The organism is Vreelandella salicampi (assembly GCF_013415105.1).
Classification (GTDB): domain Bacteria; phylum Pseudomonadota; class Gammaproteobacteria; order Pseudomonadales; family Halomonadaceae; genus Vreelandella; species Vreelandella salicampi.
The window spans coordinates 1-54,436 of the sequence record NZ_JACCDF010000013.1; the positions used below are offsets into that span (position 1 = coordinate 1).

The following is a 54,436-nucleotide window of genomic DNA, read 5'->3' on the forward strand; positions in this document are numbered from 1 at the left end:
ACCGGCCAGGAGCCGGCCGCAGCGACTCAGGATGGCCAGGTGCCCCAGGCGCCCTCCTACGCGGCTGATACCGGCCAGGAGCCGGCCGCAGCGACTCAGGGTGGCCAAGTGCCCCAGGCGCCCTCCTACGCGGCTGATACCGGCCAGGAGCCGGCCGCAGCGACTCAGGGTGGCCAAGTGCCCCAGGCGCCCTCCTACGCGGCTGATACCGGCCAGGAGCCGGCCGCAGCGACTCAGGGTGGCCAAGTGCCCCAGGCGCCCTCCTACGCGGCTGATACCGGCCAGGAGCCGGCCGCAGCGACTCAGGGTGGCCAAGTGCCCCAGGCGCCCTCCTACGGGGCTGATCCGGGCTTGACCCCTGACCAGGTGAGCAATGCCGGCGAGCCTTGGGACGCAACAGAGCAATCCCAGCCAGCGCAAGCACCGAGTAATGGATGGACGAGTGATAGTGGTAGCGGCTCAAGTTCTAACGGGGAACCTCCAGCTTCTTCCCAGCCGCGGGAACAGGCCCCTGGCCAAGACGATGAAGTTGACCCAAGAGAAAATATGGACTCAAGGTAATGAAAAGCCCCCGCAGATTGCGGGGGCTTTTTTTAGGCGTGACGGATAAGTTTCTTGTAACGGTGGAGGAAGATCATTTGCAGAATGAAAAATGCAATGAAGGAGGCCCAGATATAGGGGCTGTTATGGCTTATTACCCCACCTTGATTAGCGTTGGTGTGATAAAGAAGAAAGAGGAAAGCCACAAGGTTGAATCCAAGAATTAAATAGACGTTAACCTTGGCTCGCCACCGGATCGCCCTCACAACGCTTTCTTCGTCTGCTCCAATGAGATGGTGAAGCTCATTGGCGATCACAGAACCGCCAGTGTGTGATGCAGCCTGACGACGAGCATTGAGCGCCCGTTGGCGTTTTGCATTTCGCTTATTCTTTGCCATAAATCACCCCCGAGCGCTTGGTCATTCTTTATGGTTTATTTGTAGGGTCCCGGATGATCAAATGAGCTATAGGAGTTATCCTCTGCTCGCAGCCAGAGAGCTTCTACAGCAATTCATTCGGGAGCAGGTTCATGGACATCAAGCTGCATAAGCAGGCCACGACGACACCGAAGGTTCGTGCCGAGATCCAGGCGGCACCCTCCAGCATCACGGATAGCGAGCTGGCTCGCCAGTTTGGCATCTCCACCGCGACCATCCGGCGTTGGCGGTACCGTGACGATGTTTATGATCGGCCCCATACACGTCATAACCTGCTGGCCACGCTTACGTCTGAGCAAGAGGAGGTGCTGATCGCCGCCCGCGAATTCCTGCGTCTCGGTCTGGATGACCTGCTTGTCGTGGCACGTGAGTTCCTGAACCCTCAATTGTCTCGCTCAGGCCTGCATCGCATGCTCAAACGCCGCGAGGTGCCGACACTGGCAGAACTGGCCCGTCAGGATGCTGGAGATGAGGGCAAGCCCCGGCACAAGCCCTTCAAGGACTACGAGCCCGGGTACGTGCATATCGACATCAAGCACCTACCCCAGATGCCCGACGAGGAGCAGAAGCGCTACCTGTATGTCGCCATCGACCGTGCCACACGCTGGGTCTATCTGGAGGTCAGGCGCAGCCAGTCCGCCAAGGATGCCAAGGCGTTCATGAAGCGTGTGGAGGAGAAGGCTCCCTTCACGATCCAAACGGTGCTGACTGATAACGGCAAGTCGTTCACCGATCGCTTCACGCGGGCAGGTGAGCGCAAGCCCAGCGGCCGCCACCCCTTCGACCAGGAGTGCCAGGCCCATGGTATCGACCATCGCCTGATCAAGCCGGGAAGGCCGCAGACGAACGGTATGGTAGAGCGGTTCAACGGCCGCATCAGTGACGTGCTGGCGACCCGGCGGTATACCTCAAGCGAGGACCTGGAGCAGACGCTCAAACGCTACGCTTGGCTGTACAATCACCACATCCCTCAGAAAGCGCTGCATCATCAATCACCGATCACGGCGATGAAGGAGTGGCAGGCCAAGCGACCTGAGCTATTTACCAAACGGGTTGTGAATCACACGGGACCCGACATTTATTGAAGTATACGGTACGACGATTTCAATGTCAAACTATAAACTACTTCCTTATCTTGTCAGCGGGGTCAAAGTAGCTGCGGGAATGAGAGAGGTGACTAATAAGATCAAGGTGTGCATGGATGATAGTTTTGACAAGCCAAAGCATGTAGCCCGCAGCAAACTTCACTACTTCCACAACGCCTTTTGAAAGTATATCCATAATCGGGCGGAATACTTCTTTGACGCCTGGTAATACGCCTAGGAGGAACATGGCGAATATTGCGATAGTCCCCCAAAAAACAATCGTAATCATTTGCCCTCCTCATGCTACTTCAGTAAGAAATTCATTAAGTCTGTCTTCAAAGTTAAGCGGCTGCTTGTTCGATGGTATCTTTGTGCTGTGCTTGACGGCCTTGAAGGAAGGTATTTTCTTTGGGTAGTTGATCATTGGGGTTCTAAGATGGTACATACGCGCTCCCATCATCATTACCGCATGCCCCATATCCATGGCTCTTAACTGGTCGGGCGTGACACGAAATTCCTCGATTTCACGCCAGCTTTCCCCCATGCCACCGCCGTCTGACATGCTTGACTGAGGCGTTGTGCGAAGATACTGGGCGCTTTCACCTTGGTTGGCCGAAACGGACACCGATCGCTGGAACCGTTTTGTTTTGCCGAGAATTTCAGCCGCCTCCTCCGGGCTATCCTTCGAGCCAAATTTGAAGAATATCTTGTTCCAAGTGTTTTGGATCACAATGTCAGCAAAGTCAGGAGAGACACGGTTCAACTGGCTGAACGACTGAAATGCTGGTATGAGGGCGATGTTTGCCGAACGGGCTTGCTCAAAGAGCCTGCCTACGCCCTCCATAACATAGGCACCCATCTCATCGAGCAGAGCAATGAAATGTTCTGGCCGTTCTCCTTTAGGAAGATCCTGTATATGGGCAACGGCAGATCGTATGTCCGATACAATCATCTTGCCGAGATTCAGAGCAGCGGTGTCCTTCCCCATTGTTGGCAACGAAACATAAAGCATGTGCCCTTTGCGGATGATCTCTGTAAGGACGATCTCGGGTGCATACACGTTAAATACTTTCCCGAATTTACCTTGTGCAAAGAGGGCAATGCGGCCTGCCATGCCTCCCAGCGTCTGCTTCATGCGGTTGAGGTCAATCTTCGTCCCTTCCTTGGTACGGGTGCGGAATTGATCCAGGAAAATCGAGAGGGCTCGCCTTTCAGAGCCCTGGGGGGTCATCCGTTCGAGGTTTTCAAGCGCCTTATCCGATTGCAGTAGGATCGAAAGATCACCGAAGTGGTAGAGCTGGCCGGAGGCTTGCAAGGCTGCGATGATGACAGTCAAGGCGTGGTTGGCCGACTGTCGGTAGTGATCCGCGCCAGGGTTGTTTTCGGCGGAGGGGATCAAATTCATGAGGCGGGAGGCTACCTCATCTGGATCACCATGGAGGACGGGGTTGTAGGTGTTAGCATTGTCAGGATCGGAGACATCGATGATATAGAGTTCATCCTCTCGCCCGGTCACTTTGGCCATGTAAGCGAGATGGTCACGAGTATCGCGATCGATCTTCGCATCGATGAAGAGCCAGCCCCCTCCTCTTGCGGTCTGCTGCCACAGGATGTATTCACCAATGGTCGTTTTACCCACGCCGGATTGCCCCACGATCGCCGTGTGGCGTTTCCCGAGGTTGTCTGGCATGTTGACTCGGGTGTTCTTATCGGTTGTCAGGCCAATGTGCAGGCCACTGCCTTTGTCATCGATGGGCTCATCTGACGGAAGAACAAACCCTTCACGCGAGTCCTCATCGATTCTCTCAAGGGTCGCCATGGCTTGGCTCCAGGTGAGCTGGGCCATGCCAATAGTGCCCAGTAGCCCCGCAGGCCACACAGGCAGCGCTCCGGCTGCCCAGGGGGTAGCCGTGGCCACCCCAGCTGCGATCGCAGTGAGAGCCAGTGCATCTCTCCTCCCGGCAATCATGGGCAATCCTCCAAAATCACATCATCAACCTTGAAGATCCCGGCTGCCCATGAGGCAGGAGCAATATGGCTCTTGGAATCTGGTAGCGGGGCTTGGTGACAGCGGATCGTTGGTGTCGCTGAGGGATCGGCCCTATGAAGGCTGATCAGGTGCCCTGGGTAGGCAGCGAAGACAAGCACACCGACATGGCCTTGCGGCAGCTCGTGAGGGGGTTGACCACCAAGGTTCTCGAACCATGCCGTCTGCCATTCAACCGCATTATAGGTAACGATCGATTTGTTGGCTGTACCTCCTGAGTCAGGGCCACCATAAAGACGATTGCCTTCCCCTTCCGGTTGTTGTCCGAATGCACTGGCAGAAATTAGCAATGTCAAAAGAGCTGGAATGACGGTGAATTTCCTGGAATATTTCATTTGTTATTCCTGTCAAAGAATCCGCTGGGAAGTTTGTCGCGTGAACCTGCGCCATTAACGCTGGGTAGAAGCTGGTTGGGCAACACTCGACCTCCAGGCACAAGTGAGTCGAGAAAGTTATTCCACATGCTGTACTGAAAACGCTCTGTATAAGCATCCCCAGAGGTCGTGACGAATGTAATTCTTCCTGTATAGACCACACTCCCGTTTGGCGTTATCGAGCCCTCCTTCGTGCGGTGGCCATAGGTGTGGTAGGCGGGTGTGCCGGGTGTCACAGTCGTAGCGTTCGAGCCATCTCCCCAGTCGACAACGGCTTTTTCAACCTGCCTGACATTTTGACCACCATGCTCAAAAGAGGTATAGGTCATCGATACATCAAGGCGTGTTTCCAACCCAACGTAACCGTTATTAGGGGTTAACATAAAAGGGCGTTGCCCGCCATTCTGAACAACCTCTTTGGATGAGGCTGTACCAGATGCCAGAGCGTTGGCTTGATCTGAAATACGCTCGATGGGGCTCCCGTAGGAGCCCATTGAGACTAAAGCCAAGCAGATAAATGCGATTTGCTGAACCTTTAGTTTGCCCATGTCTGGTTAAACTCCGACTTTGCTTTCTCAGACAGTGTTTCCACGTACTCAGAGAAGTCCATGTCACCGAGATCCAATGCAAGGAACTCATCGATCGTGAAGCCGGAGCAGTCAGGTTTGTACTGGCGGTCGTAAGTCGTGGATGCTTCTGCAACACAGCTACCCAGGACTTCTAGCATGCACGGCTCATACTTTTTCTCGGAGTATGTGTACCACGGTTTTGCGGTTAGATTGACCTCCACGGTGGCTCTGAACTCGCATTCACTGTCAGTGCAGCCGCCAGTCAGCGTGACAGGTGGATTGCTATTGACATAATTATTCATGTCGTTGATGTCATTTTGAATATCAACTTCAGTCCACGTCGAGTCATATCGACACTGATAGGATGAGCCAATACACATCCGCAAGCCCCGATCCGGTGATTCCGTGCCGAGGGGGTTTGTATATGCCTCAAAATGCACATTGTTGTGAGCCCACGAGAACTCTCCCCAGCCTGAGTTAGGGAAATTGATCGGCCATTTCATATCGATCGGTATCCTCATCTGCCCGCCAGCCCCAGCTTTCCAGGCGTGTACTTTGTACTCGCAGGAGCCATCGTCGAAGCAACCGCCCTCAACGACTGAGTAGCGATTGACTGCCCGAACATGATGGTCTTCAGCAGCTAGTCGATGGGTCTCCCAGCCTGGACTGAACCCATAGACTGGGTGATCAGGTGGAGTGCCACAGGTGTCTTCTGAACAGACAGCGGCATAAATGTCTGGGCTTGATGGGCAGTCATAGCCAGACAGCATTGAGTTTGTATAGCCTTCCTCCGTTGCACACGACTCCTTCCACTTCCAGAATCTCACCCGGTTGCCATTAACGTTCAGCTCGCTAGTCCACCCTCCTGTGGATTCGTAGAAGGGAAAACTTGCAGTCTTGGTTTCAGCTCCTCCTGCATTTTGTGCTGCCAGTTCAGCAAGCTGCTCTCGCCCTTGCTCCTGAATGATGCGGGCCAGCATGGAGTCAAACTCGCACCAGCGCTGATACTCATCGACCTGTGTTTGGGTGTTTGCCAGTGACCATGGCCGAGTCCAATGCGAGCATATCTGCTTGGCATAAGCCATATCACCCTTGGCTGGGGCGTTATAAACGTAGTTCGCAATCGTGCAGAGCGTATTATTGGTTGGTACGAATCCCGGAGTAACCTGAACAGCTCTTTTTGCCATCCGAGCCGCAGCAAGCTCGACATCCTCGAGATCGCAATAATCTGCACCGATGCCGGTGGCCATTGAGATGAATGAGCTGGTAAGAACCACATCCTCAGGATCATCCTGGCAGCACTCCATGTGCTCGATCGCATTGAGAATGTCAGCTGATGCTGTTCCAGCTAAGACTGCGCCGAGCGGACCACCAAAATATGTCGCAAGGATAGTTCCTACGGTTGCATTGAATTCCATCATGCGACGGAAATCGCTTGTAATGGCTTTGCACTCTCTCTCAAACCCGGAGAAGATTCGCATGTTGCCATCAAATCCACCCTCGGCTGCGATCATATCCATAACACCGGCTGCGGCGATCGCATCAGAGAATGCCCCTTCGTCATCACTGACTTCAGGCATAACTTCATAGGAGCTTGGGTCGCACTTGCCCTCCTCACGGCAGGTATAGGTTTGCTCTTGTCGAACACACAGGCCGTCCTGTTCTTTAGTGCATTCGTATTCGGTAATGCTGCAATTCGGGTCATTGTTGCACCGCGGAGTCTCGCCAACATAGCACCGCTTCCTGACCCGTTGGCCAATCACATTTCCAGAACCATCTAGGATGTCTTCGCTGCTTATGTCTGGTCCGCAACCATAAGAGGTGTCAGCATTGCAAGTCGATTCACTTTTTTGCCACTCCTCCTTCCAGCTATCAGGAAGGACATTAGAGTATTGAGTGAATGTTCCAGGGTAGGTTTCGTCAAATGTGTTGACCAGTTCCCACTCATCACTATTATTCAAGGCATCCAGGTTGCAGCTGTTGCTATATGGGTCGCCATAACACATGTATGTGACGGAGTAACGCCAACAGTCTCGATGGACTGTATGGCCAGCGATTTGACGAGGTGCGTCGTCGACGCACACCTCGCCTGCTCGATAACATTCCGCATAATCGTTGAGATTTTGGGCGCTTGCGTTACCAGTGACAATCAACATTGCCATTAGCGCGAGCACTTTGATCGCGTACAGCATCAGTCTGTCTCCGGCCGACGTTGTTCAAATGCCTCACAGTTTTCAGTTACGGTGTCCCTGAAAATCGGTGCGGCCTCGTCATAGCGATATTTTTTAGTGCTGTCACTTGGGTTGCGACGATAGTGGATGGTGCAGCGCCCATTGCTGCATGTTTGCTTGATATAATAACCGGACGGTGCTCCGGGCATTAGCTCAGGATGATGCCAGCCAAGGTTTCGTGAATACTCGAACCTAAAGGACGATCTCCATCCAGATCCGTTCTGATTAAACTGATAGAGCAGGCAATTAAACGGATGGTGGCAAGATTGACATACAAAACGCCGATACAGATGCGAGTATGGCCGCCATTGATATACCACTTGGCCCGGTGTGCAAGCCTCACTGCCAACCTTTTGCACTTGCAGTTCACGCTCACAGGTGAATTGAGCAGTTTCCCGCTGTACGTCGCACGTTTTTGATTCCGGCTCACAAGTTACGATTCGAGTAGGGATGTCGACGGTACATGTCTCTGTTGTGATCCGATCAGGCTCACACTGTCCCCCTCCGTCGATGTCCAGGAAGTCAATCGTTCTAGGGTCTTCAGGATCACATGAAACTGGAATGTCGCCTTCGCTGAACAGCTGGTTGATCTGTCCCCCCAGGCACTTTGAGCGGTCCTCTGCATACTGACTGCCCTGATCGAATGTCGGGTTGTCCCGGACATCCGCGATGGTGTTTGAGGGGTGATTAGGATCTTGATTGACGCGATCGTTGCCCTGTTGGCGCATGTTGTTGCCGCCCCAGGCATCTCCATGTAGCTGGTGCATCGTCATCACACAGGATGTTCCTGAGCACTCAGCCTCGACTCGGTATGCACCGTAGAGATCGCCGCCGCTGAACGCGGCCTCGCCCCCTGCCGGGACTTCTCGCGTCTGCGTATAGCGATCGTCGCTGCACCGGATGCCTTGCGTCAGGGCATCACAAACGGCGACTCGCAGCCTCTGCAAGTCACCGTCATCGGATTGCTGACACTCTTCGATATTGACCCGGATACCACCCGCCGTCAGTCGAGCGCCGTCACGGCACCGGAAATTTCGCTGTTGCTGTTGCTTGACCTGGAGCCCAACCTCGCCTCCCAGCTCCCCCGAGGTTTTGGTGTCCTCAAGCCCAAGGGCTGAAGTGGCTGACTGGAAGCTCTTGCCGGGGTCGAAGTCTTTTGCCCAGGCGCCCCCTGCACTCAGGCCCGATTCACTCGGCCCAGCTATCGCGATAGTGCTCAATGGCACGAGGGCCGCCATGGCGACCCCCGTGAAGAGCTTTTTCAGATGAACGCCCTTCGGCATGCTATTCCTCCCAGAGATGGTCAGTGTTCTGTCCCTTCGGCCCCACGGCTGGCCCCATTGGCGTGTCGTAAACTTCACGATCTGAGCCTTCGTACCGCTCCTTCAGGCGTTCCGCGTTGCGTTCAGCAAGGGCATCGGTGAGTGATTCCCACCGTTCCGAGCCGATACCCGGCTGCTCGGACGCGCTGAGTGCCCCTTCACCCTTCAAGGCACCGATGTAAACGGCTGCATTGCTGGCCCCACGGTCTTGGAACTCCTCTAGGGCATATAGGGCTGTCACTGACCCTTCGACCTTCCAGTAGGTGTCTGGGGCCGCCTCCGGGCAGGCTTTGTAGTCGAATGTCTGGCCATTGATTTCCCCTGTCCTGGGCTCTGCGGTTTGGCAAACCCCCATCGGGTCTTCTTTGGCGAGCACGATGGTTGGCACACTGTCGACCGCATAGGTGTCGAACAGGCGGGGATCTATCTGGATCGGTGCAGTCATGCCGCCTGGACGCAGCACCTTCAGCAGTCGCTCCATGGTGAATTGCCTGAGGTCCATCCCCGGCTCTACCCCCCGGAGCACCAGCTCACCACCGGCCCGAGCGGCATCGAGGGCATAGCCGCGGATCATGCTTTCCGGCATTGAGAACGAGATGAAGAAATACAGGCGGTCTTGCTCACCCAACCCAAGCGAGCCACGCAAGGCCTCCCATTCGGCTGCCATCTCTGGGTCTGCAATCCCACCTGTCTGGCCGGGCTTACGGATGTTTTCCACCATGGCCGCCCCTGCGGCCTCACCCGCAGAGTTGGCGCTACCTGCCCCCATGGCCTCGAGAACACGCTCTGCGCTTCCCTGGCCAGGGAAAGAAAGCTGGGCTGCGCTCTCGCCTTCAAGAGCCGAGAACGCGCTGTGAGCGGCTTCCTCGGGTGTCTTTTGCCCGAGAGCTGTTGAGCTGGTGAGAACCAGTGCTAGGAGTGTCAGAGAGCGCAGCATTGCTTACCTACCCAGATCAGGAATGCGGAATCGGTACGGACGGCTGTGTTGGCGGGCGGCATCATCCCCCACCGAAATTCGGACATGCCCAGAACAGCGGTTTGATTACTCGCGACCGGTGCAACCGGGTCGATCCTGTACTGGCTACGGATCATGTTCGGCAGATAGACCGACTGGCACTCGGCCCATGGGCCGATGGTGGAAAGCAGACCAGCCATCCGGGTCTTCCGCTGCATGTACTTTCCGAGGACGTGCAGATTGCCCCCCTGAGGAGAGCTGTGTGTCGGGCTGGAGCCGGTCAGCGGGTACAGGACGCCTTGCGATCCCTGGCACCAGAACATCATGTCAAGAGGTCGACCGGCTGCTGAGGCAACGGCGTCCGGAATGCAAGAAAGAGCGCCAACCGGGTTAGCGAACAGGGCGGACTCAGGAAAGGCGATCGAAGTCCAGGTATCGTCCTGCCAGGTGGGATCTACCTCGGTGAGATCCGCCAGGTTGAACCCCGAAGTGTTCATGCACCCGAGTGAACTCATCATGTTGAGCACACTGAACAGGGGGTAGATATACCAATGAACCTGCATCCTGGTGACGGAGCCGTGGTCACGGCCGGAGCCATACTTCTGGTTCGAGGTTTGCTCGTCATACCCCTCGAGCACTTGCACCCCGCCCAAGGTCGACATGCAACCGGGAGTGCGTGCCACCTCGGCCAGGAAGGTGGGCTCCCAGTACGTCATCCCAATCCCAGGCATATCCACACCGTAGGGGCCAGGGCACATGCAGATAGGGTCCATGTGCATCAGGGGCGGGTTTGAACCACCCCCCATGGATATGCCCGCCACAGTCACCGGAAACATGTTGTTCCAGTTGGGGTCGTTGATCGGATTGAACACCTCCCCCTGGCAAGCGGCTGAGCCTGTCAGGGGAGAGGCAGTAGCTAAGCTGGCCGCGGCCAGTGATAGGGCAGCCAGGCCGGAAAGGACCGTTCGTTTCATGGCAGGTGGGCCTCCAGGGTCTCGACATCGTAGGGGTAGGCAAAATGCGTCACTTCGATGGCGTCGGGACGGCTATCCCGCACGCCAGCCAGTGAAGGCGTGTGAGTGATGCCCAAACGGTCGAAATGCCATTCCTCGGCGAAGTAGACGGCACGCCCCAGGTCAGCAGCCAAATCGCCGGGATCGCCCGCGGTCACAATGACGGTCAGGTTGACCGGGTGAAGCTTCTTCAGCTCCACGGCCAGTTCGCGCTGCCTGTCCACCCGTAGATCGACAACGAGGAGCCAGTTCTGCGGGCGAACCTTGTCCAGGGGATTAACCTTGGTGCCTGCCTCGTAGATGGTGCCCCACTGATAAGTGCCGTCCGGTTGCCGCTTCAGCGCTTCGATGTCTTCTTGAAGGGTGTAGGAGGGGTCTACGAAATGGGTTTCGGTATGCTCGGCGACGGGTACATACCAGTCGGGGATGTCGTTGGTGTGTGTCTGGGCCTGACCCGCCAGGTGCTCATGGACTGAATCCCAGTCGACGCCATGAGCTTCAGCCACGATGGCCAGACGCATATCCGGCTCGCCGATTTCCCAGGTAGGCCCGAGCGTTCCGAGATCCTGGTCAGCGGCCAGGGCGGTACTTGAGAGCGCTACCGTGAGCGCTGCAATTTTACTATACTGTACTACGATTTCCATTTTTCAGCCGTTCCAATCTGCGGTAGACACTGCGCTCGGTCATGTCAGCCGCCGCAGCGATTTCGGCAGCCGACAAGCCTTCACAGTGAAGGGCAAGCAGGTTCTCGTTGGACAGCCCTGATCGAGCTGAGCGTTTCGGAAGGTCGATGAGGTGGGCTGAGACGGTGGACGTGGGTTCAATCTCCACGGAGGCCTCAGTATCGATCTCGTCGTTGAATTCTTGGGTAAAGCCAGGGATCTGTTCAGCCATCAGATCGTACTGCTCAGCACGGGGCTCACTGTCCGCCTGACCCGCCTTATGGACAGTGACGGGGAGTACGGTATGCCGGCGCCAGGTGCTAATGGCCAGGAAGGCGGCTTCGCCCGCGTATTTCATGATGGCATCATGGGAATAGCTGGCGTCGTACTCCCGCCCAAGCCAGGCAAGGTAGATTTCCTGGCGCATGTCGTCCTGCCATTGCCGCGGTATGTGCAGACGGGAGGCGGTCCACCCGACCAATCGCTGCATTTCGGATGGCGGTTGTTTCGACAAGTATTCAAAGAGGTTAGCCATGCGAGACACGCTCCTGAACGACCTGATCAATACGCTTGAAAGGCATGGCTGCGAGATCAAAGTGAGCATCCCCACGACCCGTGGGCGTGCTGAGCGCAGCTCGACGGATAGCGACCTGGGCCGGCGCATCAATACATTGCGTGACGAGTACGGCATGACCCTGGCCAAGATCGCCGAGCTGCTGACCTCGAAGCTCAACAGCAAGATTTCCGTGGCATCCGTCAATGCCTGGACTGGTGGCGTAACCCCTCGGAAAGTCCCCTACGAGCGAGTGCAGGGCGCCCTCGAGGAGATCATGGAAGAACATGAGGCAATCGAGGGCGGGGCATGGGTCGCCGCTGATGAGGTCAAGGCAACGGTGGATCGCTGGATGGAAGTGATGACCCCACGACAAATCGCCGTAGCCGCCGACGAGGCTGTGACCTCGATTCGGAGCTGGCATACGGGCAACCATCGGGTGCTGCGTACCAAGTGGAACCGTGTGGTCCCTCTGGTCGAGCAAATGCGTGAGGTCATCCAGAAGCGGCATGGTGAAACCTAGCGCCCCATGCCCTGTTTTGGCTGACCGTGCTTGCGGTCTTCCTCGCCTGTGGTGTGATTTCTCTCACCCCCACCATCACGAGGCTCACCGGCCAGGGCCTCACCCCCCTGGCCTTGCTGCTTGGCCTCTTGCTTGGCCTCTTGCTTCTCCTTCCGCTCCTGGTCCTTCAGAAACCGCTTGAACTCACGGTCCCTGTCCATGACGTTCCTCAGCATTAGGTCGACCAGATCACTGGTCGAAACCTTCTCGCCGAAGGTGAGCTGGTACAGCTCACGGTATTGATCCAGCCGATTAATCGTGGATTCAGGCAGTTGTGCCTGAATCTGCTTTTTGGGGTCGTGCTCTACGCGGCCAATGAGCATTTCGGTCTCCTGGGTTATCATGACGACGAAGCAATCTTGCAGCTACGCTGACTGCTGCGGATAGCCCGGGACCGTTAGAAAACGTTATCTGGTATAGTTACATGTGAGTGGCGTCGAATTCCGGCGTATGGGAGAGAGCATTGGATCACGACAATGAAAACGACGACCTGAAGAAGGTCATTGAGGCCGGAAAGCGCAAGCCAGGCCCCGGCCCGAAGGGTGGGCAGAAGGGAAAGCCTAAGGGGCCGCGGAGTGACTATCTGCAAATCGAGCCAGACGCCCCAGGCTACAAGCTGGTTCAAATCATCTTTGAGCGGGCGGTAAGTGAAGGGATCTCTATCACTGAGCTGGCCGAGAGCCTTGGCATAGCACCTTCCACGTTGAGCCACCTGAAAACAGGCCGGCGTCAGGCCACTACCCTGGGCCGGGATGTGGTAGAGCGATTCGCGGAGTGGCTGAACTATCCCGTGCTGGCTGTCATGATCCTGGCCGAGCAGGTTCATTTGGAGGACTTCTACTCGCCTCAGAATGACCTGGATCGCGCAATCGACAGGGCACTTCACTTCATGGCTGATGATCCTGAGTGGGGCGGCATGATGCCCAAGGATCTCGATGGGGCCTCAACCCACATGAAGCTATGGAGTGTCTGGATGTACGAGCGAGCCACCAAGACTCGGCTGATCACGGGTGGCGTTGACTACCTGGACCTGTTGAAAGCCATGGAAGATTTCAGGGCTGAGTACCCCTCGAGCAGCTAGGCGAATTCCCTTACCAAGGTCAGGGAGCGCCTGAACGGCGTGCCGACTGGCTTCAGTAGGAAGCCTATGAGCCCCGGCCCTGGATTGGCCAGTACGGGAATCGATCCCCGTTCCCATGACTTGACTATGATTACGGGAATCGAACGGGTTAGACGCATCTTGCCGCAGGTCTGAGATAGAGCATTCCGTTGGCGATCTCATGGAAACCGCTCCTGAAACGCTCTTCATGGTGCTCTGGTAAAGCTATATCGGGGCTCATATTTGGGCATAATTAGTTGGCATATCAGCACTTTTCCAGCGCTCCTGGTAATGCTCGACCGCTGCTTGTACTCAATGCTCGAGACCCTTTCCACATACAACGAAAAGCACATGGGCCGCTCCGCGGCCTGGGTACGAGGCAAGCCTCGAAATGCCTAGCCCTGGTGGTTTCCCATCCTGCCATTTCGCCCGTATGGACTTCGTTCTGTGACGGCAGCAAAACTGCGTTGTGGTGTCCACGCTTGGGCACTGCCGCTTGCAAAACGAAAAGCACATGGGCCGCTCCGCGGCCTGAATACGAGGCGGGCCTCGAAATGCCTAGCCCTGCTCGATCCAAAACCCAGAATTCGCCCCAAAGGCACTTCGTTCTAACTGGCCCTGGCTGCTGTCGCTCACGCACCGAAAGCGCCAGCCGCAGGCACGGTGGCATGGCTTCCCCACACCCCGAACGGCACACGCTCATCGTGGTCGCTCACGCACCGAAGGCGCCAGCCGCAGGCCCGGTGGCATGGCCTCCCCACACCCCGACAGGCACACACTCGCCGTGGTCGCTCACGCACCGAAAGCGCCAGCCGCAGGCCCGGTGGCATGGCCTCCCCACACCCCGACAGGCACACACTCGCCGTGGCTGCTCACGCACCGAAAGCGCCAGCCGCAGGCACGGTGGCATGGCTTCCCCACACCCCGAACGGCACACGCTCATCGTGGTCGCTCACGCACCGAAGGCGCCAGCCGCAGGCCCGGTGGCATGGCCTCCCCACACCCCGACAGGCACACACTCGCCGTGGTCGCTCACGCACCGAAAGCGCCAGCCGCAGGCACGGTGGCATGGCCTCCCCACACCCCGACAGGCACACACTCCCCGTGGTCGCTCACGCGCCGATAAGTCGTTCGCACTGTCGCCACCTCTGCCCGTTGGGGATGCTTTCCCGCGGTGCGCTCGTACCCCCTAAGGATTCAGCCTGGCGATCGCACACCCATGTCGCCTGTAGTGCCGGTATATGCCATCTCGGATAACGCTCTATGGGACGCTCTGGCGGTGTCTTATCGCTCTATCTGCCAGCCACAAAAAAGGCTCCGCGAGATGCCCCGGGAGCCTGTTTGCCGCTTGTCAGCGATACCGTATCAGGATGCTCTACTCACCCTCCCCTGTGTGCTGAAACCCTAGGTCGGGACGTGTACTGCGAGCTGCACCGATGGCCTTGTTGATGCGCTTCAGGTGATCGATAAAACGGGCTCTACGCTCGATCAGCGCCTGTGCTTCAGCAATCAGTTCGCGGGCCTCGTCGGGGATGCTTTTCGAGCGTGCGGCGGTGCCTGGGCGAGACAGTCGAACGGCAATCCACTTGGAGGCGGACTGGCGGTTATTCTTCTGCTTGTCCATCCACTTCACCCACACCGGATGCGGGCACCCAAGGCACCCGTACCCGCAGCGGTTGAGGTCCATCAGGACGGCGCCGTGTGAGCGCGGCTGAGCGTCACGCAACCGCTCATGGAGGTCTACTAGCTGGCGGTTGTACTCCCCCATGATGGCCGTGATGTCATGACTCAGGGCGCCTACCATCTGGGCGGACTCGTCCAGGTAGGTTTGCCTGTCTACCGTGCGTCTATAACGCGACTTGCGCTGTGTCGGGGAAGCCCCCTCTGTGTTGCTGGATACGCTATCGGTCATGCGTCATTCCTGTGTCACCTACCATGTCCAGAGCGGTTGCCTGCCCCTCAAGTGAGAGAGGGTTCAATCCGTGTTCTCTCGCCCCCTTCCTTGGCGAGGGGAAGGGCCTATTCGAGCGGCATGCAGGTGGTCGATCTGGTGTGTCTATCCCCGCCCAGGGGGTGCCCGGGCGGGCCTCGTGCGCGGCTACCGCGGGTGCTCGCTCAGGAACAGCCGGCACTCCTTGACGCAGGTGCGGGCGGCCTCGGGAATCTTGACCCCGTAGCGCTTGGCGGCGGCTTCAGCGGCGGCCAGCATCTTGGGGGTCGGCTCCCCGTTCTGGAGGTGCTTGTCGATGAACGCCTTGCACTCCCTGAAGGAGGTCAGCTCACCATTCAAGGTGACGCCGTTCTCGTCCGCCAGGCGCATCGCCAACGCCTTCATCTTGTCGGTGGGCGGGGGCGTCTGCTGCATCACTTCATCCAGGAATGCGCGGCAGGTGTCGAAGCTGTGCTCAATGCTCTCAGGTAGCTCCAGATCACGCGAGGCAGCGATCTTCCGGGCAGCGGCAATCATGTTCTCGGTCGGTGCGTTGGTGGCCTCACGAACGGCCTCGGGGGCGTTGTCCATGGTCTCGATAACCTCGTTGATGCGGGTGGTGATGAAGTCGCGTTGCTGAGTGATAAAGGTGTCGCGCAGCCGCTTGGCCTCGGCATCGCTGGAGGCGTTCTGGATCGCGTCGAGTTCGCGCTCCCAGGCGGCCGTCACGCGGACATCGGAGAGCATGCGCGGGGTGTTATCGATGAAGGCGCGGCCTCGGGGAGTGGACACGATCAGCTGCTGCTTGCCCTTGCGCTGAGTGGCGATGTATTCGCGATCGAAGAGCGTCTGAATCACCGTGTCGCGGGTGGCCGGGGTGCCGATTCCCTCGGCCTTCTTGAGGGCTGCTGCATCCTCGCCTTCAACCTGTCGTCCAGCGTTGAGCATGGCGCTCAGCAGGGTGTCAAGCGTGAAGTGCTTGGGAGGCTCCGTGCGGGCCTCGTGAAGCCTCACGGCTTCGATGGGCAGGCTGGCGCCGGATACCAGCGGGGGGAGATCCTTCTGCGCTTTCGGCGTCTGGAACGCGGTCATCCAGCCCGGGTCAACGACGCGCTTGAAGGTGCCGGCGAACAGCGCTGGCTGGCGCTCCAGTACGTCTTCCACATCGACGCTGGCGTTGACCTTCAGAGACTCCACCGTGGCCGGTGGGAGCAGCGCTTGTATGAACTGCTGGGCACACGCCAGGTAGACCTTTCGCTCGGCGTCTGAGCGTGCCGACAGGTCCGGTGTCTTGTGCGTGGGGATGATCCCGTGGTGGTTCATCGGCTTGTCGGTGAAGCACCGTGGGCGCGGCACATCGGCCCCTTCCAAGCAGTGCCGGCGACCCGCCAGGCGTGCTGGCGCCATGAGCCCGTCATCGGCCTTGGCAGCGCCCCCCAGGATCGCCAGCAGGTCATCCCGGTTGTAGAGACTGGCAGGCAGCTCTCCGTGCTCTGTCCGGGGGTAAGTCAGGTAGCCATCGCTCCGCATGGCGTCGGCCGCCTTGAGGGTCTGCGTGGCCGTCATCCCGTGCTGTTTGGACATGTCCCGCTGGAGCGCGGTGAGGCTGTAGGGAAGCGGTGGGTGCTTGGCGGTTTGCTTGGTGTCCGCGGCCAGAATGTCGGCCGTGTCGGCGCCCTCGAGGCGTTGTGTGAAGGCCTCCATGGCGTCCCGGTCCAGGAACAGCGGCTTGCCATCGTCCTGGAGCTTGATGCCGCTGGCGCCAGCAGGCGGATCGACCGGGGCATAGCTCAATTCGCCACCGCCCAGGGTGATCTTCGCCTGGTAGTGATCGACCGGGACGAAGCCCTCAATCGTGCGATCGCGATCGACCACCAGCCCCAGGGTGGCGGACTGCACACGGCCGGCAGAAACGACGCCGGCCTTGCCCTTCCCCTTGCCCAGATCCTTGCCCATGAGCCCGATGCGGGCGGACGCGGTGTAGGCCCGAACGAGGTACTGCCAGAAGCCATCGGCGTTGGCGCGGGCCTGCTGGGCTCGCCAGTAGGAGATGGTCTCCCCACCTTCCCGGAGGCGCTTGGCCGCGGCCTGCACGTCTGACGCTTCCATGGAGCCGGTGAGCCACATGCGCTTCACCGTGCCCCGGTATTTCGCGTGTTGCAGAACCTCGTAGCCGATCGCCTCCCCCTCACGGTCGGGGTCGGTCGCCAGCCACACCTCACTGGCCTGGGAGAGGGCCTTCTTCAGGTTGCCCAGGTACTTCTTCCCCCGGTCTGTCGGGGTCTGCGGAAAAGCGGTAGGCAGCGGCAGCAGGCTGCGTGGATCACGCCAGTTGGCCTCAGGGCTCACAACGGCAGGCTCGACCGGCGCCAGCAGGTGGCCAGCCGCCCATACCAGCGTCAGGGAGACCCCATTCCAGGTGCCGGTATAGGAAGAGCCGTTGCGTGTCAGCCCCAGGGCAGGGGCTATCTTGTCTGCCTGATCCGAGTGCTTCTCACACAGAATGAGTGCTTGTGATGTCATCCTGTTGGTTGTCCTTCGGTAGGGATTGTCGAGCGGAATATCGCCCCGCTCGGGAGCATGCCGACAATACGATGTCTTCCATTCCCTGGGTGTGTTGCATTCCTATAAATCGTCGCCTAGTATAGCAACACATAGGCAGAGGAAACAGCGAAACCCCTGCCGACCGAATTACGCGGAGTGCGCCCGTGACTCCTCTCTCTCCCCTGACGCGGCTTTGGGGATGCGCATCAGCCGCCTGGTCGTCCCGGTCACCGGGGCTACCGGAGAGCCCACTGAGCAGCCCTGATCCGGCTTCTCTCTCTCACACCGCTTAGTGGGCTCCCCCGTAGTAGAACCAGCGCTTCAGTCGGGCGTGTCCCGGGCGTGCTAATAGGCCGCGCCGCTCTGCCAGAGCCTATTGACTCCCACCCTGCATTTGCCCGGCTCTCCCCAGCCGGGCTTTTTTTTGTGAGGTAGATCCATGGACAACCTGGAGCAGTTGAGCGGAGTGGTTGCCGATGTCTGTTTCGTGGGCGAGGAGGGATTCCAGATCCTGACCGTGCGCGATGAGGCGGAACGCGAGGTGACCCTCGTGGCGGTGTGCCAGCCGCTCAATGAGGGGGAGTCGGTAGAGGCTCATGGCGCCTGGACGACCCATCCCCGCTTCGGGCAGCAGTTCAAGGCCGAGAGGCTGGTGACCCAGGTGCCCCGGGGGTCGAAGGCCCTGGGCGCCTACCTGGCCAGCGGCAAGGTGGCCGGTGTCGGCCCGACCTTCGCCAAGCGGCTGGTCGCGCACTTCGGCGACGGCCTGCGTGATGTCCTGGGCGACGAGAAAGCCCTGCGAGCGGTGCCCGGTATCGGCAAGAAGAAGGCCGCACGGATCGCCGGCAGCTGGAACGAGTATGAGGAAGCTCGGGAAGCCCTGATCTTCCTCCAGGGGCACGGCCTCGGCGCCTCGCGGGCCATGTCGGTATTCCGCCAGCTGGGCCAGGACACCATCGCGAAGGTGTCGGCCAACCCCTACCGCACCTTGCTCAAGACTCGCGGCATCGGGTTTCGCATCGCCGACACCATGGCGCGGTCGATGGGCTTCGAGCTGACGCACCGGGATCGCATCATCGCCGGCCTGCGTCATGTCGTGGATGCCCGCTCAGCCTCGGGCCACACGTTGGCAACCTCGGGGGAGTTGGCCTCGGAAGGCGCGAAGCTCCTCGAGGTGGATGTGGCACGCACGACCTCGGTGGTTGAGCTGCTGCTGGCGCACGAGAAGCTGGAGCAGGTGGATGGCGGGCTGGTGGGATTGCCGGCGCTGATCAATGCAGAGCGCACGGTCGCCGCTGCCCTGCTGGCGCGAGCGGTCCCCTGGGAGGACAGCGGGCTGGCCAGTGTCGATGGCGAGCTATCCGATGGGCGCGTGCTCAGCGACGAGCAGCGTGAAGCCCTGGTGACCTGTCTGGCCTATGGCGTGGCGGTGCTCACGGGCGGCCCGGGGGTCGGCAAGACCACGGTGACCGAGGTGCTGGCGCAGACCCTGGATGACAGTCGCTATGAGCTGGCGCTGTGTGCGCCTACCGGGCGAGCCGCACGCCGGATGAGCGAGGCGACCGGGCGACCCGCGACGACCATTCACCGGCTGCTGGGGGCTGGCGCCAACGGCTTCGAGTTCAATGCGGACAACCCGATCGAGGCGGACGTGGTGATCATCGATGAGGCCTCGATGGTGGACGTGCAGCTGTTCCGCGCCCTCGTCGTCGCCCTGCCCGACCACTGCCGGCTCTACATCATCGGTGACCAAGATCAGCTGGCCTCGGTTGGCCCGGGGAACGTCCTGCGGGATGTGATCGCCTCGGGGCGAGTGCCTGTCGCCCGGTTGCAGAAGATCCGCCGCCAGGGGGAAGGCTCCCAGATCATCGTCCAGGCGCACGCCGTCAATCAGGGACACCCGCCCCAGTCTGTCCCGGGTAGCGACTTCGAGATTGTCGCGGTGCCCGAGGGCAGTGACCCGGAGCTGGTCCTCCAGGAGGCGTTCCGCGTGGCCACGACCGAGATGCTGGCGCATGGCTTCGACACTCTGCATGAGGTGCAGGTGTTGACGCCCATGCACGGCGGCCCGGTGGGCACCCGATCGCTCAATGACGCGCTGCGGGCCTATCACATCCCCGGCGACCGGGGCTCGGTGACGATCAATGGCCGGCGCTGGGCGGCCGGCGACAAGATCGTGCAGACCGAGAACGACTACAACCGGGAGGTCTTCAATGGCGACCTCGGGTTCGTGGTGGCGGCCGACCCCGAGGAAAAGACGGTGCTGGCGCGATTCGAGGACCGGGAGGTGCTGTTCACCAGCGATGCCCTCGGCAAGTTGCAGCTCGCCTACGCCATGACCGGCCACAAGGCCCAGGGGTCGGAGTTCCCCGCCGTGGTGATCCCGCTGGCGCGATCGCACTGGCACATGCTCGAGCGGCAGTGGCTCTACACCAGCATCACCCGGGGGAAGCGCCGCGTGGTGCTCGTGGGCCACCCCTCGGCCATCGAGCGAGCGGCCCGGCACGTCACCGGGCAGCGGCGGCTGACCTCCCTGCCGCTGTGGCTGCGCCAGCCCACCCCTGCAATAGAAGAAGGAGAGCCCCATGGCCAACCGAGCGCTTGATGGCGCCGAGAGGAAGGGGTGGGAAGCACGCGACCGTGGCGACCCCCGGCATGCCTGCCCCTACAACGACTACCGGAAGGACTGCGGCCGACTGACCTTTTCGCGGGCCTTCCGCAATGCCTGGCTGCACGGCTGGGAAGACCGAGATCGCGAGCTGGCGCTGGCGCCAGCCGCCACAGGCAACGGCGACCCTCGCCCCTGACCAAGATGGAGAATCCAGATGGAGCAAGCCTACGTTCCGATGGCCCGGTGGGGCCGAGACCACTGGCGCTGCCTGGCCTACGTCGAAGCCGTGATGGTGGAGATGGCCGGCTTCCAGGTGGGCGCTGATCCGCGCATGACCGCCAATCGTAGACACTACCGCGTCCTGGCCGAGCAGTGCCCGCGCCCCAAGCGCCCGAGTCACCCGGTTCGCCCGGGCATGGTGATGCGGCCGGAGCATGCCACGACGCTGGCGGACGGCACCCAGCCGGACCCGTGGCACGACGACTGGAGCTGCGTGCAGGACTTCGCCGCCGAGGGACTGTTCACGGTCGGCCCCGAGCAGGTCGAGCCCGGCACCACCCTGACCTTCAGTGAGGCGGGGCTGGCGCTGACGGCCAAGCTGCGCCAGCACAAGGCGGCCGGTGGCCAGTACCGGGATTTCGCATGCGAAATCGGCCCGGATGCTGCCGTGGCAGGAGGTGGCCTATGACGCGCCTCCTGGTTCTGGTGTGGGTAGCCGCCCTCCTCTATGCCCTGTTCCTGACGGCGAAGCTGGTCACCCGGCGAGCCCGCCTGACCGATCGCCCGTTCCTGATCCGCTGGATGGTGGCCTGGGCCGCCATGCTGGCGCTGTCGACCGCGATTCGGATGACCGCCCCCGAGCCCGAGACACCCGAGCCGCCCCCGGCGCCGCGGCTGGGAGAGCCGGTGGACATGGCCATGCAGCCGGTCATGCGCAACGGCGTGGTGACGTTTTCGCTGTGAACGACCTCGGCCCCTTCCTTGGCAAGGGGAGGTGGCCTCGTCGGCTGGTGTGAGATTCGTGTGTGGGAGTGAGCCTGTGCGAGACAAGACAACGACAACCCGATACCTGGAAAAGCTGCCGGCGCTGCTGGTGCTGACCGGCGCGATCGCCCTGCTTCAGCTGCACGCCATCCAGTTCTGGACCGAGTTCGTCGGCCCGATGGGCTGGGCTTGGGCGGTGCTCCTCGAGGTCGTCGCCCTGTGGCTCTGGTATCAGCGCCAGCTGGCGCGACGAGCGCTGGCGCTGGTGACCAGCGTGCTCGCGCTCACCGGCCCGGTCTACACCGTCTGTGAGCCTCTGGTGGAGGAGTGGCAGGCGGCCTCGCATGTCGACGCCGGCCGTGAGCTGCGGATCGAGCGGCTGACCCAGGAGGCAGCGCGGTTGGAGGAGAGCCTGGTGACCTTCCGGGAGAACAGCGAGGCCCGGGCAGGCTGGCTCACGCCCATCCAGGAGGCCCAGGCGCGGCTCACCGAGGTCGATGCCGAGCTGGCCGAGCTGCTGTCGACGCCCCCGGCCGAGGCCATGACCTGGCGCCAGCAGGCGCTGGTCGTGATGCAGGCGCTGGCGCTGATCATCTTCCAGCTGTCGGCCGTGCTGGCGATCACGTCTCTGTCGCGCATGGGGCGGCCGGTGCCCGCGCCAGCTGTCAGCGGTGGCCCTACCTCTTCAGGCGACAGGTTGGCCGAGGGCACTGCTGGCCTCGGAGAGGATGTGGCCGTGCCGAGCACCCCATCTCCCGAGGCCGTGACCTTCAACCTCGAGCCCAGGCTGGGCAAGCCCAGCATGAGTGAGACCAACGATGAGAGCGAGCTGAGCAAGGGCCACTTCGAGTACGCCGATATTGTCGCGCTGCGACAGGCCCTGGAGCAGCTGCTGGAAGAGCGCGGGACCACCCAGGCGGCGTTTTGCCGAGACCACGGGGTTTCGCCACGGGATCTCTCCCTGCTGCGCCGCCATGAGGCGCGTAGCGCGGCAGGCGAGAGGACGATCTCCATCACGGCCCTGGAGCGACTGGCCTCCATCATCGACGCGCAACCGATGAGCCGTGCTGCAACGTAGGAGGTAGAGATGGGCACTTCACTGCATACCGTGAACCCGTCACCGGAGCAGGCCCCGGACGAGTCTCTGGCCGGTCGTCTCCAGGAGTACCAGCGCCACCGCGCCGTCATCGAACAGGATCTTCGGCGGGCCGGCATTACCGATACCACCCCTCTCGAGCTTGCGGATCGCATCATCGGCGATGCGCTGCATTCCGCCTATGCCTGCATGGTCAGCGCTCACCGCATGGCGCATGCCGGCCTCGAGAGAGGGGCACAAGAACACCAAGGGGGACCGAATGATGGCGAAGCCGAGTCACCGTAAGGGAGAGCTGTTGGCGCTCTCCAGTGGTGGGACCACCTACTACCAGTGCAGCGGCCTGTACCGGGCGCTCGTGGATCTCAACCTGGGCGAGCTGGCCGAGCAGTATTGCCGCCAGGCGCCCTATCGCCAGGGGACGCTCGACGCCCTCAACAAGGGGCTGGTGACCATCGAGCAGATCAACGAGATGGAGGCTTCCGGGGCTTTCTCGCACCGCGATATTTCCGATCAGGGCTTTGGCAACTACCTGATCAACCGCGGCTACCTCCAGCTGGTGATGATCGATGAGGTCCACTGTGGTGCCGGCTTCTCTCCCGACATCGTGCGCGAGAGCGCCAATGCGCGGGCTCAGTCACTGAGCCAGCTCTCCGGGGGCTTCGCATGAATGTCCGGTCTCAAGAACCCATCACCCAGCAAGCACCGGGAGGTGTCATGGCAGAGCGAGCGCCCTGCCCTGTCTGCGGCTGCGAGGACAGCCCGGACTACCTGCGGCGAGTGACCGACTGGTTCCATGCCCACTGGCTGTCCTGCCAGCGCTGTGGCTACCAGACCGCCACCCACCCTGCCTTCGAGAGCGCCGAGCGCGACTGGGACAAGGCCTCCACAGGCCGCCAGGCAGAAGAGGCAGGGCTGCTGGTGCCGGCCGTCCAGGTCTTCTCCATGCGCGACCTCGAGCTGCTGGAGTCGCTTCAGATGCAGGTGCCCGAGGGCGACTGTGCCCGAACCTACCTCGTGTCCCGGGATGCCCTGGAGCGCTGGAAAGAAGTCGCCCGCTTGGGCAGGGAGGAAGTGGACGAGACGCTGGCGCCAGCCGTGGCATCGGTCGAACGGGAGATCACCGCCCTGCTCCAGGCGCAGCAGGACGATGACTGACCCTCTGACGCCAGCCATTGAGGGATGGAGGAGGATAGACGTGACCCCTGACGGATTCATTGCGAACCCCAGGCAGAGCCAACCTGGCTGCCTCATCAAGCCTCGCCGACTTGTCGAAATGGCCGAGGAAGGGGCTGGGTCTGGCTGCGGACTTCACTACGAGCTTTATCACTCCGAGGTCGTGACGCAGCTTCGCCGCTGGCACGACATGTTGGGTGATCCCGCAGATCGAGACGCATTGATGGCGGCAGCCGAGCGTCGGGGTTTCCCCTTCGATGATGCTGACCTCCAGGCAGCACAAAAGGAACGCGAGACGTTACTGGCCGAGCTTCGGGAAGAGATGGAGTGACCCGGCCGCCCACCACTACTTGAGGAGAACCCATGGCGACATGCTTGTTCCATGTGACCGGGCCGGTGCAGGCCTACCAGATCGCGAAGGCGGGCCGGTATGTCCCGTTCTCGGTTGACCCGATGAACACGGATGCCTGCCTGAACCTGTATGCCACGGTGGTGCGCGGCAAGCCCGCCGCCCAGGCCCCGGATGGCCAGCAGGTGGAGGCAGCTGGCGCGGCCCTGGTGGTCGAGTGGGATGGCCCCGAGGAGGTGCTGTCGACCTGGCAAACCGTGCCCAAGCCCAATGTGCTCTACCACCAGCCCTGGGACCAGTACAAGCACGCTGACCCCCTGGAGGAGCCGGAAGCCTACTACCGGAGTCTCGTCGCGGCCGGCACCGATCACCATCTCAAGATTGTGGGCTTCAAGCTGGACGAGGAGACCGTGGAGGAGGCCTGGGTAGCCGGTGACCTGCCCGACGAGATGATGGGGCTCTGGCGTTTCGTCCCGAAGGCGCTCAGGCGTCTCAAGTCCGACCGGGGGATCAAGCGCATCTACGCGGCCATGCAAGGTGCCATCGGTGGTGGTGATAACGGCCGGACCCTGGTGGTGGATGGGTAGAACGAATCATGGAGCCCCTACCGGAGAGGCCTCTGTGACGTGCCCGGAGCTTCCCCGGGTGACAGCTGAGGGTGACCCACCCTCGGATAACAGAAGGGCGTGAGGCGCCCACACAACCTGAATAGAAGGGATGACACTATGCGAAAGCGGAACCTGATTGCCCTGCTGCCGGCCGCGGCGATGCTGACCCTCGCCGGCTGTGGCGGTGACAGCGCCGTGATCTCTGACCTCAAGGAGAAGACCTTTCCGGTGGGCTCCTCGCTGACCTATGAGCAGGCTCTGGATCGCCGGGCCGTGTGCGCCAGCACGAGCTGGGAGGTGATCGAGGACAGCCGTGGTCGTGAGGTGGTGCGGTACGAGTGCGACCTCGAGGGGGTCGACGGCTTCAATGAGCAGTTCGTCGCAGAGAGCAGCCTGCCCGAGGAGGAGCTGTCTCTGCTGAGTGGCGCCACCCATATCGTGGAGTGGTTCCACAACGAGGGTGAGTACGAGATGAAGGATACCCGCGTCGACTTCCACACCGAAGGCGAGCCCGATGAGACCCTGGAGATGAACCAGCGGATCTCCTACAAGATCGCCGTTACTGACGAGATTACCGGGCTACGCGAGCTTCTGGCGGTCTCCAGCGAGCTGCAATCCCCCTGGGGCTGGTAAGCCGCAGGCTCCACCCCACAAGCTGAAAGGCCCCCAGGATCACTCCCGGGGGCCTTTTTCATAGGTCGTTTGTCGATCTGTAGGTGCCATGGCGGATAGCCCTTGCCGATGGGTAACCGCTGTAGTCGATCCCTGTCGGGGAGCCATCACCGCTATACACGTCATAGTTGCCGAGATAGGACTTCTTGCTGGCGCCAGCAGCCGGCTTGTAGGCGACGACGATGAGAGACCAGACAGCGAGGAAGGCGATGATCCCCCAGCCAAGCCAGCCTAGCTGGGTGAGGCCAAGCGGCGGGAAGGTGTATGTCAGCGTGCCCAGCATGGCGATCCAGAAGAGGGTGGCCGCCCACTTGCTGTAGTGAATGACCTTGGCGATGGCCAAAAAGCCGCAGATGAACGCGGCGACCCCGAGAACCAGCGCCATCAACGTCATGCCCGTATCGTGGCTCGAAGCGAAGCCCCAAGAGGCCCAGGAGAGGCCGCCGAAACCGGCTGCGCAGAGGAGGAGCTTGATGATGAGTTCCATGGCGAGTGTCCCGTGTTCTTGTCCAGGCCAGTGATCCGATCATACCTACTTTCATGAGGACGCAAGCGCCTGCTGACGCGGAGCCCTCTCGCTGGCGTCGATCACTCCTCAGCGGTGGCCAAGCCAGCCTCGATGCTGCGCTGGGCGCGGCGCCGAAGGAAGGGCTGCGCCTGAGTGGCACCCTCGAGCCAGGCGGCATAGTGGTCGAGCATGTCCACCGCCCCGTCAGCGTCTGTCTCGATGTCGGCGATGATCGAGCAAACCGCCAGCGTCTGAGCCAGGGAGCTGCTGCCGGCCACGATCGCCCGCTCCTGCGCCAGCATCTCCTCCACGGTCGTTGCCTCGCTGGGCTCTTTCTCCGGGACGGCGGCCCGGACCAGATCCGCGACCTCGCTACCGAATACCTCGCGAATGTCCTCGATCATGGTGGCTGTGCGCTCGACAGCGGGCAGCAGCCAGGCCGCGGCCCGGGTCTCAGGCGAGGACAGGTTGGCCTGCTCGAGCAGCCGAAGCACTGCCCTGGGATGGGAGTTCTCCTCGAGGCCCGCCAGATTGGGGCGAATCTCTGATCCGGCATAGGCGCCGCGAGTGAACAGCCGGGCCTGAGCCTCGAGGGAGGCTGAGTCGATAGTCCAGCTCATGGGATTGTCTCCGGTTGGTCGCTTGATCCGTGTGCCTGGAGTTTACCTGCTGGCGCCAGGTCACCGCTCAGTGACGATTTCGCATGCGAAACTGAGGCCCCGGGCTGCCCCGGGGCCAGTTGGTGGGTTATCCCACCATCGCCAGCTGGAATTCATTGCTGGCCAGCTCAGGGCGGCCACCGTGGAAGGCCCACTGCATGACGCCTTCCTCGCGCAGCCGGGCGACCGCGGTGAGGCGGCGATCCAGCTCGCCACGGCGGCTGGCCGGGATGCTGACCACGCCACGCATGAGCAGCGAGTTGGCCACGCTCTCCGGGGCCTTCTCGGTGTCGGCCGCCAGCATGTCGCCCTCGATGCTCAGCATCTCCATGGCGCCCTCGGGGTCAACCTCGAGGCGAGAGCCGGTGGCCACCGTGACGCCAGCATGGGCCATGAGCGGGGTGGTGACAGAGCCCAGGGTCTCCCCTTCCAAGGGGTGCAGTGATTGGCCGCCTGCCTGAGCCGGGGCTGCGGTGCTGGCGCTGGGAATGGGGAAGCGCTTGCCCTGGTGGTGGACTTCGACCCAGGCGCGGGTGGCCTCCCACGGGCGCACCTGGATGCCACGGATTGCCCAGTTCCACTCGATCGCGACCAGCTCCTGCGGGGTGATGATCTGGAAGGCCGGGTTGTCAGAGCGCTCCATCTCCTCGGCGTCGAGGGTCAGGCAGGCCCGCAGCAGGTCCAGCAAGACTCGGCCGCTATAGCCAGCAGCGCTGATATTGATGTCGCCACCGTCTTTGATGTCGGTGCCGATGAAGTTCCGGGCGCCCACGTCATGACGCAGTGAGACGATGTACTGGCGCAGCGCCAGCAGCGGCGCCATCTCCGGGTTGTCCTTGGCCATGTTGGTGAGGCTTTCGTCAGACTTGCCGGCATACGGGCACGCCCAGCAGCCGGTGCGAGCGCCGCACGGGGTCCGCTTGCCGCTGTCGCCGACGATGGAGCACTCGCCGTTGGCGCTGTTGTAGACCTCCAGCACGTCCGCCAGAGAGGTGGCGTAGCTCGGGAAAGGCCCTCCCTGTCCAAAGGGCTGGGCGAACAGGATGTAGTCCCACACGTCGCTGGTCGTCCAATCGGCAATGGGGTAAGCCAGCAGGCGCCCCTGGTGATCCACCACGCCGCTCCCGGCGCCCTGGTCGGCCATGTTCGCCGCACGGCGAGCGGACTCCTCGAACCGGCTGCCCAGCAGAGTCACCTGACGCACTCCCTTGGGAAGGGACTTGGCATGCTGGCGCTTGAGCGTGTCGATCGGCTTGATCTTCCAGTCGACAGAGCAGTATTGGCTCTGCCCTTCGCTGGGCCAGGCCATTTGGCGGCGGCCACCCAGGACGCTCACCTGCCAGCTCTCGGCCAGGCTCGGCAAGGCCCACTGTGCCTTCAGGGGGATGGCGTGCTCGGCGCAGAACGTCCGCATGGCTCGCAGATGGCTGCCGACATGGCGCTCGATCACGGGGTTCTCGATGCCGGTGTTGGAGGTCACGGCCATGTGCTCGATGTCTGCACTCAGCTTCCCTTCCTGCGCCAGCTCGGCCAGGGCCGCCAGCGCGAGGCTGGTGACCACGGTGGAGTCCTTGCCGCCCGAATAGGCGATCAGCAGTGAGGTGGGTTGCTCGGTGACGATCGCCTTGAGGAGGTCGATAGCCTGACGCGCCCGCTGGGGCAGCGGCGCCGCGGTCGGCTCGAAAGTGGTCGGTGCTGCGGTTTCGGTGTCCAGGTTGATCGCCAGGTTCATGGTCTACTCCCTTCCCTTGTCGTTGTTCGGCTCGTGCGATGCGTGGTCGTGCTTCAGGCGCTGGCGCCTTGATGGACCTGGCCGACCAGCCGCGCCCCATCGGCGCTGTATTCGATGACGCCGACTTGCTCGTGAGGACGAGCACGGCGGGCCATCTTCTCGGCCTCGCGCTCGGCGACTTCCTGCACCGGGTAGGTCTGCGTTGAGATCGGCATCCACTGGTTCCCGGGCTCGCTCTGGCTGGAGAGGCCGGCGACGACATAGAGCGGGTGCATGATGTTGAGCTTCATGGGGCTTCCTCACGTTTGGATGTTGGTAGCTGGTTACAGGCGTTTCACGATGTCGTTGGGCGTCTCAGAGGTGGCCATGATTCTTCCGGTCTTGTGCCACCGCTCGGCGGTGCCGCAGCTGGCATAGCGCCCAGTGCAGTTGAAGTCGTGCCGGCTGGAAACCCGCTCGACCAGGACGCGCTCTCCGGCCCGGGTCAGGTAGTGGCCGGGCTCGACCACGATGGTGGGAAGAGAGAACAGGGGGATGAAGTAGGTCGTCATCGATGCTCGTCCTGTGTTGGCGCTATTCGGGAGGCCCTGGCCTCCACCTGATGACTGTTATTCTAGTGTGCAATGCACACTTTTTCAAGGAGGGCGCACACTTTTTTTGCCGGAAAGAAGATAGGTTTCCGATGTTCATGAATATCTATCAGGCGCTATCGTGGGGATGGGGCACACTTGCAAAGGTGTGCATTGCACATATAACATTCGCGTTATGTTCAAGCCGTGCAACCGGAGGCTATATGTCGGGTGAAGAGATGCGTGACCGCCAGCTGGCGACGATCAAGGGCCACGCCGAAATTCAGCGCCTCATCCGCGACAACGAGGAGGTCGCTCAGCTCGATCCTTGGACGACTATCGAGATTCATCAGGCTGTCGACCGCCTCGTAGGGATCGACCTCGATCTGAACGACCGAGAACTATTCGGCGAACTGCTGGCGCACTTCAACGCTGAGGAGGCCCAGGAGCCCGCGCCCGGGTCGGCGCTGGATCGTGCCCGCCAGCGCTGGGGGCTTGAGGCGTGACCCTTCCCTGGCGTCAGCAGAATGTCGCAGGCGCCTCCATGAACCTGGCCACTCGCCGAGGTGGGCGGCCCTGAGTGAGAGACGTAGATGAGCAAATCGGAGACATCGACCACATCGAACAACGAGGCCTTGCGCCAGCTCATGGAGCGCCATGGGCTGAAGCAAGAGCATGTCGCGACCCTGACGGGCTACAGCGTCGAGACGGTGAAGGGCTGGTTTGCCTCACCGGAGTCGACCCGCTATCGCACGGTGCGTAAGCCGGTACTGGAATCTGTGCGTCGGGCTATCGAGCTGGGCGAGCACTACAACCTGGAAGGTGTGAAGATCCCCAAGCCGAAGTCGTGATGGGGAGGGGCTGAGAAGGCAAGGAGGTGTTGAGATGGGAGCTGCGATCGCACATTACCACGTCATGTCGGAGCAAGAGCTGCGGTGCGAGTGCATTCGCCTGGCAAGACGTGTAGCCCGCCTGGAAGACGAGAAGGCCCAGGCCATTGAGCGCCGGGACCACTGGTTCAGAGAGCGCGAGCACGAACTGGATGCGAACGAACGGTTGCGGCAGCGGTTAGCCACACAGGGCGGAGTCGAGGCGAGACGCCTCGGCTGATCAACGCCTCACCCTGCTGTGGCTCAGCGCCAGCGATGTGGTAGCTCTGGGATCAGCGCCAGCTGGTCAATCGGCCCAGGTCGCAGCTGGATCATGCCATGACTGGCTAGCTCGCCCAGGAACTCAGCGACCGCGCCGAGAGGCCTGGGGAGTTGTGCCAGCGCCAGTATTCCAGGGTCATCGGAGAGCACCCGGTAATACTGGGCAGTATTCAGCAGCTCTTCGGCAGCCAGGAGAGGTCTCGCGGGTCGATAGCCGAATTCCTTGATGCAGCGCTCAACGTCGAGAATGGACACCCACTCCTGCTTGCGGAGGTGACTATGGGTATAGACTTCCTCGAAGAAGGCAACCAGCTTCCACTCCTGAGGCGACACGTTGAACATCCAGTCATAGGCAATGGAAGTCGCCAGGGCGCGTGGGGTCTCGGTGACCTCCATCTTCGCCATAGCGCGGGGCACATGGCGACGTGCCATCGGTAGCGCCAATCGCTCCGGCACAGAGGCATGACGCCATTGCGCCTCCAGATCCTGGCAAGCATTGAGGAGGTGCTGTGCTTTCCCGCGCATGCCGTCAAGGTCCAACTGGCTGCGCTCCTCTTCCCAGGCGAGTTGCTGGCGCTGCTTCTCCTCGGCCTCCCGGCGCTGCCTGGCCTCTGCCGCTTGTTGAAGTTCCCTTTGTGTTCGCTGGCGCCTCTCTTCTTCCTCCTGGCGGCGCTTCTTCTCGTCCTCCTGACGGCGCTTTTCGGCCGCCTCCTCCAGCTTCTGGTAGTGCGCCTCCATGCGGGCATAGTGTTCGCGGAGACGGCGACCCTCCTCCTCGCGCTCCTGGCGAGCTTTCTCGATGCGAGCGTTTTCTCGGTCGATGGCTTGCTGGAGTCTGGGCTGTAGAGCGGCTTCGGCCGCAGCGAGCTTGGGGTTCACGATCCAGTAGGCGCGTCCCCGGTCATAAACGTAAGACTCCAGCTCGGCCGGTGTCACTGTCCGGGGGATGTCGCCTAAATCGATCTCGATGCACCGTAGTCCTCTCGCTTCCAGACGACGCAGCTTCTCATCATCGATGTAGTGCGTTACGGCGACCTCGATCAGGATCTCGTTTCCTGCCAGGGTCACAATGAGGTCTGGGCGTATGTCGCCCAGGTGGTGCTCCAGTTTGGCCCTGTCGACCGGCTGACGATCGCACCCCTTGAAGATGACCTTGGACTCCCTGACCGAGTATCCCAGGCTGTCCTTACCCTCGAGTGATGCTTGCAAAAGAGGAACTGGAATCGCCAGGTTATCGGCAATCATCTGCTTTGCTGCGAGGTGAATGCCGGTTTCGGCGCCTCCGGCGCAGGGCCGGTTCCCGCCTGAATGGGCGAAGTGGTGCCGGTTCACCTCTCCCATACGAGCCGTCAGTGGCGACTTGCACTCAGGGCAGACGCAGCCGCAACGGCTCCCGCGTTCGCCTCGAGATAACTGGCTGACATGGACAAGGCGATCATCTCGCAGGCCATAGGGGATTTTGGCGTCGTAAGCCATGGGCAGCTGGCGCCAGCAAAGCCGGCAATTCCTTCTTGGCCAGGGTGTGTGGGAGGACTGGTTAAGCGGCAGCTAGGGCAAAGCGGCCTTCTACTACTAGCCGCCTGCCTTAGCCATGGGAGGCAGGAGCCTCCCATCTGTCATTTCGGGGGCTCTACCCCGACAAGGACAGCATCAACACCATGGGGTCGAATGGCGTCTCGATGAATCCGTGACGTTTGTAAAACGCCGCCGCCTCTTCATCAAGCGCGTGGACCAGCAATGCACGCACCGCAACATGCTCAGCAGCAGCGAGGGCGCGATCGACCGCTTCGGCCAGAAGGTCGGCACCGAGCCCAATCCCTTGGCAGCGCTGGTCTACCGCCAGCCTGCCCAGCACTACCACGGGTATTTCCGTGGGCATGTTGCGCTGCATCCTCTTGGGGGCGCTTTGGCGCATCACTGCCCCCGTGGCCAGCGATATATAGCCAGCCACCTGATCCCCGCTTTCATAACAGACCACATAGGTAACGGTCGCCCGACGCCTGGCGTTTTTCAATGCTCTCAACTTCAGGAAGTCATTGAGCGAGGGGCGGCCGCAGTCAAACTCAGATATATCATGGTGCTCCCCGAGTTTTTCGGGAGCCTTAATCTTTACGTCCAGCGTTTCTTTCGGTTCATCAGCTTCACTACACATGGGTTATCCTCGATAGGGGTTTCTAGCGCCCTTTCGAAGGCTTCAAACGAGTCGTCATCCAGCATAAATACCTGCCGATCCAGCAAAATATCTTCGGCACGGCGGCATGCTGCTTCGAGAACGAAACTGGTTCGATCTCCACCCAACTCGGCGACAGCCCTATCAATAAGGGCGCGTTTACGACTCTCAACGCGCATATTGAGAGGCAACAACTTGTCTCGCGCCTCTGCAACTTGGCTCATAATATTTACCTGCTCAGTGGATGGGCTATAAGCTCTCCTTTGACCCTGGCGGGCCGGTTTACATCCGCCGCGATTTGCATATCCGCAGCTTGTCCATGGCGATATTTGATTTACACATGTCTTTCTCCTTTTGGTTTATATCGTGCGAAGTAGCCAGGCTCTTCGTCATCGAGGTCAGCTGGCTTGGTCCAGTGACAAGGTTAAGATAGCACTCTGTAACGCTCATGTCTATACGTGTAGCCATAGGCGTTACTGGGGGGGGGGGGGGGGGGTAGGTTGCTGGCGCCCGGCGCCCCTTGGGATGTAAGGCTGGCTTGCAGCAATCCTGCTGTCTCTCCGATACTGTGCATATGTGGCTATGTTGGTATCTGGTGTTGGTCTGCGCCTATCGCTACGCGAAACCACGCTTCCTCGGTTGGCCTCGCGGTTTCAAACAACCGCCGCCATGCTAGGTAATTGGATAAATACGCCGTCCCCACCCCATGGAAACGCGACATCCAGCCCTTCAATCGGCTCATATAGCCGTTCACGTTCTGAATGTGGTATTCCTTGCCGAGCACGCGCTGGTTATCGAGTGTGATTAGACGATGGTGGGCAATGCCATGGTCAGCAGAGAAGGTTTTATACCAGCTGTGTCCGTCAGAACATAAAATCGAGTCGCGATCGATTATCGGCGCCAGGAATTCATGGACAGTCGACTTTTGGAGCGCCGGATCCACTAGCTCACTAATCTTCCCATTGCGATCACGTGCAATAAGCACCGGAATTTTATCCGCTTTTTTATTCTTTTTACCTTGCCCACCACGCTTTCTAGGTTTGCGGTGAGTGATATTACGCTTCCCCTTGCTGGACTCCGGGAAGTAGGTTTCGTCTACCTCGATGATGCCGGATAGTGGGGTGGCGTTTTCTTCAGCGCTCGTTTTCAGGAAGCGATGTCGCCACCGAAAGGCCGTCTTCAAATCAATGCCTACTCGGGCCGCCGAGACGCGCAACGTCAGACTGTCTCGCATGCAGCGCAGGTAGTCGAACCACTTGTCGCGGTGCTGCAGTTTGGCCAAGGGCGTGCCGGTGAGAGCATTGAACGTCTTGCGACAGTCGGGATTCCGGCAGCGATACCGCTGCAGGCCACCGCTGCGCCCCCACTTGGCAGGGTGTTCCGCGCCACAGTGCGGGCAGGGAAGGTGAGGTCTCACGGTGTCGAGCAGGGTATCCGCCTGGGCGCTTATTTGCCCAAGCAGCTGATCCGCTAGGTATTTCTTGAGATCAACAGGGAGAGAAGCCAGTGTCTTCTCAAGGGCTTGGAGGTCTGCTTGCTTCATGGCGTACTCCAGAGGCAAACTGCATATACAGTAGTTTATACAGTCTTTTTAAAGCACGCCAACACCAGATACCAACATAGCCGCATATGTACAGTTATGAGAGAGAGCCATGCCACCCCTTCAGCATGATGACGTTACCGCCTGGGGCCTTGAGATCCTGGGCCAATCGGCCTGCGATTCCCGCCATGCCCTGCCGCTGATGGCTGGGGAAGTGAGGGCCGGGTTCCCCATCCACGCCGACGCGGAGCTTGATCGTGTCCTGGACCTCACCGAGCACCTGATCCCTCACCCCAGCGCCAGCTACTTCTGCCGTGCCAAGGGCGACAGCATGGAAGGCCACGGTGTCTATGACGGGGATCTGCTCATCGTGGATCGATCGCTGGCGCCTGTGACGGGTGACATCATCGTGGTCGCCCTCGATGGGGAGCTGACCTGCAAGCAGCTGGGCCAGTGGCATGGCCAGCCGGCGTTGCTGTCGGGGAACCCCGAGTATCCGCCTATCGCGCTGCGTGGCGTGGAGTGTGAGACCTGGGGCGTGGTCACCCACAACATCCATTCCCATCGTCGCCGAGGCCGGTGATGATCGGGCACTGCGACTGCAACAACTTCTACGTCAGCTGCTTCCGAGTGTTCATGCCTGAGCTGGTGGGGCGCCCTGTAGGGGTGCTCTCCTCGGGAGATGGCTGCATCGTTGCCCGGTCGAACGAGCTGAAGGCGATGGGGGTCGCCAACGGCACGCCGGTATTCCAGCTGCCTCATGAGGTGCGCCGGAAGACCGTGTTGCTGAGTTCGGCCTATCCGCTGTTCGGGGAGTGCGCACGGCGGGTGGTGGCCACCATGCGGGCTTTCAGCGGTCCCGTGGAGCCCTACTCAATAGATGAGCAGTTCGTTGATTTCTCAGGGCTTTCCCTCGAGGCCATGCAAGCACACTCCCTTGAGCTGCGCCAGCAGGTTCAGCGCTGTACGGGCATCCCGGTATCGATCGGCGTGGCGCCCTCGCGCACCCTGGCGTTATCCGTAGAAACGCAAACTTGACTAAAAGCTCTATCAAGTATGTGTCCTGACTTGTGCAAGTAGTGATATTCACTAGAACCTCAAGCCCAGCCCGTTCACCCGGCAAAGCAAAACAACTGCGTCACTTCCTTGGTGAAAGTCTGAGCGCTGAGCTTGAGCCCCTCCACTATGGTCTGGTAGGGAAACAGTGATCTTGCTCAGTCACCATTGCCCACTCGCAGGGCCACGAAGTAGGCACGGCCGTCGCGGTTGAGCAGAACCGGCACCGTTTGGTCGTCCGGCAGGTTGGTCAGCAACTCCGTCAGCTGTTGCGGGCTCTCTATCGGTTGCTGGCCCAGGCTGACCAGCACATCGCCGGGGCGAATGCCAGCGGCAGCGGCATGGCCGGTCGGATCGACCTTGGCGATGCGCACCCCGTGATCAATGCCAAGCCGGCGCTGTTCCATGCTACTCAGCGGCTGAACCACGATCCCGAGGCGCACCGGGTCGCCATCGGATTGCTCGGGGCCGGCATTCGGCCACTCGCCGACCTCTAACGTGATGCGCTCTCGCTGGCCATCGCGCAACACTCTGAGGTCGACCTCCTCACCAGGACTCGTCTGACCGACCAGGCGCGGCAGCGTGGTGGAGTGGTCTACTTCCTGACTGTTGACTTCGAGAATGACATCACCTGCCTTGATCCCGCCTTCCGCCGCAGGGCTGCCGGGCTCGACCTGGGCGATCAGGGCACCCTCGGCCTGTTCCATGCCGAAGGACTCCGCCAGGTCCTTTGACACCGGCTGTATGCTGACGCCCAGCCAGCCGCGGCTCACATAGCCCTCTTCGCGCAGCTGGTTGGCCACGTCCAGCGCCACATCGATGGGAATGGCGAAGGAGAGGCCCATGTAGCCGCCGCTGCGGGTCAGAATCTGGGAGTTGATGCCCACAACCTCGCCATCAAGGTTGAACAGTGGACCGCCGGAGTTGCCAGGGTTGATCGCCACGTCGGTCTGGATGAAGGGAACGTAGACGTCCTGGGGCAGAGTGCGGTTGATAGCGCTGATGATGCCGGAGGTCACCGAGTGGTCGAAGCCGAAGGGGGAACCGATGGCGGCGACCCACTGGCCGACTTGAAGGTCGTCGGAGTTGCCCAGCTCCAGGGTAGGCAGGTTGTCGGTGTCGACCTTGAGCACCGCCACATCGGTCTTCTCGTCGGCCCCCACGAGCTCGGCCTCGAGTTCGCGACGGTCGTTGAGTCGCACCAGGATCTTGTCGGCGCCCTTGACCACGTGGGCGTTGGTCATGATGTAGCCGTCTTCATCGAAGATGAAGCCCGATCCCAGTGACTGACGTGGCTCCTCATTGCGATTGGGCGCACCGCCGGGTGGCATCGGGATGCGGTCGCCGAAGAACTCTTGAAAGATCTCTGGCACCTCCTGCCCCTCAAACTGCCGAGAGGACGTCATGGACCTCTCGACCTCCCGTGAGGTGGAGATGTTGACGACGGCTGGCGCGGCCTTGTCGACCAGCGCTGTGAAGTCTGGCAGCCGTGGCTCGGCGAGGACTGGCGTCGACAGCATCAAGAGTAAAGCTAGGCTCATCAGCCAGGTGTGCGAGTGAGGCTTGGGTATCACAATGAGCTCCTTCCGGGGCATGGGAGATGGTAACCATGTCTGGTACAGCGCCCACTATGCAAAGTTCCACCACGCCTAGCCCTGGCTCGGCATTCATTATAATTCGAGCTTGAACCTTGAGTTGGTATAGGTTTTATACTGCCGTGTCATCAGGTGACACCACAAGGATGACGCATGGGACATCATCACGATCATCCCCATCTTGACCCCACCTCTGGTGACCGTCGGGTGAGCATTGCCATCTGGGCCAACGGGATATTGACCGTTGCTCAGATTGTTGGGGGTATCCTGGCCGGAAGCCTCGCGCTGATCGCGGATGCGCTGCATAATTTTTCCGACATGGCTGCCCTTGTCATTGCCTTTGCGGCCCGCAAGATCGCGAGGCGACCACCTGACTCTCAGATGACGTTTGGCTATGGACGAATCGAGATTGTCGCTGCGCTGATCAACTACACGACCCTCATTCTTGTTGGGCTTTATCTAATTTATGAAGGCGTCATGCGCATGATCGATCCGCCAGAGATTCAGGGCTGGATAGTCGTCATCATCGGCATTGTCGCTCTTCTTGTCGACGCGCTAACGGCCTTGCTCACCTGGTCGATGCAAAAACATAGTGTCAACATTCGGGCTCTCTTCCTGCACAACCTGTCTGATGCGTTTGCGTCCATCGCGGTGATCATTGGGGGCTCGCTGATTCTGCTTTACGATATGCGCTGGGTAGACCCCGCGATTACGATCGGTATTGCACTCTATATTCTCTATCTTGCCTTTACGGAGATAGGTACCCCTATCCGGACACTGATGCTGGGCTCGCCACCCGATGTCGATGGTCAATCAGTCATTGATCTCCTGCGCAGCGTCGAAGGGGTTGAGGATGTGCATCATGTTCACCTATGGCAAATGCAGGAGAATACCGCCGCACTTGATTGCCACGTGGTGACGACGAGAGAAGGCTGGCAGCAGCTCGAGGCGATCAAGGCGGATATCAAGGCTCAACTGAAAGCGCGCTTTGACATTGGCCACTCCAGCTTGGAATTCGAGCATATTGATCATGCGCACGAGGGAGCCAATCTTTATGGGCATGGATGATACGCCACTATTCCCCGAATTAGGCACCCATCAGCGGTTGAGACCCACTCAGCAGTCCTCTGGTCGTGCTTTCCGCTTAACCATTTGAATTGGAGAAGTCAATGTACAAAAAAGCGACGTTTATCCTGGTTGGTGCGTTGATGCTGATCGCCCTTATCGTGATCGTAGCGAGACCCTCGCTGTTGGGCATGGGCGCCGAGGCGGCCAGCCAGGATGGCGCGCAGGCCGACAATTCGTTGGTGCGCTCACACTCGCCTGTTCTGGGGCCGGAAGAAGCGCCGGTGACCATCGTGGAGTTCTTCGACCCGGCCTGTGAGGCCTGCCGTGCCTTCTATCCGCTGACCAAGCGCATCCAGGAAGAGTATCCCGACCAAGTGCGGTTGGTGGTGCGCTACACGCCCTTCCACGGAGACGTGTCCGATACCGCCATTCGCGTGCTGGAAGTCGCCAGGCGCCAGGACGTCTTCCACCCGGTGCTGGAAGCGTTGCTGGCCCGGCAGAGCCAGTGGGCGGCTCATGGCAGCTTCGATGAGGCCGCTATTCTGGATATCGCCAGCGAGGCCGGTCTGGACAGGGCTGCAGCAGAGGAACAACTTGACTCCCCTGAGGTACAAGCGGTCATTGATCAGGACAAGGAAGACGTCAAGGCCAACCAGATCCGCCAGACGCCGACCTTTTTCGTCAATGGTGAGCTGTTGGACCCCTTCGGCATGCAGGAACTGGTCGACGCCGTCAATCGTGAGGTGACCGAGGTCGCTGGCGAGGACGATGCGTCATGACACGGCGCTGGTTGCTGCTAGGATTGGTGGGTCTGGGCCCTCTGCTGGCCGAGGCCCATTGGCAAGAGAACACCTTGCTATCCCCGAGCGAACCGGCATCGGCCAGGGCACAGGCTCTCGCACAGAGGGGCTCAGCGCCCTTGGCCGTTCAGCCACCCGAGAGCGTCGCCCAGGAGCTAACCGTGGCGCCTGGGGATACCCTGAACGCACTGCTGCAGCAGCTTGGCGTGAATGCCGAGACGCGCACCCAAGCGTCGACATCGCTGGCGGAGAGGTTCGACCCAAGACGCTTGCGGCCTGGAGACCGTCTCACTGTCACCTCTCTGACGACCGGACAGCCGGTGTCGGTGGCCATCGAGCGTGAGTCGGGTATTCAATACGTCGTTACGCTGGGGGAGCGGCCGTCAACGCGGATTGTCCCGCCTCGTCTCGACACCCGGACTCTGGGCCGTGAAGTGGACATCGAAACGTCACTCTATGCCGCCTTGGCGGCAGAGGGGATACCCACGCGTTTCGCCATGGACCTCGAGGTGCTGCTAGGCGGACTCATGGACACAGCCCGAGATATTTCGGGCGCGGAGCGCCTGCAGTTACTGTGGGAAGAGGATCGCCGAGAGGATGGCACGCGAGTCGGGCCTCCCCGTCTGACCTATATGGGATTGGCTGACCCGTCGGCACGACTGGAGATGGTGTGGCCGAAGGACCAGAGAGCCGCCGTGATGCTCTTCAAGGACGGTAGCCTTGTGGAAACGAAGCGGTTCCCGGTGCTCGGCGCACGCCTGACGTCCGCCTTCGGCAATCGACGCCATCCCGTTTACGGTGGGGTACGTCGTCATGACGGTGTCGACCTTGCCGCCCCTCGCGGCACCACGGTCATGGCGACGGCGCCGGGGCGGGTCTCCTTCGTCGGTCGCCGTGGAGGTTATGGTCGTGTCGTGGAGGTAGAGCACGAGATGGGCACTCTCAGTCGCTATACGCATCTCAGTCGCTTCGCCTCCGGCCTGTCGGTCGGGGACGCCATCAATGCCGGCGACACGCTGGGTGAAGTCGGGGCCTCCGGACTCACCACGGGGCCCAACCTGCACTACGAAGTGAGAGTGGGTGACCGACCTGTCGATCCCCTGGAGGAGGGGCAGCGCATCATTCTGGGGGAGTCACCGACACCCCAGGATTATCGAAGCGCGCTCTTCGAGGCTCGTGGTCGTCTGAAAAAAGCCATCGGTACGTCTGGTCTGGTCGCCTTGGATAATCGATAGGCCGCCAGGCTGGCTTGTTGTATGAGACGCAGCGGTGGCCATGTAATGGCTATCGTCGTGTGATTCAACATTCCCTGCAGTACCAATCCTCCAAAGGGGAAGGGTCTATGGAAGGTGTCTCTCCAGTCACGCTGGGGTTTTTGGGTAGTCTTGCCGCCGGTTCGATGACCGCGATCGGAGCGCTACCTATCCTGATCAGCAAGGCGCCCGATCGTGCCGTTCGCGACCTGGCACTCGGATTCGCCGCCGGTGTCATGCTGGCGGCGTCCTTCTTTTCACTGATCATTCCCTCCCTGGAAGCCTCTGGACTGCGCTATGGCGGTAGCGTCTTGCCTGCCGCCATTGCCTGCGCGTCGATACTGATGGGGATGGGGCTGGTCGCCCTGCTGAATGAGCGACTCCCCCACGAGCATTTCGAGCAGGGGCGTGAAGGGCCACAGGCGGCATCGCTTCGCCGAATCTGGCTGTTCATCATTGCCATCACGATCCACAACCTGCCAGAGGGTCTGGCGGTTGGTGTGGCCTTTGGAGCAGGGGGAAGCGAAGGGGGACTTCCCCTTGCCATCGGTATCGGCCTGCAGAATGCGCCGGAAGGCCTGGCGGTGGCAGTGGCATTGCTGGGTGAAGGCTATTCACGCTGGCGATCCTGGACCATTGCCTCCCTCACCGGGCTGGTAGAGCCGCTGGGTGGCCTGCTAGGTGCGGGAGTCGTCAGCATGTCACAAGTGCTGCTCCCCTGGGGGCTGGCCTTCGCCGCCGGCGCCATGCTCTATGTCATCAGCCATGAGATCATTCCCGAGACCCACCGAAGCGGCCACCAGAACAAGGCAACGCTGGGGCTCTCGGTGGGATTGGTACTCATGCTGTTCCTGGATGTCTCGCTGGGCTAGCATGCCGATCCGTCCAGATGCCTACCCCAGATCGTGAGCGCCTTCGTGGGCCCGGTCGCTGATACAAAGCTGATGATCGCTCAACACTTCGATGATCCGGCAGCTTTCGACCTTCCCCCCGGCACACTGGCTGACCATCCGTTTGAGCTCGTCACGCAGTGCGGAGAGCCGCTGCAACCGCGACTCGACCTCCTCCAGGTGGTGCTTGGCAATGGCGTCGACCTCCTGACACGGCATGTCGGGCTGGTCTGACATGGCCAGCAGTTCACGCACCGCTTCCACCGAGAAGCCGAAGTCCCGGGCATGGCGGATGAAGGTCAGCCGCCTGACGGCTTCCTCTCCGTAGCGGCGTTGACCGCCCTCGGTACGTGTCGCGTCGCTCACCAGCCCGATGCTCTCGTAATAGCGAACCGTTTCGGGCTTGCAGCCGGCACGCCGGGCCAGTTCGCCGATGCCGATTGCGTCGCTCGTCTCCGCCATCCTGAAGCCCTCCTGAATGGCTTGAATCTATAGTTGCTACAAGGTTTATCCTTCAGAAGATAACCCATCGCCAGGAGTGTCACCATGGAAAATTCGACATCCACGGCAACGTCAGCGGGCTTTACGCTACGAGTCGAAGGTATGGACTGCGGCGGCTGCGAGCGCAAGGTGGTGGCCGCGCTGGGTCGGCTGGAAGGCATCGAGGAGGTGTCGGCCAGCTCGGTGACCGGATCGGTCACCATACACCCCGAACCACACAGGGCTCCGTCTCATCAGTCGATCGAACGGATCCTTAACGAGCTTGGCTACCGGCTTGCCGCCCCTTCCGAGAAGGATGGGTCAGATACCCCCCCAGCGCCCTGGTGGCAGACCGCGAAGGGACGCCTGGTGCTCGTCACGGGGGGGCTGCTGGCTCTGGCCTTGGTCCTTCGCATGACCTGGCCGGACCTGGGGGGCTGGCCCTTCGTCGCCGCCACCCTGGTGGGCCTGGTGCCCATCGCCCAGGGCGCCTGGGGCGCACTGAAGATGCGCAACCCCTTCACCATCGAGATGCTGATGAGCATCGCCGCCCTGGGCGCCCTGGCCATCGATGCCGCGGCCGAGGCGGCGGTGGTGGTCTTCCTGTTCGCGGTGGGCGAACTGCTGGAGGGCGTGGCCGCCTCACGGGCACGCCGCAGCATCTCGGCGTTGGCCGACCTGACGCCGTCTACCGCGAGATTGATGGAGAATGGGGATGCCCGGGAGGTCTCGGCCGCTACGCTCACGCCTGGCCAGCGGGTACTGGTAAGGCCGGGCGACCGTGTGCCCTGCGATGGACGCATCCTGGCCGGCGAGTCCGATCTGGATGAGTCACCGATCAACGGAGAGTCGGTGCCCCGCTCGCGTGCCCCGGGTGACGACGTCTTCGCCGGCACGGTCAACCTCGATGCCACCCTGGAGGTGGAGGTAACCCGCGGCGCCGAGGACAACACCATCGCGCGGGTCATCCGCCTGGTGGAGGAGGCCCAGGCCGCCAAGGCACCGGTGGCCCGTTTCATCGATCGCTTCGCTTTCTACTACATGCCGGCGGTGGTGGGGCTCGCCCTGCTGATGGCGGTGGTGCCGCCGCTGGTCTCGACCATGGCCTGGTCGGAATCGGTCTATCGCGCCCTGGCCCTGCTGTTGATCGCCTGCCCCTGTGCCCTGGTGATCTCGACCCCCGCGGCGATCGCTGCCGGCCTCTCGGCGGGCGCCCGGCGGGGCCTGCTGATCAAGGGCGGCGCGGTACTCGAACAGCTGGGCAAGTTGCGCACGGTGGCGTTGGACAAGACCGGCACCCTCACCGCCGGCACTCCCCAGGTCACCGACGTGGAAGACTGGGCTACCGGCCAGGGCGAAAACGAGATCCTGAGACTGGCAGCGGCGATGGAACGTGATTCTAGCCATCCCATCGCGACGGCCATCTTCTCGCATGCACAGAAACTGGGCCTTTCCATCCCCCAGACGAACGGTAACCGCGCCCTTTCGGGGCGTGGCGTCGCCGGTTGGATCGAGGACCGAGAGCTGAGCCTGGTCGCCCCTCGGCACCTGACAGCGCCGACCTCTCTCGATGACGGTCTGCGTGCCCGAATCGCCGAGCTGGAACATGCCGGCAAGAGTCTCGCCCTGCTGGTCGAGAACGAGCGTCCCCTGGGGCTGATCGCCGTACGCGATGAGCCGCGTGAGGACGCCCGGGAGGGGCTAACGGCGCTGTCACGCCTGGGCGTGCAGGCAGTGATGCTCAGCGGTGACAATGCGCGTACCGCCGCTGCCATCGGTGACAGCCTGGGCATCGAGGCGCATGGCGAGCTGATGCCCGAGGACAAGGCGCAGCGTGTTCGTGACTGGCAGGCCGACGGCCGAGGCCCCGTCGGCAAGGTAGGTGACGGCATCAACGATGCCCCGGCATTGGCGGCAGCCGATGTGGGCATCGCCATGGGCGGCGGCACCGACGTGGCACTGGAAACGGCGGATGCGGCGCTGCTCAAGAACCGCGTCGGTGGCATCGCCGAGCTGATCGACCTGTCCCGGGCCACGCTGCGCAACGTCAAGACCAACGTCGCCCTGGCGCTGGGCCTGAAGGCCATCTTCCTGGTGACCACGGCATTGGGCATCACCGGCATGTGGATCGCGGTGATGGCGGATACCGGCGCCACCGTGCTGGTGACCTTGAACGCCATGCGGCTGCTGGGCTATCGCTTCTCGCCAGGCAATGCCACGACTGGCTCGGCAAGCCCGCGCTATCAGGCAGCCACGACATGACAACGAAGGGGATAGCGATGGTGCCGCAGAGTCGGTACTGGTTGGCACTGGCGGGCCTGGTCGGCCTGGCCGACCAGGCCATCAAGGGGCTGGTGCAAGTGCTGATGCCGTATGGCCAGGCCATCCCGCTGACCCCATTCTTAAACTGGGGTCACTGGTGGAACACGGGGGCAGCCTTCAGCTTCCTCGCCGACTCAGGTGGCTGGCAGCGCTACCTCTTCCTGTGCCTGACAGGAATGGCGGCTATCGTGCTGACGTTCCTGTTGTGCAGGCCCAGGCCCCGCCTGGAGGCGCTGGGGTACAGCTTGATACTGGGTGGCGCGCTGGGTAATGGCATCGACCGCCTGGCGCGAGGGTACGTGGTGGACTACCTGGACATCTACTGGCGAGAGTGGCACTGGCCCGCCTTCAACCTGGCGGATATCGCCCTGTTCCTGGGGGTCATCGCCTTTGCGATGGCGGCTTTGCATGAGCTCCCCTCCCCCAGATTGTCCGAGTGACGGCATGGATGCACAGAACCAGCCAGTCCGGGACATGACGCCTGTCGGACGGCTTTCTCCGGTCCTCGGCTGTTTGCTGGCCCTGACCGCCGGAGGATTGACCACCCTTAGCGCCGCGCCCTTCACGCTGTGGTGGCTGGGCCCGGTGGCGGTGGCCCTGGTCTATGTCGGCATTCATGCCCTGACACCCGCTCAGGCCGCCCTCCGCGGCTGGTGCTATGGCGTGGGCCTGTTCGGCTCCGGCACCTCCTGGGTCTTTGTCGCAATCCACGACTACGGCTATACGGGGGCGCCACTGGCGCTCTTCCTCACCGGCCTATTCGTGGCCAGCCTGGCGCTGTTCTTCGCCGTGCCTTTCTGGCTCTATCGCCGCGTCACGAGTCCGCGGTTGGCCTTCCTCAGCTTCGCCGGCCTCTGGGTAGTGAGCGAATGGCTGCGCACCTGGCTGTTTACCGGGTTTCCCTGGCTGCTGCTGGGCACGTCCCAAGTGGACTCGCCGCTGGCGGCCTGGGCCCCGGTGGGCGGCGTCTATCTGCTGTCGCTGATCACCGCCCTGACCGGCACCCTGGGCGTGGAGCTCCTGCGCCGCCGCTGGTGGGCCGCGGCGCCCATCGCCGCTCTCTGGCTGACTCCCTTGGCCCTGCCGTCCCAGTGGACCTCGCCGGCAGGCGAGCCGCTGCGGGTCGCCCTGCTGCAGGGCAACCTGGCTCAGTCGATCAAGTGGAAGCCCGAAGGCCAGCGCGAGGCGGTCAACATCTACACGTCGTTAACACGGAAGCAGCCCGACGACCTCGACCTGATGGTCTGGCCCGAGGCCGCCCTGCCGATGTTCGAGGAGAACGCGCGGCCCATACTGGAGCGGGTACAGTCCAACCTGTCGCCCGACACCGCCTTGCTTACCGGCATCCTGCAGCGCGACGGCGGCGACAACTACAACGGCGTGATCGGCCTGGGTAACGCCGAGGGCCAGTATCGTAAGGTGCGTCTGGTGCCTTTCGGCGAGTACCTGCCGCTGAAGCGCCTGCTCGCCGACACCATCGCCTTCTTCGACTTGCCCATGCCGGTCATGACCCCCGGGGCCGAGGCTCAGGGGCCGATCCACGCCGCCGGAACCACCATCGGTAACGCCATCTGCTACGAGATCATCTATGCCGATCGTGTCGCCGAGCAGGCGCGCGATGCCGAGCTGTTGCTGACGGTCTCCAACGACACCTGGTTCGGCCGCTCCATCGGCCCCCTGCAGCATCTGCAGATGGCCCGCCTGCGTGCGCTGGAGAACGGCCGGTACCTGATCCGCGCCACCAGCAATGGTGTGACCGCCATCGTCGATCCTCAGGGCCGTGTCACGGCCCGCGCACCACAGTTCCAGGCGACGAGCCTTCGCGGCGAGGTGATGCCCATGGTGGGAAACACGCCGTTCACCCGAACCGGTAGCTGGCCGACCTGGCTGTTGGCCGGCTTACTGGTGCTGCCTGGATGGCGATTCAACACACGTCGGTCTGGATGATAAGGGTCCAGCCGAAAAGGGAGAGAATGATGACGTTATCCGAATCCCACTCTGGCACAGCGAGGAAATCTCCAGGGTGGCAACTCCGGACACGCACGCTGATGGGAGTGCTGGCAGGCTGGCTCGCGCTCATCGGCGTTGCTCAGGCCCAGGAGGAGAACAAGTGGCCACTCGGCCACTATCCGCTGCCTGAAAAAGGCAATGTGATCGGCGACACCTACCGCATAACGGTGGAGGATCGAGAAGAAACCCTGCTCGATATCGCCAGGCGACACAACCTGGGGTACAGGGAGATCGTGCGCGCCAACCCGGACGTGAGCATCTGGATTCCCGGCGAGGGTACCGAGGTGACCATACCCGGGCGCTTCATCCTGCCCGCCGCAGAGCGCACTGGTATCGTCATCAACATCGCCGAGCTGCGCCTTTATTACTATCCCGAGGTGGATGACGACGAGACATCACGTGTCGAGACCTATCCTATCGGCATCGGTCGCGAGGGCTTCGATACCCCCCTCGGTGTGACCAAGACCACCATGAACATCAAGAACCCCGCCTGGTACCCACCCGAGTCGGTTCAGCGCGAAGCCAGGGCACGCGGTGAAGAGGCGCCCAGCGTGGTGCCACCAGGCCCGGACAATCCGCTGGGAGACCATGCCATTATCCTGGGTTTCGATGGCTACTTGATCCATGGGACCAACCAGCCGGATGGTATCGGCATGCGTGCCAGTCGTGGCTGTATTCGCATGTTCCCTGGGGACATCGAGTCGATCTTCGACCGCGTGCCCGCCGGCACCCAGGTCCGAATCGTCAACCAGCCCATCAAGATCGGCTGGCATGAAGGGCAACCGCTGGTTCAGGCATTCCCGCCCCTTGAGGGGGAGGGGCACAGCATGTCCACGTTGGTAGAGACCGTCACACGCCTCAACCAGCGCAAGGCCGAGGGCTGGAACTTCGATTACGAACAGCTTCGTGGCCTGTTGGATGACCCCAGCGGTCGCATGGTAGCCCTGAATCCCATGCCGGAGCCGGATAAAACACCTGACCCTGACTACCAGGGTATCTACGCAGAAATTGCGCTGCGCAGGCCATGACGACGACAACATGGCGGGTCCTGTCAGTCTCGTGACGCTGACTTCAGGCGTGGCTGATACAGGATCTATCGCCCTCTGCAGGAGCACTGGCGGTGCGTTGGCAGTATACCCAACCACTGAACTGGTGCCCTGCCTTGGGGCGCGGCCTTCCTCGCCTCCCAGGCACCGAGGTGCGGGCTCTGGCTTCATCTGCGTTTATTGTCCCACCTTGCCGCATGGCGCGGTGGGCTCCTAGTCTCATCGTTGGCATGCCGATTCTGGGGAGGGACGGGCTATCGACCTCGACGTTGCTCTGGGCTACTTGCTGCCGTGGGAGTTCTCGCTGGCCTGGTCGGGGGCCTGCCTGCTGGCCATCGTGCTCTACCTGCGTGGCCTCCGGCAGCGCCGACGGCGAGGCGAGGCCACCGGCGCAGGTCGAGTCCTTGCCTACCTGCTGGGTGTCGCCACCATCTATGGCGTCACCCAGACCCATTACGACTACCTCGCCCAGTACATGTTCTTTACCCACCGGGCACAGCATCTGGTACTGCATCACGCCGGTCCCTTCCTGATTGCCCTGGCCGCCCCCCTGCCGGTACTGGCAGACGGCTTGCCGATCCGAATCAGGCACTTCTCAGGATGGAGGCCGATCGCGCGCCTGCTGCGCCCCGTATACCGGACGCTTCAGCATCCACTGATCGCTCCCGTACTGTTCGTCGGGCTGATCTATTTCTGGTTGGTTCCCGAGGTCCACTTCGATGCGATGCTGAGTACCGACCTGTATCAAGTGATGAACTGGAGCATGGCGCTGGATGGGTTGCTTTTCTGGTGGTTGATCCTGGATCGCCGCACGCCGCAGCAGGGCGGCCTCGGCTACGGCAAGCGCATCGCCATCCTGTTGGCGGTGATTCCGCCGCAGATCGTGCTGGGGGCCTATATCGTCTTTAGCAAGAATGTCATTTTCGATGTCTATGAGGTGTGCGGGCGCGCCTGGCCGCTGGACCCTCTGACTGACCAGCTCCTCGGTGGCCTGTTGACTTGGGTGCCGGCCACGATGATGAGTGCCATCGGGGTTCTGATCATTCTCAGCTTTCTGTTCCGTGATGCCCGCAAGGAGGATGCCGCTGATGTCTCTCACGCCACACCCTAGTCTGACGCGACTAGCGAAACGCTGGTGCTCGACCTTCCTGCTGCTGATCGCGACGTCCGGCACGCTGGCGGCTGCCGAACTGGAGGTCAGCGAGGCGCGTCTTAGGCTCCTGCCCGGGGACCTGCCCGCGGCAGGCTATTTCACCCTCATCAATACCAGCGAAAAGGGCGTCACCCTGACAGGAGCGGATAGCCCCGCTTTCGGTAATGTCATGATGCACCGCAGTGTCAATCAGGATGGCGTCACCAGCATGGAGCCCGTCGCCCAGCTGGAGCTGGCGGCGGGGGAGCAGGTCGAATTCGCTCCGGGTGGCTACCATCTCATGCTCATGAAGCGGGCTCGCCCCCTCGCCGTTGGTGACGACGTCGAGGTGAATCTTCATTTCGCCGGCAATCAGCGACAGCGTGTCACGTTCCGCGCCGTGGCGCCGACAGCACAGTAGGGGAGCAGGATGCGCCGATGCATCATGGCACTATTCGTGACGTTATGGATTGCAGGCTGCAGCGATCCAGACTGGCAGACCAAGGATATCTCGGGGCTGATGCCTTCCCTGGCGTTCGAACTCATCGACGAGAACGGGAATACGGTGAGCGCCGATCAGTTCCTCGGCAAGACGACGCTGCTGTTCTTCGGCTTCACCCATTGCCCCGATGTCTGTCCGACCACCCTATCGCGTCTCGACGCGGCCACCCAACGCATGGATGAGACCGCGCGCGATGAAATCCAGGTGCTCTTCGTCTCGGTGGATCCTCGCCGCGATGACGCCGAGACTCTGGATAGCTACACCGACGCCTTCGGCCCCCAGTTCGTCGGCCTCACGGGGGATAAAGCGGCACTCGATAAGCTGACACGCCGCTATCGGGTGACCTACGGATATGGCGAAGAAGACAGCGAAGGCAACTATGATGTGTCGCACTCCAGCGCTGTCTTCGCCTTCAATGCGCAGGGAGAGGCGCGCCTGCTGATCCGCGACAGCGACCCCATGGAGGCCGTGGTTGCCGACCTTGAAAGGCTGACCGGCGAGGCCTAGGGTGACTGGCTCTCTTCTGCAGCAGCTCAGTCCGCGACGAGGCTACCGTTCACATCATGCGCGCCACACTGGAGCAGCATCAGGTCTGGATCTATCTCACCGCGATCCTGGCTGGCCTGGCGATCGGCTGGGGATCGCCGGATACGACCCAGCGTTGGGAGATATGGCTCTGGCCACTGCTTGGCGTGCTGCTCTATACCACCTTCACCCAGGTGCCCCTGCTTCATCTGACCCGGGCATTTCGCGACCGGCGATTCATGATGGCGCTAATGGTGGGCAATTTTCTGCTGGTTCCGCTGGCCGTTGCTGCCTTGTCGCTGCTGTTGCCAGAACAGCCTGCCATTCGACTCGGCGTGCTCCTGGTACTGTTGGTCCCCTGCACGGATTGGTTTATCAGTTTTGCCCATCTGGGTAGAGGAGATAGTGCGCGGGCGATTGCAGCCGCCCCGTTGCTGCTGCTGGTTCAACTGGTGATGCTGCCGCTGTATGTCTGGTGGTTGATTGGCGATCTGGCCATCGAACTGACAGCCGACAGCCACCTGCTGGCGGCCTTCTCAGGCCTGATTGTCACCCCCCTAATACTGGCCTGGCTGACCGAACGGGTTGCCGAGCGACACATCGTCATCGAGGAAGCCGTCGATGGGATGGGCTGGCTCCCCATCCCCCTGCTGGCACTGGTGGTGTTCCTGATTGCCGGTTCCCAGGTTAGCCTGGTGGTCGACAGCGGCATGCTACTGTGGCGGGTTGTAGCGGTTTTCGTGCTCTACCTGATGGTCGCGGCGGCCCTCGGCAAGCTGTTGAGCCAGGTGTTCCGGCTTCCTGCTGCCACGGGCCGCACGCTCACCTTCAGTCTCGGCACACGCAACTCCTTCGTCATGCTGCCACTGGCACTCTCCTTGCCTGAGGCCTGGAGCGCAGCGGTCGTTGTGATCGTTTTGCAGTCGCTGGTGGAACTGCTCGGGATGGTGGCCTTTCTGCGCTGGGTGCCGACTAGGCTGATAAAATAGTGCGTAACATCGCGTTGAGAAAAAGCATGAAGTTTCATCATTTCCCAACACTTCCTGGATAGTTAGAAGGCTCTAAACTGTTATATCTAGATCTTCTTTAAAAGATGACTTTAGACCCAGTTTTTCCTGGATGATCCGGTCGCGAAGGACTCCATTCGATTTTTCTGAGCAAGCCAGCTCCCGCTCAACAGCGATAATTCGAACGGCCAGTTCAGCTTTGGTTTGGCGCATCAAATAATGCATACGTCGCCGCTCCGCATCGGTGGGACTTTCCACTTCGCGAGCAAGCGACCGACCAACAGCACGCCGCCGGCGAACGGGTTGGGCGGCTTCTTCGTATAATTGATGGCATTCAGGATTTCGAAGAATAGTGGACTCGGAGATACCCATTCCCGTGTCGGAGAGTTCGCGCGATATTCTCGCAATTCGTCCCAGCGTCACGGGACTTCCGATCTCCTGCAACCGACTGATCGCTCGACGCACGATCGTGACGCTTCGATTGCGTCGCTGCTGATGACTGCGCTTCAAACCGGCCATTGCAGCCTCTGGACGCGCCTTACGGGATTGTGGTGTCACCTCTCCTCCCTCCCGATGGTCAGTATGACGGGATCGGCAGCCGCCTGATCAGCTTGTTCCAGCAGTTCCATCTCGGCCAATACATCGTCGCAGCTCGCCATGGCTTCCTTTGCCTTGCGCCCTTCGGCGGGCAGGTTCTGTGCTTCTGCCATCTCCGCCATCTGCGCACAGGCCTGCCGGTAGACAATGACTTGGTCACGCTTGTGCCAGTCGGGCGCATTCCCGGCACAGCCAATGCAGGCGAACTTGATGGGACACTGACTGGCCACGGTGCACCGTCCACCGATAACCGGTATCAGTGCGCCCACCTGCTCCTGTGCGGCTTCGACCTGTCGTCGGATCTGTCCTGGGGATCGCACATGGGTACGAGACAGATCCACACGACTTTCAAAGATCTTTTGTTGCAACTCCATTAGCCGGGCCGGCGTCGGCTGGGAATAGTACTCGGTCACTCGCACATCTCGCTGCTTCATGAGGAGTGCGATCACATCCACGGGCGTGTTCAACGCCCGCATTTCCGTGGCAAAGCCGTGGCGCAGCAGGTGGGAAGTGACCCGCACGGCTTCACCGGTAGCAGTTTGCAACGAGATGCCGTGCAACATGATGGACATCGTCGCATTGACATCCTTATGACTGAAATGCTTTCCGGCATGCTGCCATAAGTAGGGCGCCGGTCGAAGTTTGTGACGCAAGCTTCTGGTAGGCGGGATGGTCTCCAGGTACTGTCCTCGCTCACGCTGGAACTTCCACCAGGCGTGTAGTGCCCTCATGCAGCGCTCGTCAATATAGTAGGGCTCTTCTGCCTGGCGTCCCTTGGGGATCGCGCGGAAAGCAATCGCTTCACGATCTTTGGCGAGAAGCACTCGTGATAAGTACTCTTGACTCAATCTTATCTGCAGGAACTCGTTCATGCGAGCCCCGGTCTTGGTCATGATCTGAATGGCCGCATGCCCGACGAGAGCGGCTAGCCTGAGTGCCTCCAGTGGAATAAAGGTTATGTCAAGATCCCGTGAGATTCGCTCCAGCCAATGGGATATAGACACACCCCAAGTTGATCGTGGCGGGAGTTGGAAAGCCGCCTTTGAGAAGCCGTTATGCCTCAGAAAGTCAGAATCGATAACTTGAGACTTAAGCACATTGGCCTGCAAAAGCTCGATGAACCAGTAAGGCTCTATCAAAGTGGCATCATCACGAGCATGGCCACCCTCATAGCTTAGGAAGTAACGTGCCTGGTTACCTACCTTCGCACGTATACGCTGACGCTGATCCTGATGATAATAGAAGTCTTCTGCCACGGGCTCATGCACAGAACGCAATGTTGCGGAATCCCAGAGCCTGAAATGCTGCTGTGTCGGTCGAGTGCGGCCTGATGTTGATACCGTTTCATCGGTGATCGAGAATGACATCGGCAGGGCTTCCCCTTCCCGTTCATGATGGGCAATGGCGTCCTGAAAGGCTGTATGCAGTCGCTCGACCTGAATGCTTCGGCGCTCGGCCACATCACGAAGCAGATAGAATTGATCATGTACAACGGCGGTCGCTGCCTTGCGACGCATCCTCTGGTCGGTTCTCACGTCTCGATGGATAGTGGAGCGGTGCCAGAAGTGGTCATCCTTCAATCCACTGAGCTGCCAGGGCGCCACGGCCCGGCGCTGCTCGGGTGTCAGTCTAAGCAAGTAATCCTCTTGTTTGCGCAGCAGGCGAAAATAGGTCTGCAGGAACCGACCGCGTTTGGGGGAGCCTTCTTCCGGCAACACCTCACCATCATGGTATCTTTGGTAAAACACCTCAGGGTCAAGTGCGTCGATATCCGGTAGCTTCAACTGTTTCAGATAGCGCGACATGTTGGAAAAGAAAGTGATGTCGTTAGGCCGGTTTCCATCGGCGAAGGTCATGACGAAGAATGCCACATCCCGAAGTTTCGGCTGCGAAATGGAGTGAATCATCCGTCGTTGGGATTCATTGAAGGGCCGTCCCATGGTCGGTGATTCCAGAAAGGTCAACGGTAGGTGATGGAGCGCCGGCGATACCCTGTCGAGCACCCTCTCCAGCGTGATCTCCTTCCATGCTCGCAGCGGCCTGGCCTGATGCCCCGTTTCTTCTTCCCAACGCCGGATTTCTTGTTTAATGTGACGATCGTTGTGCTCGGAGATCCGCAGGACCTCGCTGTAGGCGACCGTATGTCCCTCGCTATGTAGGTGCTCAATGGTCAGACGTGTGAGCCGCGTAAGCACTTCACGTGAACGCCGCGTATTGGGAAGGGAATAGCGAAAGGTGTTGAAGTCCCGACGCCAGCCCTCATAGGCCTCACGACTGTCGACTGGGGCGCTCAAGAGCTCATCGGCCAATGTTGCCACATAGTGGCGCGAATACCCCGACACGGTGGCGACGCTAAATCCTAAGCATCTACTGATGTCGGCCAGCTTGAAGGGAGTGCCGAGCCGGCGACGACGGTCCAGTTCGGCCTTGATCGATTCATTGCGCCGATTCAGCGCATGATTTTCGCCCACGAGGACGGTGGTACCGGAGGTGTCGAGAGATTTCCAGGCAACCGTGCGCGCTACCTGATGACCGGTCTCCTGCTCCCAGAGAACCAACTCCTCATTGAGGACCTGTCTTCGTCCTCCCGTAAGGACTTCAACTGCGTTCACCGTCATCACCGCGTTCTCGCGATGCAGCTGTTCGATGACCAGCCGCGCAAAGCGTCGGAACAGAACCGGACCACTTGTTGTGCGCGTAATAAAGGGGCGAAAGGTGCGGTAGTCACGTACCCAGCGTGCATAAGCTTCTTTATTCTCGACTGCCGTGTCCAACAACTCCGCTGCCAGTTCACGGACATAATGCTGGGTAACGCCACTGATCGTCTTGCGATCGTAGCCGGTTACCGCCATAATTTCCTGGTTCACGAATGCCACACCCAGCTCGCGTCGGCGATCAAGATCGGCACGTATCGTAAGCCGTCGATGCTCCGGATCAACGCGGTGTTGCCGTGCCGGCGGCGTCATGGTTTCAGCATCTCATCTAACATTTGCTGGCTCTCGGTAAGTGACTCGGGACGAGGAGCCGGTTGGGAACGGCGAGCGCGATCATGCCGGTGCTCACGTTCGATGCGAGCATGAATGCGATGAGCCAACTCCGGCAGGTTATGCCGGCGGATAGCTTGGTCATAGATTGGCAGCATGTCGCTTGTCCAGGCCATGAGCTCACGTAGGGCACCACGCAGGCTCTGCAGTTCCTCGGCGGATCGGGCACGCTGGTGGATGTCATTGAGCGCCTGTGTCACGAACCAGTGGCGGACCTGATGGCAACGCACTTGTAGGCCCGCGGCGTTTAGCGCCGGTGCCCAATAGTCGCGGCGGAAGTGGTCCGGGTTCATTGATGTGCCGCGTCGAGTCAGAAACAGTGGAATGCGGTGAAGGGCTTCCACAGGGAGTTCAGCGAGTTCCGACAGCCCATATCCTCGGGGATCTAGCCGAGCACGCTGCTCGTCCACATATCGTCGCAAGACCTTGGCCGTGCGGTCGGTAATGAACAGCCTTTTCACTCGGCGTCCATGACTTCCCTTGCTGATCGCCAACATCTCTCGCATAAAACCACTCTGTACCCAGTCCGCCACGCTGAGTTGGCAAGCCTCGTGCACACGGCAGCCGCTATCAAAGAGGATACGTACCAAGGCGGTTTCACGTAGTGTCCACCCCCACTGCTCACCAGCTGACATGACCTTATTCATCAGGGCTGGTTCATCCAGTATCTCGGGTAACCATTGATTCCCCTTCAGCCGGAAATAACTGGCGGAAAGGCGTATCTCTCGAACGCCGTCTACGCCGCTGTCAGCAGGCATGGGCATTCGACCATGGGCATCGACAAACGCTCGGAGTTGCCGGCGGCGCTCCTCTTCGATGTAACGGCGGGCGCCGTCGGCATCCATCGGATTGCCATGGTGATAGTGACCGTGCTCATGCAGTACCGTGTAGAACGATCTCAGCGCCGCCAGGAGCCGTTCTAGGCGCCGGCCAGTCTGCCAAGTCGGTTCGATCCGACGGGTTTCGAATCCACCGCGATCTCGACCCAACGCCACGATGCACTTCATTTCCGAAGCGAGAAAGAAAGCCAACAGTGCCCGCACCTGAGCCGGTGGCCCCAGCAACTGCCAACCCTGTCGAATCACGACGGGATGATCTGTCGCCCATGAAGCAAAGGAAACCACTTCCCTCGTGTAGGCTCTTGCCGTCAGCGATGCATGGTGACGCACGGACATGCAGGCATAGAGGGTCAGCTCTGGGTGCGGCAACCCTTCTCGATCCACAACATGAAAGGGAAAGTCCCCTTCGGCACGTAGGACCCGATAAACCGGCATGAGAGAGGTTACCTCATCAGGGAAGGCGCACTGATGCTACCTGCACGTGTCCGATGACTGTGTTGTAGCATCATCAGTCAGAAAGAGTCT

Annotated in this window: 60 protein-coding genes; 32 read left to right on the plus strand and 28 right to left on the minus strand. The window is 61.0% G+C overall.

All coding sequences use genetic code 11. The features are described 5' to 3' along the window. A partial coding sequence (locus HZS81_RS13815) for a hypothetical protein (protein ID WP_206679559.1) occupies window positions 1-561 on the plus strand: 561 nt, incomplete at its 5' end. A 32-nt stretch (window positions 562-593) separates the two neighbouring features. On the opposite strand, the gene HZS81_RS13820 is transcribed toward HZS81_RS13815, so the two are convergent. After that, window positions 594-938: a hypothetical protein gene (locus HZS81_RS13820; protein ID WP_053857261.1), complete on the minus strand. Its 345-nt coding sequence runs from the start codon at window positions 936-938 to the stop codon at window positions 594-596. Between the two features lie 131 nt (window positions 939-1,069). Here HZS81_RS13820 and HZS81_RS13825 point away from each other — a divergent pair, with 131 nt between their 5' ends. After that, complete coding sequence (locus HZS81_RS13825; RefSeq protein ID WP_179931164.1) at window positions 1,070-2,062, plus strand: IS481 family transposase; 993 nt, start codon at window positions 1,070-1,072, stop codon at window positions 2,060-2,062. A gap of 37 nt (window positions 2,063-2,099) precedes the next feature. On the opposite strand, the gene HZS81_RS13830 is transcribed toward HZS81_RS13825, so the two are convergent. The 10 genes from HZS81_RS13830 to HZS81_RS13875 all read right to left on the minus strand — a co-directional run bounded on the left by HZS81_RS13830 (window position 2,100) and on the right by HZS81_RS13875 (window position 11,770). Next, entirely contained in the window at window positions 2,100-2,351 is a 252-nt protein-coding gene (locus HZS81_RS13830) for a hypothetical protein (protein ID WP_022524154.1), read from the minus strand. Window positions 2,352-2,360: 9 nt separating this feature from the next. After that, the gene (locus HZS81_RS13835; protein WP_238326132.1) at window positions 2,361-3,881 is read right to left on the minus strand and encodes a type IV secretory system conjugative DNA transfer family protein; all 1,521 of its coding nucleotides are present in this window, start codon (window positions 3,879-3,881) and stop codon (window positions 2,361-2,363) included. A 146-nt stretch (window positions 3,882-4,027) separates the two neighbouring features. After that, complete coding sequence (locus HZS81_RS13840; protein WP_022524156.1) at window positions 4,028-4,444, minus strand: hypothetical protein; 417 nt, start codon at window positions 4,442-4,444, stop codon at window positions 4,028-4,030. Continuing rightward, window positions 4,441-5,031, minus strand: coding sequence for a hypothetical protein (locus tag HZS81_RS13845; RefSeq protein WP_179931165.1), 591 nt, complete (start codon window positions 5,029-5,031; stop codon window positions 4,441-4,443). Before HZS81_RS13845 ends, HZS81_RS13840 begins: the two co-directional genes overlap by 4 nt. Then, the gene (locus tag HZS81_RS13850) at window positions 5,019-7,244 is read right to left on the minus strand and encodes a conjugal transfer protein TraN (protein WP_022524158.1); all 2,226 of its coding nucleotides are present in this window, start codon (window positions 7,242-7,244) and stop codon (window positions 5,019-5,021) included. The genes HZS81_RS13845 and HZS81_RS13850 overlap by 13 nt, the downstream gene beginning before the upstream one ends. Then, window positions 7,244-8,566: a hypothetical protein gene (locus tag HZS81_RS13855; RefSeq protein ID WP_179931166.1), complete on the minus strand. Its 1,323-nt coding sequence runs from the start codon at window positions 8,564-8,566 to the stop codon at window positions 7,244-7,246. The genes HZS81_RS13850 and HZS81_RS13855 overlap by 1 nt, the downstream gene beginning before the upstream one ends. Window position 8,567: 1 nt before the next feature. Then, window positions 8,568-9,542 (minus strand): type-F conjugative transfer system pilin assembly protein TrbC, encoded by a 975-nt coding sequence (locus HZS81_RS13860; protein WP_179931167.1) that lies wholly within the window; start codon window positions 9,540-9,542, stop codon window positions 8,568-8,570. Further along, the gene (locus HZS81_RS13865; RefSeq protein ID WP_022524162.1) at window positions 9,527-10,534 is read right to left on the minus strand and encodes a TraU family protein; all 1,008 of its coding nucleotides are present in this window, start codon (window positions 10,532-10,534) and stop codon (window positions 9,527-9,529) included. The genes HZS81_RS13860 and HZS81_RS13865 overlap by 16 nt, the downstream gene beginning before the upstream one ends. Beyond that, a complete protein-coding gene (locus tag HZS81_RS13870; RefSeq protein ID WP_179931168.1) occupies window positions 10,531-11,217 on the minus strand; it encodes a hypothetical protein in 687 nt (228 codons plus the stop codon). The genes HZS81_RS13865 and HZS81_RS13870 overlap by 4 nt, the downstream gene beginning before the upstream one ends. Next, window positions 11,195-11,770, minus strand: a complete 576-nt coding sequence (locus HZS81_RS13875) for a hypothetical protein (RefSeq protein WP_053857262.1) — start codon at window positions 11,768-11,770, stop codon at window positions 11,195-11,197. The genes HZS81_RS13870 and HZS81_RS13875 overlap by 23 nt, the downstream gene beginning before the upstream one ends. On the opposite strand from HZS81_RS13875, the gene HZS81_RS13880 reads away from it, so the two are divergent. After that, window positions 11,769-12,311 (plus strand): hypothetical protein, encoded by a 543-nt coding sequence (locus HZS81_RS13880; protein ID WP_022524165.1) that lies wholly within the window; start codon window positions 11,769-11,771, stop codon window positions 12,309-12,311. The genes HZS81_RS13875 and HZS81_RS13880 overlap by 2 nt on opposite strands. Here the strand turns inward: HZS81_RS13880 and HZS81_RS13885 are convergent. Beyond that, a complete protein-coding gene (locus HZS81_RS13885; protein ID WP_179931169.1) occupies window positions 12,308-12,673 on the minus strand; it encodes a DUF2274 domain-containing protein in 366 nt (121 codons plus the stop codon). The two genes, HZS81_RS13880 and HZS81_RS13885, sit on opposite strands and share 4 nt — an antisense overlap. 107 nt (window positions 12,674-12,780) lie before the next feature. Here HZS81_RS13885 and HZS81_RS13890 point away from each other — a divergent pair, with 107 nt between their 5' ends. Beyond that, a complete protein-coding gene (locus tag HZS81_RS13890; protein ID WP_179931170.1) occupies window positions 12,781-13,431 on the plus strand; it encodes a helix-turn-helix domain-containing protein in 651 nt (216 codons plus the stop codon). A gap of 1,393 nt (window positions 13,432-14,824) precedes the next feature. Here the strand turns inward: HZS81_RS13890 and HZS81_RS13895 are convergent. After that, window positions 14,825-15,361 (minus strand): hypothetical protein, encoded by a 537-nt coding sequence (locus HZS81_RS13895; protein ID WP_179931171.1) that lies wholly within the window; start codon window positions 15,359-15,361, stop codon window positions 14,825-14,827. 186 nt (window positions 15,362-15,547) lie between these two features. After that, entirely contained in the window at window positions 15,548-17,902 is a 2,355-nt protein-coding gene (locus HZS81_RS13900; protein WP_179931172.1) for a DNA topoisomerase, read from the minus strand. A 460-nt stretch (window positions 17,903-18,362) separates the two neighbouring features. Here HZS81_RS13900 and recD2 point away from each other — a divergent pair, with 460 nt between their 5' ends. The 11 genes from recD2 to HZS81_RS13955 all read left to right on the plus strand — a co-directional run bounded on the left by recD2 (window position 18,363) and on the right by HZS81_RS13955 (window position 25,377). Continuing rightward, window positions 18,363-20,528, plus strand: coding sequence for an SF1B family DNA helicase RecD2 (gene recD2 / locus HZS81_RS13905; protein ID WP_179931173.1), 2,166 nt, complete (start codon window positions 18,363-18,365; stop codon window positions 20,526-20,528). Beyond that, entirely contained in the window at window positions 20,509-20,730 is a 222-nt protein-coding gene (locus HZS81_RS13910; RefSeq protein ID WP_179931174.1) for an Rmf/CrpP family protein, read from the plus strand. The genes recD2 and HZS81_RS13910 overlap by 20 nt, the downstream gene beginning before the upstream one ends. An 18-nt stretch (window positions 20,731-20,748) precedes the next feature. Continuing rightward, on the plus strand, window positions 20,749-21,222 hold the full coding sequence (locus HZS81_RS13915) for a hypothetical protein (RefSeq protein ID WP_179931175.1): 474 nt from the start codon (window positions 20,749-20,751) through the stop codon (window positions 21,220-21,222). Next, window positions 21,219-21,497, plus strand: a complete 279-nt coding sequence (locus HZS81_RS13920) for a hypothetical protein (RefSeq protein WP_022524175.1) — start codon at window positions 21,219-21,221, stop codon at window positions 21,495-21,497. The genes HZS81_RS13915 and HZS81_RS13920 overlap by 4 nt, the downstream gene beginning before the upstream one ends. Before the next feature lie 76 nt (window positions 21,498-21,573). Then, a complete protein-coding gene (locus HZS81_RS13925) occupies window positions 21,574-22,596 on the plus strand; it encodes a helix-turn-helix domain-containing protein (protein ID WP_022524176.1) in 1,023 nt (340 codons plus the stop codon). Window positions 22,597-22,605: 9 nt separating this feature from the next. Then, window positions 22,606-22,899, plus strand: coding sequence for a hypothetical protein (locus HZS81_RS13930; protein WP_022524177.1), 294 nt, complete (start codon window positions 22,606-22,608; stop codon window positions 22,897-22,899). Next, window positions 22,874-23,281 (plus strand): hypothetical protein, encoded by a 408-nt coding sequence (locus tag HZS81_RS13935; protein ID WP_053857263.1) that lies wholly within the window; start codon window positions 22,874-22,876, stop codon window positions 23,279-23,281. The genes HZS81_RS13930 and HZS81_RS13935 overlap by 26 nt, the downstream gene beginning before the upstream one ends. A 47-nt stretch (window positions 23,282-23,328) precedes the next feature. Next, window positions 23,329-23,769, plus strand: a complete 441-nt coding sequence (locus HZS81_RS13940; RefSeq protein WP_053857264.1) for a hypothetical protein — start codon at window positions 23,329-23,331, stop codon at window positions 23,767-23,769. A 40-nt stretch (window positions 23,770-23,809) separates the two neighbouring features. Then, window positions 23,810-24,118 carry a hypothetical protein gene (locus HZS81_RS13945; protein WP_022524181.1) on the plus strand — a complete coding sequence of 103 codons (309 nt, stop codon included), beginning with the start codon at window positions 23,810-23,812 and terminating at the stop codon, window positions 24,116-24,118. A 32-nt stretch (window positions 24,119-24,150) separates the two neighbouring features. Next, entirely contained in the window at window positions 24,151-24,723 is a 573-nt protein-coding gene (locus tag HZS81_RS13950; RefSeq protein WP_179931176.1) for a hypothetical protein, read from the plus strand. A 138-nt stretch (window positions 24,724-24,861) separates the two neighbouring features. Further along, complete coding sequence (locus HZS81_RS13955) at window positions 24,862-25,377, plus strand: hypothetical protein (RefSeq protein ID WP_022524183.1); 516 nt, start codon at window positions 24,862-24,864, stop codon at window positions 25,375-25,377. 58 nt (window positions 25,378-25,435) lie between these two features. Here the strand turns inward: HZS81_RS13955 and HZS81_RS13960 are convergent, their stop codons facing one another. From HZS81_RS13960 to HZS81_RS13980, 5 genes are all read right to left on the minus strand, one after another. After that, entirely contained in the window at window positions 25,436-25,903 is a 468-nt protein-coding gene (locus HZS81_RS13960) for a hypothetical protein (protein WP_022524184.1), read from the minus strand. A gap of 101 nt (window positions 25,904-26,004) precedes the next feature. Next, a complete protein-coding gene (locus tag HZS81_RS13965; RefSeq protein ID WP_022524186.1) occupies window positions 26,005-26,544 on the minus strand; it encodes an HD domain-containing protein in 540 nt (179 codons plus the stop codon). Window positions 26,545-26,671: 127 nt separating this feature from the next. Then, complete coding sequence (locus HZS81_RS13970; RefSeq protein ID WP_179931177.1) at window positions 26,672-28,315, minus strand: phosphoadenosine phosphosulfate reductase domain-containing protein; 1,644 nt, start codon at window positions 28,313-28,315, stop codon at window positions 26,672-26,674. A 53-nt stretch (window positions 28,316-28,368) separates the two neighbouring features. Further along, complete coding sequence (locus tag HZS81_RS13975; protein WP_022524188.1) at window positions 28,369-28,605, minus strand: hypothetical protein; 237 nt, start codon at window positions 28,603-28,605, stop codon at window positions 28,369-28,371. A 33-nt stretch (window positions 28,606-28,638) separates the two neighbouring features. Continuing rightward, on the minus strand, window positions 28,639-28,866 hold the full coding sequence (locus HZS81_RS13980; protein WP_022524189.1) for a hypothetical protein: 228 nt from the start codon (window positions 28,864-28,866) through the stop codon (window positions 28,639-28,641). A 242-nt stretch (window positions 28,867-29,108) separates the two neighbouring features. On the opposite strand from HZS81_RS13980, the gene HZS81_RS13985 reads away from it, so the two are divergent. The 3 genes from HZS81_RS13985 (at window position 29,109) to HZS81_RS13995 (ending at window position 29,994) form a co-directional block, all read left to right on the plus strand. Beyond that, on the plus strand, window positions 29,109-29,390 hold the full coding sequence (locus HZS81_RS13985; RefSeq protein WP_022524190.1) for a hypothetical protein: 282 nt from the start codon (window positions 29,109-29,111) through the stop codon (window positions 29,388-29,390). An 87-nt stretch (window positions 29,391-29,477) separates the two neighbouring features. After that, window positions 29,478-29,735 carry a helix-turn-helix domain-containing protein gene (locus tag HZS81_RS13990; protein WP_022524191.1) on the plus strand — a complete coding sequence of 86 codons (258 nt, stop codon included), beginning with the start codon at window positions 29,478-29,480 and terminating at the stop codon, window positions 29,733-29,735. 34 nt (window positions 29,736-29,769) lie between these two features. Then, on the plus strand, window positions 29,770-29,994 hold the full coding sequence (locus tag HZS81_RS13995; RefSeq protein ID WP_022524192.1) for a hypothetical protein: 225 nt from the start codon (window positions 29,770-29,772) through the stop codon (window positions 29,992-29,994). 23 nt (window positions 29,995-30,017) lie between these two features. Here the strand turns inward: HZS81_RS13995 and HZS81_RS14000 are convergent, their stop codons facing one another. The 4 genes from HZS81_RS14000 to HZS81_RS14015 form a co-directional block, all read right to left on the minus strand. After that, window positions 30,018-31,511 (minus strand): competence protein CoiA family protein, encoded by a 1,494-nt coding sequence (locus HZS81_RS14000; protein ID WP_022524193.1) that lies wholly within the window; start codon window positions 31,509-31,511, stop codon window positions 30,018-30,020. Between the two features lie 154 nt (window positions 31,512-31,665). Beyond that, the gene (locus HZS81_RS14005) at window positions 31,666-32,187 is read right to left on the minus strand and encodes a GNAT family N-acetyltransferase (RefSeq protein WP_022524194.1); all 522 of its coding nucleotides are present in this window, start codon (window positions 32,185-32,187) and stop codon (window positions 31,666-31,668) included. Continuing rightward, entirely contained in the window at window positions 32,145-32,429 is a 285-nt protein-coding gene (locus tag HZS81_RS14010) for a type II toxin-antitoxin system TacA family antitoxin (protein ID WP_022524195.1), read from the minus strand. The genes HZS81_RS14005 and HZS81_RS14010 overlap by 43 nt, the downstream gene beginning before the upstream one ends. A gap of 356 nt (window positions 32,430-32,785) precedes the next feature. Further along, window positions 32,786-33,748 carry an IS1595 family transposase gene (locus HZS81_RS14015; RefSeq protein WP_179931178.1) on the minus strand — a complete coding sequence of 321 codons (963 nt, stop codon included), beginning with the start codon at window positions 33,746-33,748 and terminating at the stop codon, window positions 32,786-32,788. Window positions 33,749-33,857: 109 nt separating this feature from the next. Between HZS81_RS14015 and HZS81_RS14020 the strand changes: the two genes are divergently transcribed. Together HZS81_RS14020 and HZS81_RS14025 are read left to right on the plus strand one after the other, a co-directional pair. Further along, a complete protein-coding gene (locus tag HZS81_RS14020; protein WP_179931179.1) occupies window positions 33,858-34,328 on the plus strand; it encodes a LexA family protein in 471 nt (156 codons plus the stop codon). Then, window positions 34,328-34,783 (plus strand): Y-family DNA polymerase, encoded by a 456-nt coding sequence (locus tag HZS81_RS14025; RefSeq protein WP_179931180.1) that lies wholly within the window; start codon window positions 34,328-34,330, stop codon window positions 34,781-34,783. The genes HZS81_RS14020 and HZS81_RS14025 overlap by 1 nt, the downstream gene beginning before the upstream one ends. 176 nt (window positions 34,784-34,959) lie before the next feature. On the opposite strand, the gene HZS81_RS14030 is transcribed toward HZS81_RS14025, so the two are convergent. Further along, window positions 34,960-36,342: a DegQ family serine endoprotease gene (locus HZS81_RS14030; protein ID WP_241697515.1), complete on the minus strand. Its 1,383-nt coding sequence runs from the start codon at window positions 36,340-36,342 to the stop codon at window positions 34,960-34,962. Between the two features lie 207 nt (window positions 36,343-36,549). On the opposite strand from HZS81_RS14030, the gene HZS81_RS14035 reads away from it, so the two are divergent. The 4 genes from HZS81_RS14035 to HZS81_RS14050 all read left to right on the plus strand — a co-directional run bounded on the left by HZS81_RS14035 (window position 36,550) and on the right by HZS81_RS14050 (window position 40,389). Beyond that, window positions 36,550-37,464, plus strand: a complete 915-nt coding sequence (locus HZS81_RS14035) for a cation diffusion facilitator family transporter (protein WP_089680903.1) — start codon at window positions 36,550-36,552, stop codon at window positions 37,462-37,464. Between the two features lie 89 nt (window positions 37,465-37,553). Then, complete coding sequence (locus tag HZS81_RS14040) at window positions 37,554-38,243, plus strand: DsbA family protein (protein ID WP_241697512.1); 690 nt, start codon at window positions 37,554-37,556, stop codon at window positions 38,241-38,243. Between the two features lie 182 nt (window positions 38,244-38,425). Next, window positions 38,426-39,499, plus strand: a complete 1,074-nt coding sequence (locus HZS81_RS18240) for a peptidoglycan DD-metalloendopeptidase family protein (protein WP_179931181.1) — start codon at window positions 38,426-38,428, stop codon at window positions 39,497-39,499. Between the two features lie 107 nt (window positions 39,500-39,606). Further along, window positions 39,607-40,389: a ZIP family metal transporter gene (locus tag HZS81_RS14050; RefSeq protein WP_152483047.1), complete on the plus strand. Its 783-nt coding sequence runs from the start codon at window positions 39,607-39,609 to the stop codon at window positions 40,387-40,389. A gap of 21 nt (window positions 40,390-40,410) precedes the next feature. Here HZS81_RS14050 and HZS81_RS14055 read toward each other — a convergent pair whose 3' ends face one another. Continuing rightward, entirely contained in the window at window positions 40,411-40,869 is a 459-nt protein-coding gene (locus HZS81_RS14055; protein WP_179931182.1) for a MerR family transcriptional regulator, read from the minus strand. Window positions 40,870-40,953: 84 nt separating this feature from the next. Between HZS81_RS14055 and HZS81_RS14060 the strand changes: the two genes are divergently transcribed. The 8 genes from HZS81_RS14060 (at window position 40,954) to HZS81_RS14095 (ending at window position 49,413) form a co-directional block, all read left to right on the plus strand. Next, window positions 40,954-43,149: a heavy metal translocating P-type ATPase gene (locus HZS81_RS14060; protein WP_179931183.1), complete on the plus strand. Its 2,196-nt coding sequence runs from the start codon at window positions 40,954-40,956 to the stop codon at window positions 43,147-43,149. Between the two features lie 17 nt (window positions 43,150-43,166). Next, window positions 43,167-43,649 carry a signal peptidase II gene (gene lspA / locus HZS81_RS14065; protein WP_206679560.1) on the plus strand — a complete coding sequence of 161 codons (483 nt, stop codon included), beginning with the start codon at window positions 43,167-43,169 and terminating at the stop codon, window positions 43,647-43,649. A 4-nt stretch (window positions 43,650-43,653) separates the two neighbouring features. Beyond that, window positions 43,654-45,156, plus strand: coding sequence for an apolipoprotein N-acyltransferase (gene lnt, locus HZS81_RS14070; protein WP_027962128.1), 1,503 nt, complete (start codon window positions 43,654-43,656; stop codon window positions 45,154-45,156). 101 nt (window positions 45,157-45,257) lie between these two features. Next, on the plus strand, window positions 45,258-46,247 hold the full coding sequence (locus HZS81_RS14075; protein ID WP_043488184.1) for a L,D-transpeptidase family protein: 990 nt from the start codon (window positions 45,258-45,260) through the stop codon (window positions 46,245-46,247). Between the two features lie 301 nt (window positions 46,248-46,548). Further along, complete coding sequence (locus HZS81_RS14080) at window positions 46,549-47,376, plus strand: cytochrome c oxidase assembly protein (RefSeq protein WP_241697514.1); 828 nt, start codon at window positions 46,549-46,551, stop codon at window positions 47,374-47,376. Then, window positions 47,354-47,818 (plus strand): copper chaperone PCu(A)C, encoded by a 465-nt coding sequence (locus HZS81_RS14085; RefSeq protein WP_089680918.1) that lies wholly within the window; start codon window positions 47,354-47,356, stop codon window positions 47,816-47,818. Before HZS81_RS14080 ends, HZS81_RS14085 begins: the two co-directional genes overlap by 23 nt. A gap of 9 nt (window positions 47,819-47,827) precedes the next feature. After that, on the plus strand, window positions 47,828-48,406 hold the full coding sequence (locus HZS81_RS14090; protein ID WP_089680920.1) for an SCO family protein: 579 nt from the start codon (window positions 47,828-47,830) through the stop codon (window positions 48,404-48,406). Window positions 48,407-48,462: 56 nt separating this feature from the next. After that, window positions 48,463-49,413 carry an arsenic resistance protein gene (locus HZS81_RS14095; protein ID WP_027962123.1) on the plus strand — a complete coding sequence of 317 codons (951 nt, stop codon included), beginning with the start codon at window positions 48,463-48,465 and terminating at the stop codon, window positions 49,411-49,413. Between the two features lie 72 nt (window positions 49,414-49,485). On the opposite strand, the gene HZS81_RS14100 is transcribed toward HZS81_RS14095, so the two are convergent. From HZS81_RS14100 to HZS81_RS14110, 3 genes are read right to left on the minus strand one after another with little or no spacing between them, the layout of a single operon-like run. After that, window positions 49,486-49,989 carry a hypothetical protein gene (locus tag HZS81_RS14100; protein ID WP_179931185.1) on the minus strand — a complete coding sequence of 168 codons (504 nt, stop codon included), beginning with the start codon at window positions 49,987-49,989 and terminating at the stop codon, window positions 49,486-49,488. After that, window positions 49,986-52,994, minus strand: a complete 3,009-nt coding sequence (locus HZS81_RS14105; protein WP_179931186.1) for a site-specific integrase — start codon at window positions 52,992-52,994, stop codon at window positions 49,986-49,988. Before HZS81_RS14105 ends, HZS81_RS14100 begins: the two co-directional genes overlap by 4 nt. Further along, the gene (locus tag HZS81_RS14110; RefSeq protein WP_027962122.1) at window positions 52,991-54,346 is read right to left on the minus strand and encodes a site-specific integrase; all 1,356 of its coding nucleotides are present in this window, start codon (window positions 54,344-54,346) and stop codon (window positions 52,991-52,993) included. Before HZS81_RS14110 ends, HZS81_RS14105 begins: the two co-directional genes overlap by 4 nt. Window positions 54,347-54,436: the final 90 nt, after the last annotated feature.

Bases quoted from the DNA above. Each gene is read 5' to 3' on its own strand.
- HZS81_RS13820 (WP_053857261.1), bottom strand. From the start codon at position 938: ATGGCAAAGAATAAGCGAAATGCAAAACGCCAACGGGCGCTCAATGCT.
- HZS81_RS13825 (WP_179931164.1), top strand. From the start codon at position 1,070: ATGGACATCAAGCTGCATAAGCAGGCCACGACGACACCGAAGGTTCGT.
- HZS81_RS13830 (WP_022524154.1), bottom strand. From the start codon at position 2,351: ATGATTACGATTGTTTTTTGGGGGACTATCGCAATATTCGCCATGTTC.
- HZS81_RS13835 (WP_238326132.1), bottom strand. From the start codon at position 3,881: ATGGCGACCCTTGAGAGAATCGATGAGGACTCGCGTGAAGGGTTTGTT.
- HZS81_RS13840 (WP_022524156.1), bottom strand. From the start codon at position 4,444: ATGAAATATTCCAGGAAATTCACCGTCATTCCAGCTCTTTTGACATTG.
- HZS81_RS13845 (WP_179931165.1), bottom strand. From the start codon at position 5,031: ATGGGCAAACTAAAGGTTCAGCAAATCGCATTTATCTGCTTGGCTTTA.
- HZS81_RS13850 (WP_022524158.1), bottom strand. From the start codon at position 7,244: ATGCTGTACGCGATCAAAGTGCTCGCGCTAATGGCAATGTTGATTGTC.
- HZS81_RS13855 (WP_179931166.1), bottom strand. From the start codon at position 8,566: ATGCCGAAGGGCGTTCATCTGAAAAAGCTCTTCACGGGGGTCGCCATG.
- HZS81_RS13860 (WP_179931167.1), bottom strand. From the start codon at position 9,542: ATGCTGCGCTCTCTGACACTCCTAGCACTGGTTCTCACCAGCTCAACA.
- HZS81_RS13865 (WP_022524162.1), bottom strand. From the start codon at position 10,534: ATGAAACGAACGGTCCTTTCCGGCCTGGCTGCCCTATCACTGGCCGCG.
- HZS81_RS13870 (WP_179931168.1), bottom strand. From the start codon at position 11,217: ATGGAAATCGTAGTACAGTATAGTAAAATTGCAGCGCTCACGGTAGCG.
- HZS81_RS13880 (WP_022524165.1), top strand. From the start codon at position 11,769: ATGCGAGACACGCTCCTGAACGACCTGATCAATACGCTTGAAAGGCAT.
- HZS81_RS13875 (WP_053857262.1), bottom strand. From the start codon at position 11,770: ATGGCTAACCTCTTTGAATACTTGTCGAAACAACCGCCATCCGAAATG.
- HZS81_RS13885 (WP_179931169.1), bottom strand. From the start codon at position 12,673: ATGCTCATTGGCCGCGTAGAGCACGACCCCAAAAAGCAGATTCAGGCA.
- HZS81_RS13895 (WP_179931171.1), bottom strand. From the start codon at position 15,361: ATGACCGATAGCGTATCCAGCAACACAGAGGGGGCTTCCCCGACACAG.
- HZS81_RS13900 (WP_179931172.1), bottom strand. From the start codon at position 17,902: ATGACATCACAAGCACTCATTCTGTGTGAGAAGCACTCGGATCAGGCA.
- recD2 (WP_179931173.1), top strand. From the start codon at position 18,363: ATGGACAACCTGGAGCAGTTGAGCGGAGTGGTTGCCGATGTCTGTTTC.
- HZS81_RS13910 (WP_179931174.1), top strand. From the start codon at position 20,509: ATGGCCAACCGAGCGCTTGATGGCGCCGAGAGGAAGGGGTGGGAAGCA.
- HZS81_RS13915 (WP_179931175.1), top strand. From the start codon at position 20,749: ATGGAGCAAGCCTACGTTCCGATGGCCCGGTGGGGCCGAGACCACTGG.
- HZS81_RS13920 (WP_022524175.1), top strand. From the start codon at position 21,219: ATGACGCGCCTCCTGGTTCTGGTGTGGGTAGCCGCCCTCCTCTATGCC.
- HZS81_RS13930 (WP_022524177.1), top strand. From the start codon at position 22,606: ATGGGCACTTCACTGCATACCGTGAACCCGTCACCGGAGCAGGCCCCG.
- HZS81_RS13935 (WP_053857263.1), top strand. From the start codon at position 22,874: ATGATGGCGAAGCCGAGTCACCGTAAGGGAGAGCTGTTGGCGCTCTCC.
- HZS81_RS13940 (WP_053857264.1), top strand. From the start codon at position 23,329: ATGGCAGAGCGAGCGCCCTGCCCTGTCTGCGGCTGCGAGGACAGCCCG.
- HZS81_RS13950 (WP_179931176.1), top strand. From the start codon at position 24,151: ATGGCGACATGCTTGTTCCATGTGACCGGGCCGGTGCAGGCCTACCAG.
- HZS81_RS13955 (WP_022524183.1), top strand. From the start codon at position 24,862: ATGCGAAAGCGGAACCTGATTGCCCTGCTGCCGGCCGCGGCGATGCTG.
- HZS81_RS13960 (WP_022524184.1), bottom strand. From the start codon at position 25,903: ATGGAACTCATCATCAAGCTCCTCCTCTGCGCAGCCGGTTTCGGCGGC.
- HZS81_RS13965 (WP_022524186.1), bottom strand. From the start codon at position 26,544: ATGAGCTGGACTATCGACTCAGCCTCCCTCGAGGCTCAGGCCCGGCTG.
- HZS81_RS13970 (WP_179931177.1), bottom strand. From the start codon at position 28,315: ATGAACCTGGCGATCAACCTGGACACCGAAACCGCAGCACCGACCACT.
- HZS81_RS13975 (WP_022524188.1), bottom strand. From the start codon at position 28,605: ATGAAGCTCAACATCATGCACCCGCTCTATGTCGTCGCCGGCCTCTCC.
- HZS81_RS13980 (WP_022524189.1), bottom strand. From the start codon at position 28,866: ATGACGACCTACTTCATCCCCCTGTTCTCTCTTCCCACCATCGTGGTC.
- HZS81_RS13985 (WP_022524190.1), top strand. From the start codon at position 29,109: ATGTCGGGTGAAGAGATGCGTGACCGCCAGCTGGCGACGATCAAGGGC.
- HZS81_RS13990 (WP_022524191.1), top strand. From the start codon at position 29,478: ATGAGCAAATCGGAGACATCGACCACATCGAACAACGAGGCCTTGCGC.
- HZS81_RS13995 (WP_022524192.1), top strand. From the start codon at position 29,770: ATGGGAGCTGCGATCGCACATTACCACGTCATGTCGGAGCAAGAGCTG.
- HZS81_RS14000 (WP_022524193.1), bottom strand. From the start codon at position 31,511: ATGGCTTACGACGCCAAAATCCCCTATGGCCTGCGAGATGATCGCCTT.
- HZS81_RS14005 (WP_022524194.1), bottom strand. From the start codon at position 32,187: ATGTGTAGTGAAGCTGATGAACCGAAAGAAACGCTGGACGTAAAGATT.
- HZS81_RS14010 (WP_022524195.1), bottom strand. From the start codon at position 32,429: ATGAGCCAAGTTGCAGAGGCGCGAGACAAGTTGTTGCCTCTCAATATG.
- HZS81_RS14015 (WP_179931178.1), bottom strand. From the start codon at position 33,748: ATGAAGCAAGCAGACCTCCAAGCCCTTGAGAAGACACTGGCTTCTCTC.
- HZS81_RS14020 (WP_179931179.1), top strand. From the start codon at position 33,858: ATGCCACCCCTTCAGCATGATGACGTTACCGCCTGGGGCCTTGAGATC.
- HZS81_RS14025 (WP_179931180.1), top strand. From the start codon at position 34,328: ATGATCGGGCACTGCGACTGCAACAACTTCTACGTCAGCTGCTTCCGA.
- HZS81_RS14030 (WP_241697515.1), bottom strand. From the start codon at position 36,342: ATGAGCCTAGCTTTACTCTTGATGCTGTCGACGCCAGTCCTCGCCGAG.
- HZS81_RS14035 (WP_089680903.1), top strand. From the start codon at position 36,550: ATGGGACATCATCACGATCATCCCCATCTTGACCCCACCTCTGGTGAC.
- HZS81_RS14050 (WP_152483047.1), top strand. From the start codon at position 39,607: ATGGAAGGTGTCTCTCCAGTCACGCTGGGGTTTTTGGGTAGTCTTGCC.
- HZS81_RS14055 (WP_179931182.1), bottom strand. From the start codon at position 40,869: ATGGCGGAGACGAGCGACGCAATCGGCATCGGCGAACTGGCCCGGCGT.
- HZS81_RS14060 (WP_179931183.1), top strand. From the start codon at position 40,954: ATGGAAAATTCGACATCCACGGCAACGTCAGCGGGCTTTACGCTACGA.
- lspA (WP_206679560.1), top strand. From the start codon at position 43,167: ATGGTGCCGCAGAGTCGGTACTGGTTGGCACTGGCGGGCCTGGTCGGC.
- lnt (WP_027962128.1), top strand. From the start codon at position 43,654: ATGGATGCACAGAACCAGCCAGTCCGGGACATGACGCCTGTCGGACGG.
- HZS81_RS14075 (WP_043488184.1), top strand. From the start codon at position 45,258: ATGGGAGTGCTGGCAGGCTGGCTCGCGCTCATCGGCGTTGCTCAGGCC.
- HZS81_RS14085 (WP_089680918.1), top strand. From the start codon at position 47,354: ATGTCTCTCACGCCACACCCTAGTCTGACGCGACTAGCGAAACGCTGG.
- HZS81_RS14090 (WP_089680920.1), top strand. From the start codon at position 47,828: ATGCGCCGATGCATCATGGCACTATTCGTGACGTTATGGATTGCAGGC.
- HZS81_RS14095 (WP_027962123.1), top strand. From the start codon at position 48,463: ATGCGCGCCACACTGGAGCAGCATCAGGTCTGGATCTATCTCACCGCG.
- HZS81_RS14105 (WP_179931186.1), bottom strand. From the start codon at position 52,994: ATGACGCCGCCGGCACGGCAACACCGCGTTGATCCGGAGCATCGACGG.
- HZS81_RS14110 (WP_027962122.1), bottom strand. From the start codon at position 54,346: ATGCCGGTTTATCGGGTCCTACGTGCCGAAGGGGACTTTCCCTTTCAT.